The organism is Janthinobacterium psychrotolerans (assembly GCF_001677885.1).
GTDB lineage: Bacteria > Pseudomonadota > Gammaproteobacteria > Burkholderiales > Burkholderiaceae_D > Janthinobacterium > Janthinobacterium psychrotolerans.
Window position 1 is genome coordinate 1 of record NZ_LOCQ01000039.1, and the last position, 56,708, is coordinate 56,708.

Here is a 56,708-nt window from a genome sequence, read left to right on the forward strand (position 1 = left end):
GCATCGAGCGCTTGAGCTGCCTGGCGAAGCGGCGGTAGTTTTCGCAGAACTGCGTGTAGCCGTAGGTCTGGCGATCGGCATAGTCGGCGCGGTGCTCCTCCCACAGCAGCATCAACGTCATGCCCTTACGGCGCAGTTCCTGGTGCAGGTAGCCATAATCGGGCTGCACATAGTCACTCGCCTTTTGGGCGCCGACCAGCAGGCGCCGCTCCAGTGCCGCCTCGTCCATGCTTTGTACAGTGAGCCAGTCCAGGCCAGCTGCCGCAGCCAGGCCGGCGTACTTCGTGACCACACCTTTAGACAGGCCAAGTGCATTGGCAATCTGCTGGTGCGACAATTTGGCGTCAAGTTTGAGTCGTAGTACGTCCTTAATTTTACGCATATTGATCCTCGGTGCGGGCACGCCATCTCCAGTCAAAAGCTGGGAGCCTACCCGTTCGGTTGCAAAATGCGTAACGTCATCACTGCGCTGTACAACACCATTCCGGCATCGTGACCAGCGATTCCGGTATCGTGACCGCTGATTCCGGACAATGCCCGAAATCGGTCACGTTCGCCCGGAATGGGCGGTCACGTTCAAACGGAATGGCTGGTCACGATGCCGGAATCACTGGTCACGTTCGTCCGGAATACCCAGCAGCCATTCTTTGAGCGCATCATTCATGCGTGTTTGCCAGCCCTACCCCGTCGCCTTGAAGGCATCGAGAATCTCGGTATCGAAGCGTATCGTGGTGCTGACCTTGTTGCCGCTGCCCGCAGGCCGGCCACGTCGCACGGCAAGCTCTGCTTGCGCCTGACGGCCCGACACGGCCTTGCCCACCACTTCCCACCTGCCTTGCTCGAAAAACGTTTCCGTCAATTACGGCGCATCGTCCGGATCACTCCAGGATTTGGCCATATCTTTCAATTTCGCATTCATTTGCTTTCCTCGCTGCCTCTGATATGCACGTATTTTCAGACTTGCTCATCAACATTGAAAGCTACGACGGTGCCGCCTCTCCCCGCACCGCCGCTTCAATCAGCGCCACGTCGATCTTGCCCATCTCCATCATCGCCGCAAAGGCGCGGCGGGCGACTTCGCCGCCTTGCGCCATGGCGTCGGTCAGCACGCGTGGCGTGATCTGCCACGATATGCCCCAGCGGTCCTTGCACCAGCCGCAGGCGCTCTCGGTGCCGCCGTGGCTGACGATGGCGTTCCAGTAACGGTCGGTTTCTTCCTGGTCCTCGGTCGATATCTGGAACGAGAATGCTTCGTTATGCCTAAAGGTGGGGCCGCCATTGAGGCCCACGCAGGCCACGCCGCAGACAGTGAATTCCACGACCAGCACGGCGTCGGCCTTGCCGCCCGGGTAATCGGAAGGCGCATGGTGGATCGCGCCGACGCCGCTGTCGGGGAAAGTCTGGGCGTAAAAGTTGGCGGCCTCTTGCGCCTCGTGGTCGTACCAGAGGCAGATCGTGTTCTTTGCCATCGTGATTCTCCTTGAAGGTGCGTGCTCATCGTAATGTACAAGGAAAAACCCTGGCAGGCCAGCACCTTACGGGCAGGCAATCGCGCCGATATTTACACCGATACTGGCCGCACCAGCGCCTTGCCCACCAGCGACTGCACCATGCGGCCCAGCGGCACTTCCACCCAGCGGTGGAACGCCGCGCCGGCGCCCAGGCTGGCGGCCCAGGCCGTCAGCATGCCCAGCGCCTGCCATTCGGGCTCCAGCGGCGCGTAGCGCACAAAAACAGTATTGACAAGCAGGCTGACCGGGAAGTGAATCAGGAACACGGCATAGGAAATACGGCCCAGGGTATTGACGGCGGCGCCAAGCGGGCCGGACAATACCTTGACCCTGCGTCCGCACAGGAACAGCACGCAGGCCACCGCCAGCGCCAGCTCGATGCGGGTGCGAAACTCAACCGCCAGCGCCAGCCACGCCGGCACGATCAGCAACAGCATCATGACGGTGGCGGCATGGCCCTGGCGGCGCGGATCGCTGGCCCACCAGGCCAGCATGCCCAGTCCATAGCTGCCGAAGAAATATGGCGCCCAGTTGTCCCAGCCAGAGTCCAGGTTAAAGTACAGCAGCGAGGCCGTCACGCCCAAGGCGACGATGGCCGGCACCAGCCACGGCCGGCGCCGCTCGCCGGCGATGCGGCCCGTGCTCCAGAACAGCAGCGCCGCCAGCGCGTACAGTTGAAAGTCGATCGCCACATACCAGGCGCCGGCCGACAGCGACTCATAGCCGAGCACGCCATGCAGCAGCAGCGCATGGGCGCCGATCTGGCCGAAGGTGGCCGGCGCCGAAATCGAATCGTGGCTCATCAGGGTCAAGGCCAGCGCATTGGCCAGCGCCGCGATCAGGGTGGCGGCGACAAAGGGCGGCGCCAGCTTGGCATAGCGGCGCCAGATCGCCGACAGCGGCGAAGGCGACGCGGCCAGTCCCGGCAAGCCGGCAGGCGACAGCGACTTGGCGGCCAGGAAGCCGCCGATCACCAGGAACACCTGCACGGCGATGCGCGCACTGTCGCCCAGCCAGTCCAGCAGGGCTGGCCACATGGGCTGCACATAGTCCGACATCGGGCCGTAAAACGCCAGGTGGTGCAACACGATCAGTTGCGCCGCGCCCGCTTTCAAACCATTGATCCAACCAAACTGCGGACGATTTTTTAGGTCCGCCTGAACTGCTGTTGCTGCCGTCATGCCCTGTCCTTGCCTTGCCAGGTACTTCTCGCCGCCCCCCGCGCGAACTGGCGCGTGGACGATGATTTTCCCGAGAGGCCGACATGATAGCCGAGCTGGGCAATGCGGTGACGCGCGGTTGCCTGTTGGAATTAATCTTTTCGTGAAAAATCCGCGCGCAGCATGGTTTGAATGATGCTGCCGCCTTCCGGGCGTGGCCGCACCGCCACAGCCATGGTCGGCAGCACAAACAGCACACCTGGCTGCTCTTCCATGCTCATGATCAATTGCTCCAGCTCGCGTCCGACCGACTCGGTATGCCCGAGCTTTTCCGCCAGCAGCGCTTCGCACCGGCCGCGGTAGTCGGTGCGGCGCGGGCACTGGTCCGCGCGCACGAAGGCGATATGGCGGCTCTCCAGGCGTGCCGCCAACTGCGCGACAACCGCCTCCTGGGCGCCATCGACATAGGCGGAATACGCCGCGCCGGTGCCGCCTCCCCCCTGCGCCGAGAGCAGCAGCAGCGAGACGTTGGCGCCGAACGCCCGGGCAGCCGCTGGCGGCACATAGGCAAACGGCGGCGCGTAGTCTTTGCCGAATGTCTGCTGCAACTGCGCCGCATTCGCCCTGCGCCAGGCCGGCAGGCAGCGGGCATTGCTGGCGGCAAAGCATTGCGTGTAGCCGGTGCGGTCATCGAGAAACAATTCCTCGACCGCATTGGCCGGCGCGCCAGCCGCAGCCACTGGCCGCACCTCCCACTTGCCGGCGCCATTCTTGTACCAGGCCAGGGTGGTGCGCGCCCATTCCCATATGCGCACATACGGATTGACGTGTTCGTCGAGCGCTTCGGGCAGATACGTCCTGGGCAGGGCGATCGCGTCGCGCCGACCGCCGTCGGCATCGACCACCATCACCATCGATGGCGCCTCATGGCTGTCGACCAGGGCAAACGCGGCGCCGTCCGGCGAGATCGCGGCCAGGGTGTTGGCATACAGGTTGTACTGATCGGCCAGCGTCTGGGGCACCACGGTGGTCTTCACCGGTAGCGCGCGCAGCAGGAAGCCTGGCCGCATGTCGCCCGGAAAATACAGCAGGCCAGGCGCCATCGGAAAACCGTGCGGATACGCCTTGGTGGCACGGTATTGAACAGCCAGCGGCAGATTTTCCACCACCGCCTTGCCATCGCGTTCATAGGCAATCTGCAGCACCCGGTCGTAGTTTTCGAATACTTCGGCAAAATACACGGGCGGCTCCAGGCCATCCCAGCGCGTCAGGTCTTCGGCCTGCTTGATCAGCACCCTGTCGCGGTACAGCAGCCGCATCGACGCGATCTGGGTCGACGTCAAAAAGCCGCCGCCCTGGCGGTACATGATGGACAGGGCCGTGAATGGCCCGGCGGGAGTGGCTTCAGTGACGCTTTCGCCGCGCTTGAGCACGCCGGCGTAAGGGCCTTCGGGCGGCTCCGTGTACGGCGAACAGGCGGCCAGCAGCATGGCGGCCGCAAGCCAGGAAAAAGCAGAGCGCGCAAAAGCTGGCATGCGTGTGGGTTCCCCGGTGATTGCTGGAAGATCAGCAATATCGAAGATATTCTACGGCAACTCAGCTGTCGCTTGCGCCGGATTGCCGCAGGATCGCCGCCAGCAAGCCCGGGAAGCGGCTGTCCATGTCGGCCCGACGCAGCCGGTTCATGTGGGTGGTGCCGGTGTTTTCGGTCCACACCAGCCCGGCTTCGCGCAGCACCTTGAAATGGTGCGACACGGTGGACTTGGGCCGCCCACCGTCGAGGTCGCCGCAGGCGGCGGCATCGACGCGGGCCAGGTGCTGCACGATGCCGAGGCGTATGGTATCGCTGAGGGCGTACAGTACGCGCTCAAGGACGAATTCGCTGGCTGGTGGGTGTTTGTGTGGTCGCATGGGCAGAATCATACACGATACGCTATACTCCTTCCATTCTTCGAAAACTTTCGAAGTACAGAACCAACCACTCATTTTTGCAAAGGCCACCATGTCCGCCCTGTTCCAGCCCTACCACCTCAAAGATATTACCCTGCGCAACCGTATCGCCGTGCCGCCGATGTGCCAGTACATGGCCAATGACGGCCTGGTTAATGAATGGCATCTGTCGCACTACGCCGGCATGGCCCGTGGCGGCGCCGCCCTGGTGATCGTCGAAGCGACAGCTGTTTCGCCGGAAGGGCGCATCACCCCCGGCTGCACCGGCATCTGGAGCGATGCGCTGGCGCAAGGCTTCGCGCCCATCGTCAAGGAAATCAAGCAGGCCGGCGCGGTGCCAGGTATCCAGATCGGCCACGCCGGCCGCAAGGCCAGCGCCAACCGTCCATGGGAAGGCGACGACCATATCGCCGAAGGTGATCCACGCGGCTGGGAAACGATTGCGCCGTCGGCGATCGCCTTTGGCGGCGGCCTGGGCAAGGTGCCGCGCGCCATGACCCTGGACGATATCGCCCGCGTGCGCCAGGATTTCGTGAACGCCGCCGTGCGCGCGCGCGAGGTGGGCTTCGAATGGCTGGAGCTGCATTTCGCCCACGGCTACCTGGGCCAGAGCTTTTTCTCGTTTCATTCCAACCAGCGCGACGATATCTATGGCGGCAGCCTGGAAAACCGCAGCCGCTTCCTGCTTGAAACCTTGAAAGCCGTGCGTGAAGTCTGGCCCGAACACCTGCCGCTGACGATCCGTTTCGGCGTGATCGAATTCGACGGCCGCGATGAAGAAACCCTGTTGGAGTCGATCGGCCTGGTGCGCCAGTTCAAGGACGCCGGCATGGACATGATCAGCGTCAGCATGGGCTTTACCATTCCCGACGCGACGATACCCTGGGGCCCGGCCTTCATGGGTCCGATCGCCGAACGCGTGCGTAACGAAGCGGGCGTGCCGGTCTCGTCGGCCTGGGGCTTCGGCACGCCGGCCATCGCCGAGCAAGTGGTGAAGGACGAGCAGCTCGACGTGGTGATGGTCGGCAAGGCCCACCTGGCCAATCCGCACTGGGCGTATTTCGCGGCCAAGGAACTGGGCCTGCCGCGCGCCTCGTGGACCATGCCGGCGCCGTACGCGCACTGGCTGGAACGCTACTGATAGCCCCCGTCAGGAACAGCAAAGCGCATATTCGCACCGGCGCCAGGACCACGCCGGTGCCAGCGACGAGCGACCCGCACGGCCGTCGCATGCTTCGACTACAATTTATCCCTACACTGTTTACTAGACCAACGGGACACACGATGATCGTCTTTATTACCGGCGCCACCGCCGGCTTTGGCGCCGCAATGGCGCGCACCTTTGTTCGCAACGGCCACCGGGCAATCATCAGCGGGCGCCGCGCCGACCGCCTGCAGGCGCTGGCCGCCGAGCTGGGCGAGGCCGCCCTGCCGCTGCTGCTGGACGTGACCGACAAGGTTTCCATCAGCACCGCGCTCGACAGCATTCCGGCCGATTGGCAAGCCATCGACGTGCTGATCAACAATGCCGGCCTGGCGCTGAACGTGGCGCCTGCCCATGAGGCGTCGCTGGAAGACTGGGACACCATGATCGCCACCAATATCAGCGGCCTGGTCGCCATGACGCGCGCACTGCTGCCGGCCATGGTGGCGCGCGGCAGCGGCACCATCATCAACCTGGGCTCGGTTGCCGGCGACACGCCCTACCCCGGCGGCAATGTCTACGGCGCCACCAAGGCCTTTGTCGAGCAGTTCACGCTGAACCTGCGCGCCGACCTGGTCGGCACCGGCGTGCGCGCTACCAATTTGGCGCCGGGCCTGTGCGGCGGCACCGAGTTTTCCAATGTGCGCCTGAAAGGCAACGACGAAGCGGCGGCCAAGGTCTACGAGGGCACGCAGCCTTTGACGGCCGAGGACATCGCCGAGACTGCTTACTGGATCGCCACCCTGCCGCCGCATATCAACGTCAACCGCATCGAGATGATGCCGACCTGCCAGGGCTATGGCCCGCTGAACATCAAGCGCAAGCTGGCAACGTAATCGAAAGGTCGCCCGGCCTTCCACGGCGAGTCAGTTGACCACCCCACGCCTGGCGCCCTTACTCGCTTTCCACGCTGGCGCTGTCGCCAACGCCGGCCGGCATGCGCAGGCCGGCGCCGACCACGCTCAGGCGCAGACCCGGCACGACGTTGGTATTGACCACCGGCCCCGCTTGCACTTGCAGCACCGGCGCAGCGCGGCTGGCAAAGGCTAACGCTTGCGTGGTGGCGACAGCAGCATCGTCCTTGCCGGTCACGGCGTCTTGCGTCGCCGGCAAGGCGGGAGGCGTGTTTGCCTGCACCATATCGCCTTGCGAAGCCGCCACGGCGAGCGTGCCCAGCGCACTGGACAGGGCCGCTTGCAGCGCTGGCGTGGGGGCCGCAACCGGCGGCGCCTGGTTCGGATTGACGGTCAATACGCCTGGCGTATAGGCCAGCGCATAATTGACCGCGGTCTGTCCGCCCGCCGACACCGCGTAGGCGCCCACTACCGAACCGGCGGTGGCGTCGGTGGTGAACGCCAGGTTACCGCCCACCTCGCCCACTACCGTATCGGCGCCCAGCAAACCGGTGTAGCTGGCGGTGAAGGCCGGGTTCGCACTGCCCTGGTTTTTCGCGGCGCTGTCCACCCGCACGGACAGCGCGGCCTGGCCTATGGTCGCGGTGGTGCTGGCCGTGGTGTTGACCACGTAGTTGCCCGCGTCCGCACCGCCGAGGGCGATGCCGCTCACCGTCACCGTCTTGTTCACGCCGGCATTTTTGGTGGCGAAGCTGGCGCCGGTGTTGCTGATGCTCAGCACATCGCCGGCGATGCGGTTGTCACTGAGCGCCACGCTGGCATTGCTGGTGGTGTCGTACACACGGTTGGCGCCGGTTGCGGCCACCACCAGGCTGGCCGGCGTGATGTTGGCCGTGGCGCGGGCTTGATTGCTGACCAGCGTGTAATTGCCGGCGTCAAAGCCAGACAGGGCGATGCCGCTGACATTGACCGTCTTGCCTTTGGCCGCGTTCTTGTCGACAAACGCGCCGCTGGCGCTGGCGCTCAGGCTGTCGCCAGCGACCATGCCGGCAAACACCGCGCTGCCGGTGCTGACCGTTGCCGCCGTGGTGCCGTCATAGACCTTGCTGCCGGCCTTAATGCCGGTCACGCCATTGATGGCGGCGCGGCTGATGTCGGCCGTGGTGCTGGCGGTGTTGCTGGCCAGCGTGTAGTTGCCGGCGTCGGCACCACCAAGGGCGATGCCGCTGACACTGACCGTCTTGCCGGTGGCCGCGTTCTTGTTTGCAAACGTTCCGCTGGCACTGGCGTTCAGGCTGTCGCCGGTGACCATACCGTTAAACGCTGCGGCGGACGTGTTGACCGTTGCTGCCGTGGTGCCGTCATAAGTCTTGCTGCCGGCGGTGATGCCGGTGACGGCATTGATGGCGGCGCGGCTGATGTCGGCGGTGGTGCTGGCGGCATTGCTGGTCAGCGTGTAATTGCCAGCATCTGTGCCGATCAAGACGATGCCTTCGACCTTGACAGTCTTGCCGTTGCCGTAGCTACACAATCCAGCACTTCCATTGCTCATTTTGAAGAGGTAGCAACTTTACCTTGAAAAATTCCTTGCCGCCGGTCATAATAGCCGCCCTTGGGTCGTTAGCTCAGCTGGTAGAGCAGCGGACTTTTAATCCGTTGGTCGCAGGTTCGAATCCCGCACGGCCTACCAAGAATTTGCTTGATGTAAAAGCCAACCCTCGCCGGTTGGCTTTTTGCATTTCAGCGCGCATGTTCTATCATGCTGGCATTCCAGTTGAACTCAAGCCCATGCCCTTTACCATCGCCGCTCCCGTCCACAGCGAACTGATCATCAAGAAAAGCCGTTTTATCGGCTGCGTGCAGCCGATGACAGACCGCGCCAGCGCGCAGCAGGTCGTCAACGGCTTGAAGGCCCAGCATCCGGGCGCGGTCCATGTGTGCTGGGCGCTGCTGGCGGGCGGACAGTCGGCGGCCGTCGATGATGGCGAGCCGAGCGGCACGGCGGGGCGGCCCATGCTCGACGTGCTGCGCCACCAGGACCTGGAAGGGGTACTGGCGACCGTGGTGCGCTATTGGGGCGGCGTGAAACTGGGCGCGGGCGGGCTGGTGCGGGCCTATACCGACAGCGTGGCGCAGGCGCTGCTGCAGGCGGAAAAGACCGCCATCGTGCGCCAGCGCCAGCTTCGCTGCACGGTGCCGTATGCGATGGAAGGCATGTTGCGGCGCGAACTCGATGCCGCTGGCGCGACCTTGCTGGAAGTGGCGCACGACGAGGCGGTGCTGTTCGACTTCAGCCTGGCCGAAGGTGCGGCCAGCGCGCTGCTGGCGCATCTGCATGAGGCCGGCAACGGGCGCATCGCCTGGCTCGGCGAACCGGACTAGACCGGCAAGGGAAAACTGCGCAGGCTGGCCAGCCGCTGCCTGCATTCGGCAAGCTGGTCCGCATCGAGCTTGAGCTCGAACGCCGTGATGGAACCGGAATAGTTGCTGACATGACTCCAGAGGCGCCGCACCGACAGCAGCTCGCCATGCAAGCTGGCGTCGAGCAGGCTGATCTCGAGCGAGCCGTCATCGCGCACGGCATAGCGCGCGGCCGGATCGCGTGACAACGCATGCGTCCAGCGCTGGTTTTGTGCGGTCGAGGTTGGCCACAGTTTGATCCTGAAAAACGCATTGATGCTGGCCAGCAAGGGCTGGATGTCGTTCAGGATACGATGGACGCGCTCGTCGCCAGTGTCGCGCAGCCACCTGGAATTGCTTGCATAGGCCAGCTCGAGCGCAATGTCATGATAGGCATGCGCCGTGCCGGCCTGTGCCAGTTGCGGCCCGAAATGGCTGGACTCGATCGCTTCGAGCGCCTCGACCAGGCTGGCCAGCGCGGCCAGCGTGGCGGTGATGGGCGTGGCCGGCGGCGTCATGCGTCCTTCGGGCGTTTCATTTGCAGCAAGATAAAATGCAGCCAGGCCAGGGCCGGCAACACCACCAGGATCAGCGCCAGTCCGGCCGGCATGGCTGGCAGGAAATGCACGCCGGCGGCCAGCAAGCCGGCCACCGCCAGCCAGAAACGCCAGTCGAAGGCATAGGCCTTGCGCGCCACGGTGGCCAGCGCGATGCGCCAGAATTGCACCAGGGCCCACAGGCTGGCCGCCAGCACCAATGCCGTGACGGTATTGGCTTCGGGCGCCTCCGACCAGGTGCGCACGAGGTTGTAGAGCAGCACGGGAAAGCCGCCCGCGATGGCCACGGTAGCGGGCCCGGCCGCGATAATGGCTTCGACCAGCCAGCCTTTGGAGCGATGATCCATGGCCGCCCCCTACGCGACGACGCCGCAAGGGGCGGCGACCATCTTCATGGCCAGGCGCGGCCGTTCTTGCGCAGTCAGTAACTGTGCTTGCTTGAATTGATTCATGTTTTCCCGGTTGAAAAGTACGCGCCTTGCTGGCATGAGGCGCACCATTTTACCCTCCACCGCAGGGCTTATAACAGGCTGGTCTATTCTTATAGCGTAATATTCGCAGCCGGTTCGACAGGAACGCCCCCATAGTACGGTAGAGTAGCTGCCCTCCCGTGGCAAGCACGTGCAATGTTCCTTGGAGCAAAGTTCTATAAAATGCCGTGTGCAGCAAACACCAATAAAACCAAGATAAGGCCTTCCTATGGCAATCCCCATCATTGTTAACCTGATCGTCGCGCTGGCCGTCTTCGCCTTCATGTTCCGCCAGCAAAGCCGCCACGCCACGTTTACCGTGCGCGTATTTACCGGCCTGGGCCTGGGCGTGCTGCTGGGTGCGGCCGCGCAAGCCATCTATGGCGCCGACGCGCCCGCCATCGCCGGCACCAATGAATACCTCGACATCGTCGGCAGCGGCTACGTCAAACTGCTGCAGATGATCATCATGCCCTTGATTATGGTGTCCATCATCTCGGCCATTCTGAAGCTCAAGGACGCCAGTTCGCTGGGCAAGATCAGTGTGCTGACCATCGGCATCCTGCTGGTCACCACCACGGTGGCGGCCGCCATCGGCATCCTGATGGCCAAGCTGTTTGGCCTGACCGCAGTCGGCCTGACCTCGAGCGCGGCCGAAGTGGCGCGCGGCGTGCAGCTGCAAGGCTCACTGGAAACGGCCAAGGCGCTGTCGCTGCCGAAACTGCTGGTCAGCTTTGTGCCGGCCAACCCCTTCCTCGACATGACGGGGGCGCGCAAGACCTCGACCATCGCGGTGGTGGTGTTCGCCATCTTTATCGGCATTTCGGCCACCGGCATCGCCGCAAAAAAACCCGAGATCTTCGCGTCTTTCGAGCAGTTCATGAAAGTGGCGCACGCCATCGTTATGCGCATGGTCACCCTGGTGCTGCGCCTGACGCCGTATGGCGTGTTCGCGCTGATGTTCGAGGTGGTGTCGAGTTCAAGCTACACCGATATATTAAAACTGATCAATTTCGTGGTGGCCTCGTACAGCGCCCTGTTCCTGATGTTCCTGGTGCACCTGGCCATTATCACGGGCACGGGACTGAACCCGCTGCGCTTCGTGAAAAAAGTGTTCCCCGTGCTGGCCTTTGCGTTCACCTCGCGCACCAGCGCCGGTTCGATTCCCATGAGCGTGCAGACCCAGACCCGCCGCCTGGGTACGCCGGAAGGCATCGCCAACTTCGCCGCCTCGTTCGGCTCGACCATCGGCCAGAACGGCTGCGCCGGCATCTATCCGGCCATGCTGGCCGTGATGATCGCGCCCACCGTCGGCGTCGATCCGTTTACCGCCAGCTTCCTGCTGCCCTTGCTGGCCATCGTCACCATCGGTTCGATCGGCGTGGCCGGCGTCGGCGGCGGCGCCACCTTTGCCGCCCTGATCGTGCTGTCGGCGATGGACCTGCCGGTGGCGCTGGCCGGCCTGCTCATTTCCGTCGAGCCGCTGATCGACATGGGCCGCACGGCGCTCAATGTCAGCGGCTCGATCACGGCCGGCACCGTCACCAGCCGCGTGATGGGGCAGACCGACCTGGCCATCTACAACAGCGAGACGGCGGCCGACCTGGACGAGGCCGAGCACGCAGTGTAAGCCTCAGCACCTGAGCGCCATGGTTTGCCGCTTTCGTCTATATTGATAATCAATTGATATGAACGAAAGAGGCAGGCGATGGAACAGAAATGGCCGCAACAACTGTGGATCGTGCGTCATGGCCAGAGCGCCGGCAACGTGGCGCGCGATACCGCCGAAGCCGAAAAACAGCTCCTGATCAGCATCGCCGAGCGCGATGTCGATGTGCCCCTGTCCACCTTGGGCGAACAGCAGGCCCAGGCGCTGGGCGACTGGTTTCTCACCCTGCCCCCCGAACAACAACCGACCGTGGTGCTGTATTCGCCGTATGTGCGCGCGCGCGAAACGGCACAGGCGGTGCTGGGCAAACTCGACAAATCGAGCCTGGTGTCGGTGGTGGCCGACGAGCGCCTGCGCGAAAAGGAATTCGGCATTCTCGACCGGCTGACCGTGCACGGCATCGCCAGCAAATACCCGGAACTGCACGAGCAGCGCCAGCATGTGGGCAAGTTCTATTTTCGGCCGCCCGGCGGCGAAAGCTGGTGCGATGTCATTTTGCGCCTGCGCAGCGTGCTCGACACCGTTACCCGCGAATACCGCGGCGAGCGCGTGCTGATCGTCGGCCACCAGGTGATCGTCAACTGCTTGCGTTACCTGCTTGAACGCTGCGACGAGCAGGCCATTCTGGCCATCGACAAGGCGGCCGACGTGCCCAACTGCGGCGTCACATCGTATGCCTTCAATCCCGCGCTGGGCAAGCATGGCAAGCTGCAGCTGGACCTGTGCAATTTTGTCGCGCCACTGGAGCAATCGGGCACGCCGGTCACGGCCCAGCCCGACATGCCGGCCGCGCCCAAGGCCTGAGCGGGAGCTGCCATGGACGCCATCGCCATCACCCCCGCCCTGCTGCGCGGCTGGCCACTGCCGATGCCCACGCCCGACGGCGACAAGGAAGTGCGCGGCCATTTGCTCATCATTGGCGGCTCGCGTGAAATGCCCGGCGCCATCTTGCTGGCCGCCACCGCCGCCCTGCGCGCCGGCGCCGGCAAGCTGACCCTGGCCACCGCCGCCAGCGTGGCGCCGCATGTGGCCGTCGCCATGCCGGAAGCGAAGGTGATCGGGCTGGAAGAAACGGCGCACGGAGGCTTCCGGCGCGAAGCGAAAGAACGGCTGGCGCCGCTGGCCGGCAAGGTCGGCGCCGTGCTGGTCGGGCCTGGCATGAGCGATGACGCGGCCAGCTGCGAACTGATGCACAGTCTTTTGCCCGTGTTTGCCAACAGCCAGCTGATCATCGACGCCTGCGCCATGAACGTGGTGGCCAATCACGCCCAGTTCCGCTTTGCCCAGCCGGCCCTGCTCACGCCGCATGCGGGCGAAATGGCGCACCTGACGCGCCAGAGCAAGGAAGCCATCCTGGCCGATCCGCAAGAAGCGGCCCTGGCGGCGGCGCAGCGCTGGAACGCGGTGGTGGCGCTGAAAGGCGCCACCACCCTGATCGCCACGCCCGACGGCCAGTGCTGGTCGCACGCGGGCGGCAATGTGGGCCTGGCCATTTCCGGTTCGGGCGACACCCTGGCCGGCATCATCACCGGCCTGGCCGCGCGCGGCGCGCCGCTCGAACAGGCCTGCGCCTGGGGCATTGCCCTGCATGCGCTGGCCGGCGAGCAGCTGGCCTTGCGCTTTGGCATCCTCGGCTACCTGGCGCGCGAGATTCCGGCCGAGGTGCCGGCCTTGCTGCGCCATCTGGCAGCCTGAGACGATGCAAATAAGCAACAGCATAAGCATATCCGGAAAGAATCGTTAGCCCGGCCGCCGCCGTCCCTTAAGCTTCGATCAACTGTTTCCACATGATCAAGCTTAAAGGACCGCCGTGCCACCTCGCCATTCTTCCGCTACTGCCCCCGCCACACCCTTGCGCACCATCGTGCTGGCCTGCGCCATGCTGTCATCCCCGGCCTGGGCGCAGCAAGTTAGCGATACAGCTGAAACCGCCAGCATCGACCAGGTCACGGTAGTCGGCTCGCGCGTGCGCAACCGCACCGTGTTCGACAGCACGGTGCCGATCGACCGCTTTGGCGCGCGCGAAGTGAGCAATGCCCTGTCTACCGGCGACGTCGGTGCGGCGCTGCAAAACCTGTCGCCGTCGATCAACTTCCCGCGCATCGAATCGAGCGGCGCGTCCGATTCGGTGCGCGGCATCCAGTTGCGCGGGCTGGCGCCGGACCAGGTGCTGGTCCTGATCAACGGCAAGCGCCGCCATACCAGCGCCGTGCTCGACACGGAAAGCAGCTTTTCGGGCACGGTGCCGGTCGACATCAATGCGATTCCACCGGGCGCCATCGACCATATCGAGATCCTGCGCGACGGCGCCGGTGCCCAGTACGGCAGCGATGCGGTGGCCGGCGTGATCAATATCGTGCTGAAAAAAGCCCGCACGGGCGGCGCGGCCTCGGTCAGCTACGGCGCCAACCATACCAAATTTGACCCGACGGACCAGACCCTGACCGACGGCCAGAGCACCATCGTCAACGCCGACTATGGCGTGCCGCTCGGTGACGCCGGCTACTTCCGGTTTGGCGCGGAAACGCGGCGCCGCTCGCCGACCGAGCGCGCCGGCCCCAGCGATGCTGGCTGGACCTCGTCCAATTTCACACCGGCCGACCAGGCGCTCGACGGCAAGGTGGTGTTCAAGTCGGGCGACTCGCGCCAGCACAACAACTATGCCTTCTATAACGCGCTGTTGCCGCTGGAAAATGGCCTGGATGCGTATTCGTTTGCCACCGTCAACGACCGCAAGTCCGACGGCAGTGCCTACTTCCGCTATCCGGGCGACCCGTCGAACGTGCCGGCCCTGTACCCGAACGGCTACCGGCCCGTCACCCATGGCGACAAGCGCGACGTGAGCGTGGTGGCCGGCCTGCGCGGCACGTCCGCCAGCTGGAGCTGGGACCTGAGCGCGCGCCACGGCGGCGACCGTTTTGACTATGGCGTGAGCCAGTCCGTCAACGCCTCGCTCGGCGCGGCCAGCCCCACCCGTTTTCACCTGGCCAGCTTCGACTTCCGCCAGAACGCGCTGAACCTCGACGCCACGCGTGCCATCGAAATCGGCTTGCCGGCGCCGTTGAGCCTGGCGGTGGGCGCCGAATGGATGCGTGAAACCTATCAGAGCTCGGCCGGCGACCCGGCCTCGTATGCGGCAGGCAGCATGACCGGCGCGCCGCCGGGGGCGCAGGCCGGTCCTGGCCTGCGCCCGTCCGACACGTATGACGGCAGCCGCCAGATCCGTTCCGTCTACCTCGATGCGGAAACCGATCTGACGCAGCGCCTGCTGGTGGGCGCGGCAGCGCGCTACTCGGACTACAGCGATTTTGGCAGCGCCAGCACCGGCAAAGTATCGGCGCGCTATAAAGTCAGCGACGATTTCCTGCTGCGCGGCTCGCTGTCGAACAGCTTCCGCGCGCCGGCGCTGGTGCAAACCGGTTTCCGCTTCGCCACCTTGAATTTCAATGCGGACGGCACGGCGCTGCAAACGTCGGCCCTGCTGCCGGCCAGCGACAGCCTGGCCCGCCGCTTTGGTGCGCAGGACCTGAAACCGGAAAAATCGACCAATCTGTCGCTGGGCCTGGCATGGAAACCGGCCAGGGCCACCAGCCTGACGGTGGACGCCTATCTGATCCGCATCCGCGACCGCATCACCCGGTCGAGCGACCTGCAAAGCGATGCCGTGACGGCCTACCTGGCGCAGCAAGGGCGCAGCGATATCGACTCGGTGGCCTACCTGGCCAACCTGCTCGACACGCGCACCAAGGGCCTCGATGTGGTGCTGAACCATGACCTGGGCTTTGCTGGCGGCAAGCTGAACCTGAATGCGGCCCTGAACCTGAACAAGACCAGCCTCGACAAGGTGCGCCAGAGCTCCAGTGCGCTCTCCGCCATCGACCCGGAGCTGACCCTGCTGACGCAAACGAGCCTGTTTCGCATCCGGAACGCCTCGCCCAACAGCAAGCTGATCCTGGGTGCCGACTGGCAGGCGGCAAGCTGGGGCGTGCAGGCGCGCGCCACGCGCTTTGGCGAACTGAAGGATTTTTCGTATGACAGCGAGGCGCCCCTGATCGACGGCATTGCCGCGCAGCGCTTCGGCGCCGTCTGGTCGCTGGACCTGGAAGGCCAGCTGAAACTCTCCAAACAGCTGACCTTGAGCGTGGGCGGCAACAATATCCTGGACCGCTATCCGCAGCGCGTGCGCCAGACCAATAACGCCACCTACGGCGGCGCCCTGCCCTACAATTTCATCAACCCGATCGGCGTGAACGGCGCGTATTTCTACGCCAAGCTCGGCTATACCTTTTAACCCGCAATGAAAGACCCCATGATCATCAAGAAAATGTCGAAACTCGTCGCCGGCGCCTGCCTGGGCGCCCTGCTGCTGTCCAACGCCCAGGCCGCAACGCCGCTGGTGCTGATGACCGACTTCGGCACGGCCGACGGCGCCGTCTCGGCCATGCATGGCGTGGCCTATGGCGTCGACCCGAAACTGACGATTTCCGACCTGACGCACCAGATCCCCGATTACGATATCTGGCTCGGCGCCTACCGCCTGTACCAGACCGCCAACTACTGGCCCGAAGGCACGGTGTTTGTCTCGGTGATCGACCCCGGCGTGGGTACCGCGCGCAAGTCGGTGGTGCTGAAAACAAAAAATGGCCGCTATTTCGTCGGCCCCGACAATGGCTTGTTTACCCTGATCGCCGAACGCGACGGCGTGGCCGAATTGCGCGAGATCGACGAAAAAGTCAACCGCCTGGCAGGTTCCGCCGAGTCCTACACCTTCCATGGCCGCGATGTGTACGCCTATGTGGGCGCACGGCTGGCCTCGGGCGCCATCAGCTTTGAACAGGTGGGGCCGGTCTTGCCGAGCGAGTCGGTGGTGAAGATCGCCTACCAGCACGCTGTGCGCGACGGCAATACCATCCGCGGCATCGTGCCCGTGCTCGACGTCAAGTATGGCAATGTGTGGACGAATATCCCGAAAGCGCTGCTCGATGAGTTGCAGGTGAAGCTGCACGATCCGCTGCAAGTGCGCATCCTGCACAAAGGCAAGCAGGTGGCAAAAGTCACGGCGCCGTTCGAACACACGTTTGGCGGCGTGGCCAAGGGCAAGCCGCTGGTCTACCTGAACAGCCTGCTGGACGTGGCAGTGGCCATCAGCCAGGGCGACTTTGCCGCCAAACACCATATCGAGTCCGGCGTGGACTGGGAAGTGGAAGTAAGCAAGGTCAACAACAAATAAGTAGCAAACGCTGCCGCGGCCAGGACGTTCGTCCTGGCCATTCCTCATATTTTCACTATTGTTTGCGCCAGCGCAAACACAATCACGTGTTCCTCTGCGCCATCGCTGTCGTTTCCGAAAAGTCGTGAACCTGTCGCTCGCCATTCACTCTAATTTTGGCAAGCGATGCCAGCCTTGTTACAGCTCCGCAACGGCTTCCACTGACAGGCTCCAACCGAAAGGGAAAATCATGACGGCAACACTGACCACCACCAGCAAACTTGTCTTCGGCAGCGCGATCGTGTGTGCGCTGCTGGCCGGCTGCAACAAGCGCGATGATACCGGCACGGCCAACTCGCCAGCCGCCACCAATCCCGCGCCAGCCATTCCTCCGGCCGACACCACCACCACGCCCGCCACGCCACCGGCTGACACCACCACGCCCACCACTCCGGGCGGCACCACGCCAGGCACGACCACGCCTGATGGCACCACCACACCACCGGGCGACACGACCACGCCTGGAACCGGTGGCACGGGCGGCTCGGGTACGGGAACCGGTGGTACAGGAACCGGCACCACGCCGCCACCGCCGAGCGGCAGCTGAAACCTGGGATCAGCCCCCTCGCCCGTTAGCAATGAACTCTGAGCTTGCGGCATTGAGGGTCTGACCCCGGCTATGCTTGTCCTGCCTGCAGCAAGCCTTGTTTATTTATGCAAGCTGACAGGCGCGCTGGCCGCTGGCGTACGCCGTCCCATCAGGAACAGCACGGCCTGTTTCAGCATGCGGTAAATAAAGCGGATCATCAGCAAGGTCAGCACGCATTCGATCAGGGTCAGCAGCAGCGCGAAGGCCACGTTCATGCGTCCTGCGCGCCAGTGGAACTTGGCCACGGCGCCATCGCGGGCGATCTCGATGCTGTCGTAGAAGGTTGGCACCACCAGCAGGGTCAATATCGTCGAGGTAATCGTGCCGCCGATAATCGCGATGGCCAGCGGACGATAGAACTCGCCGCCTTCGCCCAGACCCAGCGCAACCGGGAACATGCCGGCAATCAGGGCGAAGGTCGTCATCAGGATGGGGCGCAAGCGCATGCGGCCCGCGTGCATCAGTGCGTCTTCGCGGCCGTAGCCTTCCTCTTCGCGCTTGCGCGCCGCGTCGAGCAGCAGGATGGCGTTCTTGGCGACCAGTCCCATCAGCATGATGATGCCGATAAAGCTCATCAGGTTGAGGGTGTTATTGGTGATTACCAGCGCCACCACCACGCCGATCAAACTGAGCGGCAGCGACATCATCACCGCGATCGGCGCCGTGAAGGAATTGAACTGCATCACCAAAATCAGATACATCAGGCCGATACCCATCACCAGCGCGATCAGCATTTCAGTAAACAGTTCCTGCTGGTCCTGGCCGGCGCCGCCCAGCGCCAGACCGTAGCCGGGCGGGAAGTCGATCGACCTGGCCAGGTTCATGGCGTCGGTGGTCACTTCGCCGTTCGAGCGGCCCTGCGCATTGGCCGACACGGTAATGGTGCGCTTGCCGTCCTTGTGTTCGATGCCGGAGGGACCCTTGCCCATGGTGATGCTGGCGATCTGGTCCAGCGGCACCATCTGGCTGGTGCCTGTCACGCTGATCGGCAGGCGTTCGATATTCTCGGACGCCACGCGGTCGTCGGGATGCAGGCGCACGGCCACATCGCGCGTCTCGCCGGTCGGATCGACCCAGTCGCCCACTTCCACGCCGGCAAACGCCACCCGCAGCGACTGCGCCGCATCATTGACGGAAATGCCCATGGAATTGGCCAAGCCACGGTTCAGTTCGATCTTGAGTTCGTTCTTCGGGTCCTGTTCCGACAGGCCCACGTCGACGGCGCCCGGCACCAGGCGCAGCTTGTCCATATAGGCGTTGGTGATTTCCATCAACTTGCGCGAATCCGGACCCGTGAACTCCACCTGGATCGGCTTTTGCGAGCCGTTGCTCAAATCATCCTGCACCACGTATTCGGCGCCCACCAGCCGCGACATTTTCTCGCGCAGCTCGACCGCCACTTCCTTGGCCGAGCGCTTGCGTGTGTTGCGCTTGCCAATATCGACATAGATGCGCCCGCCAGCGGCCGTGACCGAACTGTTGGTATCCTTGGTTTCCGGCAAAGTGCGCGCCAGCACGGCCGCCGCTTCCAGTTTCAGGCGCGAGTACTCGATGCTGCTCGACGACGGCGTGCGCACATTGATCATCAGATTGCCCGAGTCCGACGCCGGCAAAAAGCTGGTGCCGCCATGCGTGGCATGCAGGACGATGGCGCCGGCCAGGCTCAGTACGGCAATAAGCGCCATCGAGCGGCGGTGATGCAGGGCCCAGGCGATCACATTGCCATAGCGGTCGGCCTGGTGGTCGAACCAGTGATTGAAACGGTCGAGTACGGCACTGATGCCCCTTTTCGGCGCCGTGTGGTGGTCGGCCGGGTCGCCCCAGTAGGCCGACAGCATCGGGTCGAGCGTAAACGAAATACCGAGACTGACCAGCACCGAGCAGGTCACGGTCAAGGCGAACGGACGGAACCATTCGCCCGAGATGCCGGGCATAAAGGCCACGGGAATGAACACGGCGATAATCGAGAAGGTCGTGGCGGCCACCGCCAGGCCGATCTCGGCCGTGCCTTCCAGCGCCGCCGTACGGCGGTCCTTGCCCATCTGCATGTGGCGCACGATGTTTTCGCGCACCACGATGGCGTCATCGATCAGCACGCCGATTGCCAGCGACAAACCCAGCAAGGTCATGAAGTTCAGGGTAAAGCCGCACAGCCAGACGGCGATAAAGGCCGCAATCACCGAAGTCGGCAGGCTCAGCGCTGTGATCAGGGTCGAGCGCCAGGAGTTCAGGAAGGCGTAGACGACGAAGATGGTCAGCACGGCGCCCAGCACCAGCGACTCGATCACATTGTTCAGGCTGCGCTGGGCGTTTTCACCGCCATCGCGCGTCACTTCCAGTTTGGTGCCTTCGGGCAGGGTCTTGTTAATTTCCACCATCATCGAGCGGATCTTGTTGGCCACGCTGACGGTGGACGCGTCGCGCACGCGGGTGATCGAGATACCCACGTTCGGTTTGCCGCTGCGCACGCTCATGCTGTTGACTTCGGCAAATCCATCCTGGATGGTGGCCACTTGCGCCAGGCGCACGATCTCGTCGCCCCGGCGCTTGATCACCACTTGTTCAAAGTCGGACGGCGACTCGATGCGCCCCACCAGGCGGATGCTTTTCTCGTCCAGGCTGCCGCGCACCTTGCCCACCGGCGCATTGGTATTCTGGTTGCGCAAGGCCGTCACCACGTCGCTGACGGACACATTGTATTCACGCAGCTTTTCGGCGCGCAGCAGCACCGACAGTTCACGTTTCAGCGAGCCGCCCACATTGACCAGTGCCACGCCGTCGACGGCGCGGAAGCGGTCCGACAGCACGTCTTCGGCCAGGCGCGAGATTTCGGCGTGGCTTTGCGAGCTCGACGACAGCGCCAGCTGCATGATCGGTTCGGCGCCCGGATCGATGCGCTGCAGGATCGGTTCGCGCATTTCCAGTGGCAGCTTGTAGCGCACGGCGGCAATCGCGTTGCGGATATCGTCGGACGCTTCGATCAGATTGGTCTTGAAGGAAAACTTGAGGAAGATGCTGGCCGAGCCTTCGTTGGACGAGCTGTTAATTTCCGTTACGCCGGAAATGCTCTGCAAGGATTTTTCCAGCCGGTTGACCACTTCGCGCTCGACCGTGTCGGGCGAGGCGCCAGGATAGGGAATGCTGACGACGATGAACGGCACTTCGACGTCGGGATTCTGGTTGACGCGCAGTTTCGACAGCGCCAGCAGGCCGACGCACATCATCGCCAGGATCAATACGATGGTGGCGGTGGGCCGCTTGATACTGAAATCGGACAGGAACATGGCTTAGTTTCCTTTGGCAACGGCTGGCGCGCTGGCGCTGCTGGCGACGGCGGCGGCCGGCAGCTTTTTCGGCACCGCCAGTTCCACCTGCTGGCCGTCCTTGAAGGTCGAGCCGGGCGTGCGCAGCACGGTGTCGCCGCTGGCCAGGCCGCTTTGCACTTCCCAGTGGCCGGTGCGGATATCGCGCGCGCCGATGCGCAGCACGGTCTTGTGCAGCGCCTTGTCTTTCACGGTCCAGGCATAGGTCTGGTCGCCGGCCTTGACCAGCGCGGAATCGGGAATCATGACGGCGCTGACGCTGTCGGCTTCGATGCGCCCTTCCGCGTACAGGCCGGCCACGCGCGGCTGGGTCTTGTCATTGAAATCGACCAGCACCGCCACCTGGCGCGTGACGGCGTTGGCGGCCGGATCGACGCGGCGCACCTTGCCCAGGAAGTCCTGGCCCGGATAGCCGTTGATGCGGAAACGCACGGCCTGGCCCACCTTGACCACGCCGATCTTGTCGGCCGACACCAGGCCTTCGAGGCGCATGCTGGTCGGGTCGATCACGCGGATGAGTTCCTTGCCGATCTGCGCCGTGTCGCCGTTGGACACCTTGCGCTCGCTGACGATGCCGTCGAACGGCGCACGCACGAGGGTGCGCTGCAGCTGCTGGCGCGCCTGGGCGGCGCGGCTCCTGGCGGCCGACAGGTCGCTTTGTGCATTGTTGCGGCGAATTTCCGTGTCTTCCAGCGCCTGGGTCGAGGTCATGCCGGAGGCGCGCAGGGTCTTCATGCGCTGGAACATGCGTTCGGCCTGCTCCAGCACCTGGCTGGCGGCGCGGCTGGCTTCTTCGGCCGAATTGAGGCTGTCGCGGATCGAGGTTTCGTCCAGCTTGACGAGAATATCGCCACGTTTCACGGCTTCGCCGTTTTCTTTCAGCACCTGGATCACCACCGCCGACACTTCGGCGCGCAGGTCCGCATTGCGCTCGGGCTGCACCGAGCCGGTAATCACCGGGCCCGACGCGAGCGCATTGCTTTCGATGGTCAGCATGTCTTCCGGAGAGATGATCAGTCTGGCTGCCGCGCCGGCTGCGGTTTTGCCATCCTTGCCATCCTTGCCGCCTCCCTTGCCTGGGTCTTTGGACTCTTTTCCGCAAGCGGCCAGTGCAGAAGCGATGGCCAGGACGAACAGGGTTTTGCGCAACATGGGTAACTCTCCGGATAGAAGGCAGTGCATATCAAACTGGCAACCGGGTAAGGCGCTGGCGACACGCACGATTATTTTTTTATTAAAACCGCAAGCGCCAGAGTATCCATGAGCGTCTCCGGCGATGTCAATCGGCCGATTCCTGTAATGCCGGAATCGGGGGGTGAAACGTAGTTTTTACGCCCTGAAACGCAAAACCCCGCCGGGTGGCGGGGTTGGGGATTGACAGATGGAATAAAACGGATCAGCTGAAGACGGCGTTGACCAGGAAACCGATCGCCACGCCCGTGCACAGGCCGCCGGCAATTTCCACCAGCGTATGGCCCATGCGCTCGCGCAAATGGGTGTGCGCCACGCTGCCCGCTTCCTTCGCCAGGCGGTTGATGGCGGCGGCCTGCTTGCCGACGTGCTGGCGCAGGCTGTTGGCGTCGATGATGACGATAAAGGCCAGGGTCACGGCCACGCCGAAAGCCGGGTGGCCGATGCCTTCGCGCAGCGCGATCAGGGTCGCCATGCTGGACACGACGGCGCTGTGGTTGCTGGGAAAGCCGCCATTGCCGACCAGGCCGAAGGCCCATTGGCGCGTGCGGGCGCTGTTGATCAGGAACTTGATCGGGCCGACCAGTATCCAGGTTATCAGGGGCGTGACAAGGTAAGCGATATCCACGGGTGTTCCTTCTATATCTATGTAGATGTTGGTCAGATGCCATTCCAGGCGCGCCGCAATTATCGCAGATCGCCCGCCGTGGCAGCACCGCCATTTTTCATGCGTATTTTTCAGACGTATTAAACGCGGCGCGCTGCGGCAACTAATATAAAATCATGGCATATACAACAATTGACGTAAAACAACACGTCTCGAATAACACGTAACGGGGTCCTCATGAAGCATTTCAGAATTTCCTTTTTAGTGACCTTCATTTTGATGGCGGTCTCGGGCTGGTGGGGCTACACCCACGGTGGCACCAGCGGCATGCTGCAGGCGCTGTGGATCACGGGCGTGCTGGGCATCATGGAAGTGTCGCTGTCGTTCGACAATGCGGTGGTCAACGCCTCGGTGCTGCGCCACTGGAATGAGTTCTGGCAAAAGCTGTTTCTGACGGTCGGCATCCTGGTGGCCGTGTTCGGCATGCGGCTGCTGTTCCCGCTGGTGATTGTTTCCGTCGCCACCGGTCTCGGCCTGATGGACGTGTGGACCATGGCCACCACCACGCCCGACATCTACGCCAGGCACCTGACGGACAACCATGCGCAAGTGGCGGCTTTTGGCGGCGCCTTTTTACTGCTGGTGTTCCTGAACTTTTTGTTTGACGACGAGAAGGAACTGCACTGGCTGGGCTGGGCCGAGGAAAAGGTCAATGCGCTGGGCACCGAAAGCCTGGCCGTGCTGATCACCATGGGCGCCGTGGCCGCCTGCGTGGCGATGGGCCCGGCCGATGAAAAATACAGCGTGCTGGCAGCCGGCATCGTCGGCATCGCCGTCTACCTGGGCGTAAACTGGATCAGCGGCTTGCTGGAAGAAGGCGAACCGGACCTGCAGGACGATGAGGACGGCGCCGTGGCACCGGTGAAGAATGGCAATGGCGAACTGGTGAAAAACGTCGCGCGCGGCAGCATCGGCGGCTTCCTGTACCTGGAAGTGCTGGACGCCTCATTCAGCTTTGACGGCGTGATCGGCGCCTTTGCGATCACCAACGACGTCGTCATCATCATGCTGGGCCTGGCGATCGGCGCCATGTTCGTGCGCTCGATGACGGTGTTCCTGGTGCACAAGGGCACCCTGGACGAGTTCGTCTACCTGGAACACGGTGCGCATTACGCCATCGGCATCCTGGCATTGATCATGCTGGGCTCGGTCAAGTACCATATCCCGGAATGGTTCACCGGCCTGTCCGGCGTGGCCTTTATCCTGGTGTCGCTGTGGTCGTCCCTGCGCTACCGCAAACGGCATGCGGCGCACGCTTGATATCGGCGATTTTGTCACCATATGCTTTCCGATGGAACAAGTGCGCGCACCTGATCCATACGGGCATGAAAAGTAATCCACCTCTATAAAAGGAGCACCAGATGGCAATCAGTTTGCAAAAAGGCGGCAACGTCAACCTGAGCAAGGAAGCACCGAACCTGAAGAAGATCATCATCGGCCTCGGCTGGGATCCGCGTTCAACCGACGGCGCCACCTTCGACCTGGATGGCAGCGCCTTTCTCCTGAAAAACGACGGCAAAGTACGTGGCGATTCCGACTTTATCTTCTACAACAACCTGAAATCGACCGATGGCTCCGTGGTGCACACCGGCGACAACACCACCGGCGAAGGCGAAGGCGACGATGAGCGCATCGAAATCGACCTGTCGCGCGTGCCGGCCGATATCGAACGCGTCAGCATCACCGTCACCATTCACGACGCCGACGCGCGCCGCCAGAACTTCGGCATGGTGTCGAAAGCCTTTATCCGCTGCCTGAACGCGGAAGGCGAACGCGAAATCGCCCGCTACGACCTGTCCGAAGACAGCTCGACGGAAACGGCGATGATCTTTGGCGAAATCTACCGCTACAACGGCGAATGGAAATTCAAGGCCATCGGCCAGGGTTTCAACGGCGGCCTCGGTCCCCTGGCCCGTTCGTTCGGCGTCAACGCCTGATCAGTCAGCACAGCACTTGGTCACGGCCGCCTGGTACATCACAGGCGGCTTTTTTTTGGAGATTTATCATGCCAGTATTTAGTGTCACCGGTGACGTCGATCCCTTCCTGCATGTCAGCATGAAACAGGGCGAAACCATCTATTGCGAGTCCGATGCAATGGTGATGATGGAAACGGCGCTCGACCTCAAAGGCAAGATGACGGGCGGCCTGGGCAGCGCCATCATGCGCCGCTTCGCCAACGGCGAGTCGTTCTTCCAGCAGCATATCGAAGCGGTGCGCGGCGGCGGCGACTGCCTGCTCTCGCCCACCCTGCCCGGCGCCATCGAAGTGGTCGATGTCGGCGCGCGCCAGTATCTGCTCAACGACGGCGCCTTTGTCGCCGCCACCTCGGGCACCGAAATGAAGGTGCGCACGCAAAGCATCGGCAACGCGCTGTTCGCGCAGTCGGGCGGCTTTTTCGTGATGGAGACGGCCGGCAGCGGCCAGGTGGTGGTGTCGGGCTTCGGCTCCATGTTCCAGCTCGACGTCGAGCCGGGCAAGGACGTGGTGATCGACAATTCGCACGTGGTCTGCTGGGACAACAGCCTGAAATATGAAATCTCGGTGACCACCGGCGGTGGCGCCAGCGGCGGCGGCATCGGTGGCTTCCTGGGCAATATTGTCAACAGCGTGACCAGTGGCGAAGGCATCGTGTTACGCTTTTCCGGTTCGGGCAAGGTCTTTATCTGCTCGCGCAACCGCGACGCTTTCCTGAAATGGACCGCATCGGGCAAAGCGGGTTAATATTTTGTCGTTTTGCCATAGTTTTCAAGGCCAGGTCACGTGTGACTGGCCAGCATCTCCGCGCGCATGTATTCCTGTATTGCGCGCGGTTTTTCTTTCGCTTCCTTCTTCACCGGTCCCCGTACATGCATAGAGTCTGGTTCAACAAAACATTTTCCTCGGTCGCCACCGCCATGCGTTTGATACGCGAGGCCGACATCGCCGGCACCGGCGGCCAGCGCCGCTATCACCTGATCTATACCCATCCGAACGAACACGCCGCGGCCTTTCTGGCGGCCGATGAATACGCGGTCGAGCCAAGCGACCTGAAGGGCGAAGACTACCTGGAATGGTGTCTGGCGTTCTGCCGCGAACGCAATATCACGATCTTCTGGCCGGGCCGGGCCGCCGGCAGGATTGCCAGCGCCCGCGCGCGCTTCGAAGCCATCGGCACGCGCGTGCTGAGCGTGGCCACCGAAGAAGTCCTGACACTGATGCATGACAAGGCGCGCTTTTGCGCCGGGCTGGACCTGCCGATGGCGCCGGTGGCCGACACGCGCGCCGTCAACGATATCGCCGAATACGACGCCGCCTACGCCGAGCTGCGCCCGCGCCATGAACGCCTGTGCATCAAGCCGTCCGAATCCGTGTATGGCCTGGGCTTTGCCGTGCTCGATGAACGTTCGAGCGCCGAACTGCTGCTGGCCGGCGCAGCCTATAAAATCAACACGCAGGAATTGCGCGACGGCCTGGCGCGCATGGAAACCTTCAAGACCTTGCTGCTGATGGAATACCTCGATGGCCATGAATACAGCGCCGACTGCGTGGCCGACCACGGCAGCCTGAAGTGCGCGATTCCGCGCAAAAAGCTGCATGCGCCGGGCAGCGGCCAGCTGATCGAACTGCGCGAGGAACTGCTGGCCGCCTGCGAGAAGCTGACGCGCGACTACCAGTTGAATGGCGTGTTCAATATCCAGTTCCGCGAAGGCGCGAACGGCCTGGCGCTGCTGGAGATCAATCCGCGCATGTCGGGCGGCATCGGCATGGCCTGCGCGGCCGGTCCCAATCTGCCGTATATCGCGCTGGCCGGTTTCGACCAGGGCTATGACCAGCTCACGATTCCTCCGATCCGCGAGGGCCTGCGCGTGGCCGAAGCGGGTTATCCGGTGGAACTGCCATGACGCTCGTGCGCCAGACCATGCCGACCGGCGAACTGACCTTGCAGGTCGACGAGGCGCGCTTTGCGCTGGGCGACCTGATCGGCTACGCGGCGCGCGCCAACGCCAAGCGCGGCTTTCTGTTCCTGTCCAAGGTGCTGGGCAAGCACTGGCCCGTCACGCCTGGCGCCATGGAAGCGATCCACGCCGACCTGGCCGCGCAGATCCCTGCCAGCCTGCCAGGCCCGGTGGTGTTTATCGCCATGGCGGAAACCGCCGTCGGTCTCGGCCAGGGCGTGTTCGAAGCCTGGCTGAAAGCCCATCCCGGCAGCGAAGGATTGTTCATCCACAGTTCGCGCTACCGCGTCGGCGAGATCCCCTTCTTTGAATTCGAAGAGTCGCACAGCCACGCGCCGCGCCAGTTCCTGCATCTGTCCGGCACCGCCAGCGGCGTGTTCGCGCGCGCGCGCAGCCTGGTGCTGATCGACGATGAAGCGTCGACCGGCAATACCTTCGCCAACCTGATTGAAGTGTGCCGCGCGCGCTATCGGCAACTGGAACGGCTGCACCTGGGCGTGATCACCAACTTCATGGGCCAGGAGGCCAACGCCGGCTTGAGCGCGCGCTTCGGCCTGCCCACCACCGTCGGCGCAGCGCTGTCCGGCCAATACGCGTTCCGCATGGGTGACACGCCGGCGCCCGTCGCCACCAGCGCCCAGCGTTTCGAGGAACACGCCGAGCGCGGTGCCAGCGACGCCTTTGGCCGCATCGGCATCGACCGCGCCTTGGCGCCGCCGCAAGCGCTGGCCGCGCGGCTGGCGCGTAACATCGGCGACGGTGAATCCGTGCTGGTGCTGGGCACCGGCGAATTCATGCATCCGTCCTTCCTGCTGGGGCGCGAACTGGAAGCGCTGGGCAAGCAAGTGGTGGTGCAGTCGACCACCCGCTCGCCGATCCTGTCATGGGGCGCGGTCGGCCATATCGTGTCATGCGACGATAACTACGGCGAAGGCATCGCCAACTATCTGTACAACGTGGCACCCGGCCAGTACCGCCACGTTTTCATCTGCCATGAAACCCCGGCCAGCCCGGCGCTCATGCAACTCGCCGGCCAGCTCCATGGCCGCCTGTTCCACTTTCAGTCAGAGACCACAATTGAAGAAATTCCTGTTTGTTGACCTGGACGACACACTGTTCCAGACCCCGAAAAAAGTACCTGGCGAGACCGATCTGCAGCCAGCGGCCTACCTGAAAAACGGCGAGGCCTGCTCGTTTACCACGGCGCGCCAGCGCGCGTTTTTCGAATTCGCGCAAAGCGGCATGACCCTGATTCCGGCCACGGCCCGGAATGGCGACGCGTTTCGCCGCGTCGACCTGCCGTTTGCCAGCTACAGCGTGCTCGATTACGGCGGCATCGTGCTGCAGCCGGGCGGCGCAGTCGATACGGGCTGGCTGGCGCTGATGCAGGACGATATGCAGACGGCATTGCCGGGTTTGCGGGACGCCATGCGCATCATCGACGACTTCCAGGTCAAGGCGGGCATGCCGTCGCGCGCGCGCCTGATCGAAGACTACGGCACGCCGTTCTACATCGTCGTCAAAGACCATGAGGCGCGCGGCGAACGCCTGGCCGATATCGAACAGCAGGTGCTGCTGGACTGGATCGCCGGCGAAGGCGCGGACTACTTCATCCACCGCAACGGCAACAACCTGGCCGTGCTGCCCAAGACCCTGAACAAGGCGCGCGCCGTGGCCTATCTGCGCGCGGAACTGGAAGCCGAACATGGCCCGATTTTGAGCTTCGGCATGGGCGACAGCCGCTCGGACGCGCGCTTCATGGCCGCCTGCGACTACGCCATCATCCCCAACGGCACCCAGCTGGCGGCGCTGACGGTGGGCTCCCTATGAACGCCACCGCGCAGCATTTCAGCGGCAGCTACCGCCAGCAAGACGTCGAGTTTCTGCTCACGCCGATGGCCCTGGAGCCGATCCGCGACCTGGCCGAGAAAGAGCGCCTGATCCAGTCCGGCCAGCGCCATTACAGCGAAATGCTGTCGCCCGAGTCCCTGCCCTCGCCGGCCTACCTGGCGCTGTTCCAGAGCGCGTTTGCGGCCAACCGCCTGCAGATGGCGCGCGACTGCCTGCGCCTGGCCGCACTGATCGCGGCGCGCCGCGACGGCGCCATTACGCTGGTGTCGCTGGCGCGCGCCGGCACGCCGGTGGGCGTCATCCTCAAGCACTTGCTGACGCAGGTGTTCCAGCGCGCGTGCACGCATTATTCGGTCTCCATCATCCGCGACCGCGGCATCGACACCAACGCCATACAGCACATCCTCACGCACGGCCATGCGGCGGACTCGATCGTGTTTGTCGACGGCTGGACGGGGAAAGGCGTGATCTCGCGCGAACTGCGCCAGAGCGTCAACGACTACAACGCGCAGCACGGCACCAGCATCGACGGCGGCCTGTTCGTGCTGTCGGACCTGGCCGGCACGGCCGCCTGCGCGGCATCATCCGACGACTATCTGATCCCGTCGAGCATCCTGAACGCCACGGTGTCCGGCCTGGTCAGCCGCTCGGTATTGAATGAAATGGTCGCTCCCGGCGAGTTCCATGGCTGCGTGTATTACGCGCAGTTCGAAGCGCACGACCAGTCGCGCCAGTTCGCCGACGGCCTGGTGGCCGACGCCATCGCAATCGCCGGCAGCAGCGGCATTCCGCTGGCGGTGGCGACCGATGCGCCGGTCATGGCGGCGCGCTCGCAAGCCTATATGGCGCAGGCGCAAAGCGACTACGGCATCACCGACATCAACCTGATCAAGCCCGGCATCGGCGAGGCGACGCGCGTGCTGCTGCGCCGCGTGCCGGAGCGCCTGATTGTGCGCGACACGAATGCGCCGGACGTGGCACATTTGCTGCTTCTGGCACAAGAAAAAGCCATCCCCGTTACCGTACAACCGGCGCTGCCTTACCAGGCGGTCGCCCTTATCAGGAGCGCAGTCGATGGATAACTCCATACACCCACAAAGTGAACACAAGGCGGCACTCGGCGCATCGATGTATGTGCCCACCACGCACAAGGATTTGCTGGCCATCGCCAATGGCGACAAATTCAGCCATTTACGCTCGGTGATCTTTTGCACTGAAGACGCGATCGCCGAGCGCGATCTCAGTTACGCGCTGTTCAACCTGTCGCTGGCGCTGCAGAACATGAGCGAAGCGTCCGACACCCTGCGCTTTGTCCGCGTGCGCAATGTCGACGTCTTGTCGCGCGTGCTGGCCATGCCCGGCGTGGACAAACTGGCCGGCTTCGTGCTGCCCAAATCGACGCGCCACAATTTTGCGTCCTACTTCGAGCAGGTGCGCCACACGCATCACCTGCTGATGCCGACGCTGGAAACGGCCGAAGTATTCGACGACGAAGAGATGAAACTGTTCCGACGCACGCTGGCCGCGCCCGAGGTACGCGCGCGCATCCTGGCACTGCGCATCGGCGGCAACGACCTGCTGGCGCTATTGGGCCTGCGCCGCCCGACCACCGGCACCATCTATCAAACGCCGCTGGGCCAGGTGATCGGCCGCCTGGTCACCATCTTCAAGCCGCACGGCTTCGAGCTCTCGGCGCCCGTGTTCGAGCACCTGACGCAGGACGACTGGCTGGCCGCCGAAGTGGCGCAGGACATGGCGCACGGCATGATCGCCAAGACCGCCATCCACCCGGACCAGGTGCCGCAGATCGAGCGCCACTACCAGGTGGCGCAGTCGGACATCGAACTGGCGCTGCGCATCATCGATCCGGACAGCCCTGCCGTGTTCCGCATGCAGGAATCGATGTGCGAAGTGGCCACCCACAGCAGCTGGGCCCAGCGCGTGATCGAGCAGGCGCGCCTGTTCGGCATCCGCCATGCCGATGGCGCCATCCTGCCTCTCCATCTGAATCCACTCACCAGTGACGAAGGGACTGCACGACCATGACCAATTTCACACGCGGCCAAAAAGGCAAGCTGGCCGACCTGGGCCTGAACGGCCCGTTTGCCGTCACCCTCGACATCGCCTCCGGTTCGATGGAAGTCGATGTCAGCTGCTTTGGCGTCGACGCCAATGGCAAGCTGTCGGACGACCGCTACATGGTCTTCTACAACCAGAAAAGCGCGCCCGACAACGCCGTTTCGGTGGAACTGAACGGCCCGCGCTCGGTGTTCCAGATCGACCTGGCGCGCCTGCCCGCCGCCATCGACAAGCTGGTCTTCACGGCGGCCACCGAGCAAGGCAGCATGCGCGCGCTGGGTTCTTCCAGCCTGGCGCTGGGCCCCGCCGCCACCTTCGCCTTTGCCGGCGTTGATTTCCAGGATGAAAAAGCCGTCATTATCGGCGAGCTGTATCGCCGCGACGGCAGCTGGCGCTTCGGCGCCGTCGGCCAGGGTTTCGCGGGCGGCCTGGGCGCGCTGCTGAAACACTTTGGCGGCAGCGAGGCGGGATCGCCGGCGCCAGCGCCGGCCGCTGTGCCTGCATCGGCCCCAGCGCCAGCCGCGCCGCCGGCCAATAAAATCTCGCTGTCGAAAATCCGCCTGGAAAAGCGCGGCGACAAGATCTCGCTCGACAAGCGCGACAGCGGCGGCTATGGCCGCATCAAGGTCAACCTGAACTGGAACCAGAACGCCGCGCAAGGCCAGGCGCCGGCCTCGAAACTCGACACCGGTTTCCTCGGCAAGCTGTTCGCCAGGCCGGCCGGCCGCGCGGGAGGCATCGACCTCGATATCGGCTGCCTGTTCGAATTGAGCAATGGCAGCAAGAGCGCGGTGCAGGCACTGGGCAACAGCTGGGGCGCGTTCGAGCGTCCGCCCTACATCCACCTGGAAGGCGACGACCGCACGGGCAGCATCAGCAGCGGCGAGAACATCTTTATCAACGGCACCCACTTCGACCAGATCAAGCGCGTGCTGGTGTACGCCTTTATCTACGAGGGCGTGCCCAACTGGGCCGCCACCGATGGCATGGTGACCATCGAAATCCCCGGCCAGCCGACCGTCGAAGTGCGCCTCGACAGCGACAGCCAGCACGCCATGTGCGCGATCGCCATGCTGGAAAACCAGGGCGGCAACCTGCAGGTAACAAAATTGGTGGAATACTTCGGCGGCCAAGGTAAAATCACGGCGCACCAGGCGATGGACGAGCGCTACAATTTCGGCTTGAACTGGAAAGCAGGCCGCAAGGATTAACGCTACCTCTTATAGATAATCACCATGACCCCCACCACCAAAAAAGTCAGCATCGCCTTTGTCATCTTCCTGTTGGCGGGCAGCCTGCTGCTGGCCGCCTATACCTGGCTGGCACTGAGCTTTTCGTATTCGGAAGGCGAACGGGCCGGCCATTTATTGAAATTTTCCAAGCGGGGCTGGGTCTGCAAGACCTGGGAGGGCGAGCTGATGCTGACGGCGCTGCCGGGCACGATACCGGAAAAATTCCAGTTCAGCGTGCGCGACGAAGCGGTGGCAAAGCAGCTGACGGCCGCCGCCGGCAAGCATATCCTGATCAGCTATAACCAGCACAAGGGCGTGCCGACGCAGTGCTTCGGCGAGACCGAATACTATGCCGACAAGGTGGTGCCGAGTCCCTGAGCCGATGTCAGTCTTCCTGACGTGGGCTCCAGACGGTGCCGGTGACGGCATTGGTATGCGTCAGGCGGTCCAGCACTTCGCGCGTCATGTTGGCCGACGTCATCTGCTCGGCCTTGGCGCGGGCGGCCGTCAGCGCGGCTGAAAATTCTCCCTGTTTTTCACGCAGGCTGGCGCGCAGGTCGGCCAGTTCGCGTTCCTGCTGCTGCGCGCGGCGCATTTCCAGTTCCAGCAGCTGCTGCTTGGCCACCGCCATCGCGCGCGTGGTCTCGGCCGCCTTGCGCTGCAGGGCCGCATGGGCCTGTGCGCTGTCGAGCAAGGCTTGCTGGGCTTCGCGCTTTTCCTGGGCCGCCTGGCGCGCGGCGATTTCAGCCTGTTCGCGCAGGCGCATCGCGTCCTGCGCCTGCTGTTCCATCAGCGCACGCGCTTCGGCCGCCGCCGCCGCCTGCTTTTCCGCGTCGAGGCGGCCGGCGATCGCTTTCGAGGCGCGTTCTTCGGCACTCGTCGCCTGGCGCTGCTGCGCCAGCTTTTCATCGATCAGCGCCAGCGACTCGCGTTCGCAGGCGACAAACACGCGTTCCGATTCCAGCAGCGCTTCGGCGGCCTGCGCCTTGTCGCTTTCCACGCGGGCGCGCTCGCCATGCACCAGGCCCAGCTCCACCGCCAGACGCGCCTGCGCCTGCACCGCCTGCGCGGCGGCGGCCTTCTGCTCGCCGTCGACCAGCGCCTGCTCGAGCAAAATGCGGGTGGCGGCAGCTTCCCTGTCGGCCGCGTCCTTCAGAGCCAGTTCCGCGGTCTGCTGCGCGCGCAGCGCCTCCGCCTGCGCCAGCTCGGCGCAGGTGCGCTCTTCGGTGGCCTGCAAGGCCAGCGTTTCCGCGTCCAGCCTGGCCTTCAGCGCGGCGATGGCGGCTTGTTCCGCCCTGACGGTTGCCTGCTCCTGCGCCGCCAGGCGTTCTGCCTGCCGCGCTTTTTCTTCAGCCAGTTCGGCTGCCTGGCGCTGCGCCGCCAGTTGTTCCTGCGCGCTTGCCAGCGCCGCTTGCCCGGCGGCGTTCTCGCGTTCGGCCAGCTCGCTGGCCGCCTGCGCCGCCAGTGCGCGTTCCCGGGCCAGGCGTGACGCTTCTTGCTGCGCTTCGAGTTCGCGCGCCGCCGCCAGGCTGGCGTCGTGTTCGGCCGCTTCGCGTGCACGGGTTTCCTGCAGCGCCGCCGCTTCCGCCTCCATGCGCGCGTGGCCGGCGATTTCAGCGTCCTGCTCGGCGGCGATGCGGGCCAGCGCCACGGCGCGCAGCTGGCGGTCCACTTCGATGCGCGCCTCGGTGGCGGCCAGGATGCGCACGTCGGCGTCGCGGCGCGCCTGGGCGCTGGCGGCGGCCACCATTTCCAGCCGTTCGCGGTGGATCGCCGCGTCGCGCAGTTCTTTTTCCGTCTGCAGGCGCAAATGCAGCGATTGCGCCGCATGGCGTTCCGATTCGGCCTGGGCCAGCGCGATCGCTTCGCGTTCCTGTTCCAGGTGGGCCAGCGCGCGCGCCTCTTCCAGCGCCCGCACTTCGGCGGCGGCGCGGTTGAAGGCCGATTCGAGCGCGATCTGGTCGGCGCGCTCGCGCTGCACCGTCAGTTCCAGCGCCTCGCTTTCCGCTTCGGCCAGCATTTGCGCCGTCTTGCGCGCCCCATGGGCATGGCGCTCGCGCTCGCGCGCCATCACGGCGACCCTGGCGTCGGCCGAGGCGATGCCGACCATTTCCTCCTTGGCCGCCTGCACGGCGGCGACACGTTCGACCGCCTGCAAGCGCGCCTGTTCGGTTTGTACCTGCAACTCTTCGGCGGCGCGCGCAGCCTGTTCGGCCAGTTCCGACTGCACCGCCACCTGTTCGCTGGCGCGCAGGCGGTTTTCCTGCTCGGCGCGCGTGCGCTGTTCGGCGGCCAGGCGGATTTCATTGTCCGCTTCCACGCGGGCGCGCAGTTCAGCCGTTTCCAGCTTGACCGCTTCCAGACGGGCCACGCTCGCTTGCGCTGCGGCGCGCATGGTTTCCAGCCGGTCGCGGTTGGCGGCGATGGCCTCTTCGGCCGCTTGCGCGCTTTGCTGGGCGGCGGCGGTGGCGGCGGCGTCGATGGCGGCGCGGTCTTCGGCCAGCGAGCGCACGCGCGCCTCGGCCAGGGCCCGGCTTTCGGCGGCGCAGGTGGCCTTGGCTTCCGCTTCAACCCTGGCGATGGCTTCGTGGATGGCTTTCAGTTCCATCTGCTGGCGCCCGCCAGCCGCTTCCGGGATGTCGCCCTCGCCATCGCTTTCTGGCGCAGGCGACACCGGCACGGCCTTGGCCTGGGCCACGGGCGTGCCGGCCGCCGGGTCGAGGTCCTGGAAATCATGCAGCGAGACGATGCTGTCCTGGTCGAACTCGTCGTCGTTGAGGGCGGCGGCTTGCTGATTGTGCTGTGCTGGCATGCGGGTATGCATAATTTCTCGCGTATCGGGTGAAGTGCAAATTCCTGTTGGAATTATTACCACCATTATCGGGTCTGCGGCCAGGCATCAGCGCGCCAAGCAGAGGCCTGTTTACCGTGCTTTTCGTGCCTTAGCTCAGATAGGCCACAGCGGCGCTTCGTCCATGAGAGCGACCTGTTCGCGCAATTCGAGTATGCGGTCCTGCCAGTAACGTTGCGTGTTAAACCACGGGAAGGCCACCGGAAAGGCCGGATCGTCCCAGCGGCGCGCCAGCCAGGCCGAATAATGGATCAGCCGCAGGGTGCGCAGCGCCTCGACCAGGTACAGCTGGCGCGGCTCGAAATCGCAAAAGTCCTCATAGCCGGCCAGGATGTCGCTCATCTGGCGCACCTGGTCGGCGCGCTCGCCCGACAGCATCATCCACAGGTCCTGGATGGCCGGGCCCATGCGGCTGTCGTCGAAGTCGACGAAATGCGGGCCGGCGTCGGTCCACAGCACATTGCCGCCATGGCAATCGCCATGCGTGCGCAGCAGGCTCACGTCGCCGGCGCGGTCGTAGCAGCGCCTGACGCCGTCGAGCGCCTGCTGCGCCACGCTGGAGTACGCGGCCACCAGTTCGGGCGGCAGGAAGCCGCCCGCCAACAAGAATTCGCGCGGCTCGACGCCAAAGGTGTGCGGATCGAGCACCGGACGCTCCAGGTAGGCCGACAAGGCGCCGACGGCGTGGATGCGGCCAATAAAGCGCCCGGTCCACTCCAGGGTGGCCGGGTCGTCGAGCTCGGGCGCGCGCCCGCCATGGCGGGGAAACACGGCAAAGCGGAAGCCCTGGTGCTGGTGCAGCGTGCCGCCGTTGATCTCCAGCGCCGGCACCACCTGGATTTCACGCTCGACCAGTTCCGACACGAACGCGTGCTCTTCGAGGATGGCGGCGTCGCTCCAGCGCCCGGGGCGGTAGAACTTGACCACCAGCGGCGCGCTGTCCTCGATGCCGACCTGGTAGACCCGGTTTTCATAGCTGTTCAGGGCCAGCAGGCGGCCATCGCCGTACAGGCCAACGCTGTCCAGAGCGTCAAGCACGCAATCGGGGCTCAGTGCGGAATAAGGGTGGACGGGCCTGTCGTCCTGCTGCGGCGGGTTTTCGTTGTGCATAAGCGCCATTGTACGGCGCACCAGGGCGCGCCGCATAAACACTTCGGCGGCGCGGCCCGGCAAGGCGTATACTGTCCGCTTACATTCAATAAAGAGCAAGCCATGCAACTCGAACAGCCATTATCAGAAAAAGAATTTGACGAACTAGACCAATTCCTGTTGTCGGACCGGTGCTCCGAAGACGCGATGACCATGGATATGCTGCACGGCTATCTGACGGCCGTGGCCATCGGTCCGGAACCGATCATGCCGGCCGAGTGGTTGCCGCGCGTGTGGGGCGAAGACATCAAGGACGCACCCAAGTTCAAGAACAGCAAGGAAGAAGAACGCATCGTCAACCTGATCATGCGCTTCATGAACGAAGTGCTGGTGACGTTCGAAGTGGCGCCGAAGGAATTCGAGCCGCTGTTCGTCGAGCACGAGCATGAAGGCCAGACCCTGATCGACGCCGAAGCCTGGTGCTGGGGCTTCTGGGACGGCATGGAGTTGCGCGAAGGTTCATGGAACGAGATCTGGGACTCGGAAGTGGGCGAGCTGATGCAGCCGGTCTACCTGCTGGGCGCCGACGAGATCGAGGAAGAAGAACTGAAACTGGTGGAAGACCCGGTCAAGGCGCACAAGCTGGCGCAGGAACTGGAAGCAAACCTGCCGGCGATTCACCGTTTCTGGGTGCCGCGCCGCAAGCCGGCCGTGCAGACGATCAAACGCGAAGAGCCGAAAGTGGGCCGCAACGACGACTGCCCTTGCGGCAGCGGCAAGAAGTACAAGAAGTGCTGCGGCGCCGAGGCGGGAGCCGAGCCGGCGGCCGAGTAATCCTTCACCCCGCCTGGAAGCCGCCAGCGCCAAAGCGCACGCTGGCGTCCAGGCCGGCAATATCCTCGCTGGCCGCGCGTTTGCGGTTGCGCAGCGACAGTTGTGCGCCAATCGCGTCGGCGATTTCGGCACAGATCGTCAGTCCCAAGCCACCGCCCTGGGAGCTGTGACAGCCGGAAAACGGCTTGAAGACGCGCATTTCCTGCTGCTCGGCGTGGTCTGCCCGCATGTCGACCGCCAGCGCCAGCCGCAACAGGCGGTCAGCCTGGGCATGCACGGACGCGGCGTGTCGATCGTCCTGAACTGAGGCCCGGCCGCCTGCGCGGCCTGCCGTCAACGGGTCGAGGGCGGCGGTTTTACCGCCTGGGACAGGGATGCCTGGCATGCCGGCCCGGGTTCGGTACGGCGCGCCTTGACGACGGCCTCGCCGGCGCTGGCCGCCATCTTTTTCAGCGCGATGCGGCGCGCCACGCTGGCGGCGATCATGCGGCGCATAATTGGCCCTCCCGCAGCGTGTTGTCGACAATCTGGCGCCATGCGCACAGTTCCTGCTTGCCCGGCTTGCGCTCGCCAAAGAACATGACGATGGTGTCGCCCTTGGCGTCGAACAGCTCGACGGACGTGACCAGGCCATCGATGGTGGGCTGTTTCACCACCCAGGCGCTGGCCACATGGTCCTCGCGCAAATGCAGGCTGAAGCGCGGATCGAGGATATTGATCCACGGCCCCGCAACCAGAATCTTGTGCACCGGACCCGAGTGGATCTGGATCATGCCGGCATTGCCCACAAAGGCCATGATGGCGACTTGTTCGCGCGCCGCCTCATTGAGCAGGTCGAGCACGCACGACACGTCGAGTTGCTGCACGAAGCGCGGCTCGGCCAGGCGCAGAGCCTGCAGGCGCGAGACCGCATATTGTTTCAGCAACGCGAAAAAATCATGGCTGTCGCGCAGGTCCGCCCAGCCGGCGCGCAAGCCGGCCACGTCGATCCGCGCGTCGGGCAGTTCGGCCGCCGGGGCGGGTAGCGCCGTCACGTTCATGCACGGCTCCTGGTCATCGTCGGCAAAGCGCGTCACCAGCGCCTCCCAGGCGGCCAGATCGCTGTGCGCCTGCAAAAAGATCTTGTGCACGACATGGCCGGCGGCGTCGAAAAACTGCAGGCTGCGCCGCACCGTGTTTTCCTTCAGCTCGCGCACGGCAAAACCATGCGCCCACTGGCGGTAGAACACGCGCAGGTCGATCTCGCCACCGAGCACCAGGCCCACCTGGTGATTGTGGCTGGCCCGGCGGTAGACACCGGTTTTTTCATGCACGCAGCAGGCGTTGCGCGTCAGCGCCAGCAGCTCGCCCACCGGTTCGAGCGCGGCGATGATGGCCGGCCATTGGTGCTGCAGGCGCTCGGCGCCCAGCCACGCGCCGTCGTCGAGCGACAGGCCGGCATGCGCGGCGATCAGCTCGCCTTCGCTGATCTGCAGCTGCTGCGCGATATCACGGTGGCGCGCATTTTTCTCGCGGCGCAGGCGCGCGAATTGTTCGGCGATCTCGATGCTGCGGGATGGGGACGTGGTCGGCACGGTGGTCTCCTTTCAAGGCGAACACTGGCTGGCGGCAAGCTGGCTGGTGGGGAATGGTGAATCAATTATAAATGCGAATCATTCTCGATTGAAGATTTATTTATACCGTGCCCGCACAAAAAATAGCCGCGTCAGAATAGTGACGTCGAGTTATCGCCCCACGCCACCGGAACACCAGAACACCGGCAAAACGATTAAAGCCTGAATCACCCGCACAGGCATTCCGCCATTTTCAAAGTCAGGCGCTGGCCTGCGCGCCCGGCATAAGGGCGGGCTTGGCCGCCGGCTTGTACGCCAGCAATACTACCGCCGCCAGCACCATGGCGCCGCCCAGCAGTTGCGTGCCGCTGATCTTTTCGCCGAGCATGCCCACGCCAAACGCCATGGTGATCACCGGCTCGAAGGTGGAAATGATGGACGCGCGCGCCGCGCCGATCTGCGCCACGCCGGCAAAAAAGGCCGCGATCGCAATTGCCGTGGAAAACAGGGCAATCGCCGCCACCGCCAGCCAGCCGGTGGCCGTACCCGGCAAGGATACGCCCTGCCACACGGCAATGGCGCTGTTGGCCAGGCCGGCCGTGCCCAGGATGACCACGCAGGCGGCCAGCGGGTGGATGATGACCGCGTTTTTCGACAGGCTGTTGCCAAACAGGATATACACCGCATACACGCCGGCGGCCATCAGCGCCAGCGCGATGCCGATCGGCTGGCCCTGCAGCTTGCCGCCGAGAGTGACGGCCATGCCGGCAATGGCCAGCAGCATCAGCACCAGCATGCGGCGGTCCAGCTTTTCCCAGCCCAGCGCCAGCGCCAGGATCGTCACCAGCACCGGATAGGCATACAGCAGCATGGCGCAGAGGCCGCTGCTGGCATACAGCAAGGCATTGAAATAGCCTTGCGACTGGGCCGTGTACATCAGCCCCATCAGCATATAGCCGGCCAGCAGGCGGCCGCGCGGCAGGCGCCAGCCACCCAGCCACACCAGCGGCAACAACAGCATGGCGGCGATCACGAAGCGCAGCGCGAGCATGGTCGACGGGTTGACGCCGGACGCATAAGCGGCCTTGGCAAAGACTGCGGAACTGCCGAAACCGGCGGCCGACAACAACACCAGCGCAACCGCGCGGCGATCAGACATGACTTACCTCTTCAGATATTGAAAACCGGGCCTCGGGCTGGCCTGGCAAAGCGTCGCACATGCATCAATGAATTTGCGGGCGCAATGGATGCATGCTCGCTATCATAGGGGCTTGCGCGAAATGAAACAAAGCAATAGTATTTACCGATAGACTCAATTTAATTCAGGCTCATATGTCCCGCTCCCTGCCCCCGCTGGCCGCCCTGCATGCATTTGAAGCGGCCGCCCGCCATGAAGGCTTCCAGCGCGCCGGCGAAGAACTGCATGTCTCGGCCGGCGCCATCGGCCACCACGTCAAGCAACTGGAAAGCTGGCTGGGCCTGATACTGTTCCAGCGCCTGCCGCGCGGCGTGGTATTGACCAGCGCCGGCCAGCGCTATGCGGCGGCGCTCACCCCCATCCTGCACCAGCTGGCCGAGGTATCGGACGCGGCGCGGCGCCAGGGCGACGACAAGGTGGTGACGGTGACGGCCACCAGTTCGCTGGTGTCGCGCTGGCTGATGCCGCGCCTGGGCCGGCTGCGCGACCGCCACCCGCAGATCGAACTGCGCGTGCTGGCCTCGATGCACCCGGTGGACCTGGCGCGCGACGGCGTCGACGTGGCGATACGGCTGGGCCCGGGCCGCTATCCGGGCCTGAAAGTGGACTTGCTGATGGAAGAACGCTTTTCGGCCGTCTGCAGCCCCGGCTTTCGCGCCAGCGCCGCCAAGCTGCGCCTGCCTGCCGACCTGCTGCGCTACCCGCTGCTGCACGACGAACCGGAGGTGCACCTGCCCGGCGAAATCGACTGGGGCCGCTGGCTGCACAGCTGCGGCGTAGCGTACAGCGGCAACAGCGGCGCGCGCTTTTCGCACACGTATCTATGCCTGGACGCGGCCGCCAGCGGCCAGGGCGTGGCGATCGCCGCCAGCCCGCTGATCGGCGACGACCTGCGTTCGGGCCGGCTGGTGCGCCTGTTCGACCACCAGGTGCTGGGACCTCATTGCTACTACCTGCTGCGCTCGCCCCAGGCCGAAACGCGCCCGCTGGTGCATGCGTTTTGCGAATGGCTGATCGCCGAGGCGCGGGCCGACCAGGAAACCGTCTGGCCCGAGGTCGCGCCATGAGCACGCAGATACTGGCGCAGAGCGGCCGTTACCGCATCGAGCATGAATATGAATCGGCCTCGGTGGTGGTGCCCGGTGGCGCGAGGATGGTCATCGGCGCATTCTATGGCGATCCGGCGGCCGCGCTGATCGATGCCGATGAACGCTGGTGCGCGGTGGCCGGCGAAGGGCTGATCGTGCGCAGCCTGGCGCCTGGTGGCGCTTGCGTCGAATACTTCCGGCAGGCCGATGCTACCGTGTGGATCACCGGCTTGCGGCAAACGGGGCCGTTTGCGCTGGAACTGCAGTGCGAGGATGGCACGGTGCACGTACTCGACTTCGGCGCGGCCTGCATGTCGGCTTACGCGCTGGCGCGCTAAGCCGACCTACGTAATACTGCCGCACAGCTTGGTAGGTCGGATTAGCGGCGAAGCCGCGTAATCCGACAACACCTACCGCACAGCTTGGTAGGTCGGATTAGCGGCAAAGCCGCGTAATCCGACAACACCGCTTACAATTTGATGAAGTGCTCGCGGTAATACTTCAACTCTTCGATCGATTCGAGGATATCGGCCAGCGCCGTGTGTTTCTGGTGCTTCTTGAAACCGGTGGCGATCTCGGGCTTCCAGCGCTTGCACAGTTCTTTCAGGGTCGACACGTCGACGTTGCGATAATGGAAAAACGCTTCCAGCTTCGGCATGCCGCGCACCATGAAGCGGCGGTCCTGGCCGATGGTGTTGCCGCACATCGGCGACTTGCCGGCCGGTACGTATTTTTTCAGGAACGCGATCAGTTCGGCTTCGGCCTGGGCTTCCGTCACGGTCGAGGCCTTGACCTTGTCGATCAGGCCCGAGCGGCCGTGGGTGCCCTTGTTCCAGGCGTCCATCTTGTTCAGCGTTTCGTCGGACTGGTGGATCACGAACACGGGGCCTTCGGCCAGCAGGTTCAGGTGCATGTCGGTGACGACCACGGCCACTTCGATGATGCGGTCGGTGTCGGGCTCCAGGCCGGTCATTTCCATGTCGACCCAGACCAGGTTCATCTCGTTGGGACGGGCCGGCACGGCCGCTGCGGGGGAGGATGTGGGTAAGTCGGTCGCTTGTGACATAATTCTCTCTTGGCCTAATCAACTGAATAATCAGCCATTTTCTCACAGGCACAGAATGTATTCACTCGCGTTTTCGATTTTGTTTGTTTCCATCCTTATTTTGACCCTGCTCGTGCGCTTCTGGCTCGCGTCGCGGCAGATCCGCCATGTGCTGGCCAATCGCGCCCGGGTCCCCGCTGAATTTGCCGAGAAAATTTCGCTGGCGTCGCACCAGAAAGCGGCCGACTACACGGTCGCGAAAACCAAGTTCGGCCTGCTGACCCTGCTGGTCAATTCCGCCGTGCTGGTCGGTTTCACCCTGCTTGGCGGCCTGCAATGGCTGGCGCTGCACCTGCAGGAACTGACCGGGGCGGGCATGGCCTACCAGATCGGCCTGATCGTCGCCTTCGTGGCGATCTCGGGCCTGATCGACCTGCCCTTCGATTACTATCGCCAGTTCGTGCTGGAACAGCGCTACGGCTTCAATACCATGCGCCGCGGCCTGTTTTTCATGGACATGCTCAAAGGGGTGGTTCTGGGCGCGGTGATCGGCCTGCCGCTGTTGTGGGTGGTGCTGGCGCTGATGGCCAGCTCGGGCGAGCTGTGGTGGTTCTACGCCTGGTGCGTATGGAGCGGCTTTCAGCTGCTGATGATGGTGCTGTATCCAACCGTGATCGCGCCGCTGTTCAACAAATTCACGCCGCTGGCCGACGAATCGCTGAAAAACCGCATCGAAGGCCTGATGAGCCGCGTCGGTTTTGCCTCGAAGGGCCTGTTCGTGATGGACGGTTCCAAGCGCAGCGCCCATGGCAACGCGTATTTTTCGGGCTTCGGCGCGAATAAACGCATCGTGTTTTTCGATACCCTGCTGTCGCGCCTGGCGCCGCATGAAATCGAAGCGGTGCTGGCGCACGAGCTGGGCCACTTCAAGCTCAAGCATATCGTCAAGCGCATCGGCATGATGTTCGCCATTTCGCTGGGCTTTCTGGCGCTGCTGGGCTTTTTGAAAACCCAGCCCTGGTTCTACGCGGGCCTGGGCATCGACCCGATGGCGCTGGCGCTGACGGGCCAGCCAACCGACGCCATCGCCCTGCTGCTGTTCATGCTGGCGCTGCCGGTATTTACTTTCCTGCTGGGGCCTTTGAGCTCGCTCAGCTCGCGCAAACATGAATTCGAGGCCGACGCCTTTGCCGCCAAGCATACACAGGCCGACGACCTGGTCTCGGCGCTGGTGAAAATGTACGAAGACAATGCCTCGACCCTGACACCCGACCCGCTGCACTCGGCCTTTTACGATTCGCATCCGCCGGCCAGCGTCCGCATCCGCCACCTGAAAGGGGCCATCACATGAACCTGCCAAACACCTTCGACGCACTGACACAGCACACCTGCGCACCGCTGCAGCACGCCCTGAGCGAAGCCGGCATTGCCGCCCTGCTGCCGCTGCTGCCGGCATGGCACATCGAAAACGGCAAGCTGTGCCGCAGTTATGACTTCAAGAATTACTACCAGACCCTGGCGTTCGTCAACGCCCTCGCTTACATGACCCACACGCAAGACCATCATCCGGAGCTCACCATTACTTACAAAACCTGCGCCGTGCGCTACGACACGCATTCGGTCAACCAGGGCGCCGGCGGCCTGTCGGAAAACGACTTCGTCTGCGCCGCCAAGGCCGATCTCCTGTACGCCGGCCGGCAGGTGGAAAAATGAGCGAGGCCAAGGCAGTCGCCAAATTGACCGGCGTGATCATCGCCGCCCACGGCCGCCACTACCTGGCCGAGGCCGATGGCGCCAAGCTGCAGTGCGTGACGCGCGGCAAGAAAACCAATGTGGCCGTCGGCGATATCGTGCACCTGACGCGCACCTCGAACGACCAGGCCGTGATCGACCGCATCGAAGAGCGCGAAACCTTGCTGTACCGCTCGGACCAGTACAAATCGAAACTGCTGGCCGCCAACCTGACCCAGCTGTTCATCGTGGTGGCAACCGAGCCCGGCTTTGCCGACGACCTGATCTCGCGCTCGCTGGTGGCGGCCGACGCGGCCGGCATCGAGGCGCGCATCATCCTCAATAAAACCGACGTGACGGCCTCGCTGGAGCGCGCGCGCGAACGCCTGCTGCCGTATTCGTCGATGGGCTATCCGGTCGACGAGGTGTCGGCCCGCGCGGCGCCCGAACACGCCGTGGCGACCCTGGCGCCGCTGCTGGCCGGCCAGTCGTCGATTTTGATCGGCCAGTCGGGCATGGGCAAGTCCTCGCTGATCAACCTCTTGGTGCCGGACGCCGATATCGCCGTGCGCGAAATCTCGGCCGCGCTCGACACCGGCAAGCACACCACCACCTTTACCCGCCTGTACTCGCTGCCGGCACTGGGCGAACGCAGTTCCATCATCGACTCGCCCGGTTTCCAGGAGTTCGGCCTGTATCATTTGAGCGAAGGCATGCTGGAACGGGCCTTCCGCGAATTCCAGCCCTATCTGGGCGGCTGCAAGTTCTACAACTGCCGCCACCTGATCGAGCCGCAATGCGCCATCCTGCAAGCGGTGGCCGACGGCAAGATCGCCAAAATGCGCCATACCCTGTATGGCCAGCTGTTACATGAATCGGCGCAGACGCTGTATTGATGCTGCGTGCAAGCCACCTTCGATAGTCAAATTTAATCAAAAATGCGACCTCTTCGGCAAAATTTAATTTCGCCGTAGAGTCTGGCGCCCACATTTACTTCCAAAACCGCTCACCCCCTGTTTTTCACACTTCATCGCGGCTATCCGGCATTTCGTCGCCCGGAACTGGCTTTCACGTATCGCGCTTGCTACCTTGTCACTGTCCCTGCCAGCAACCTGCCGGCGACACTCTGGTCCAACTCCAACCCGCATTCTCGATACAAGGTGAAATCATGCCCACAATTTTCTCGCGCACCCTCGCCCTCGGTGCCGTTGCCGCAGCCCTCGCATTGCCGTCCTTCGGCGCCAGCGCGCTGGAACTGGGAGAGCAGGACACCGTCAAGGTCTCGTCCGGCAAATTCTACAAGCTGGCGCCGCAGGAATTCCAGCAATACGGCAAAAGCTATTTGCTCGACACGGGCGAAACCCTGGCGCTGCGCCAGCAGGTCAACCGCTATTTCACGCAAATCAAGGGCCAGCCCGAAGTGGAACTGTACGGCCGCGCGCCGGGCGTGTTCGAAACCGCCAGCGGCACGCGCCTGGAATTTCGCGACAATGCCGACGTGATCGCCATCACCGGCCTGCAGCAGTTGCCGGGCGCCGTCGCCAGCCGTGGCGAGCAGCGCGACACCGTGCACTACGCCGCGCGCTGATGCCGCATTGAAGCAACCGGCGGCATGGCGGCGTCTGCCGCCCGGATTTTCTGTCGCCGCCACCAAACAGCGCCTCCGAATGCAGCTTACAATGCCACCGTAACCCATGGTGGAGGTTTTTGGATGGACATGTTCGCGCTCGATACGGACCTGGCGCAGTGGGAAAGCGCCCTGCCTGCCCTGCATGGCGCGGCGCGCCTGCCGGTCTTGCTGCCGCTATGCTGGCATTTGCGCCAGCGCGACGGCGAGCGCGCCCTGCGCCTGGCCGAAGAAGCGCGCCAGTTGCTGCCCCAAGCGCCATTGTCGCCGGCGCAGCAGCTGCTGCACCTGGCCCGCTTGCAGCTGGTCAAAGCCGAAGTGCAATGGCTGCATGGCGCGCTCGATGAAGCAGAAACCCTGGCCCAGGCCGCGCAGGCCGTGCTGTGCGCGCATGGCGATGGCGGCGCCTGCTTTGATGCGCACTGGCTGCAAGCGTCGATCGCGGTCGACCGCGGCGACCATGCGCACTGCACTGCGCAGTTGCAGGCGGCAAAGCGGCAAGCCGGCAGTGCCGGCGATACGACCCGCGCCAGCCTGGCCGATGCGGCGATGGCGCGCTGGGCCGTGCTGCGCGACGCGCCGGCCGCGCAAGCGCTGTGGGGAGCGTGCTTCAGCGATGACGGCGCCAACTTGCCGCTGCCGGCGCCGCTGGCGGCCTGGGTTCACGATTTTCGCGGCGGACTGGCCTACGCCTCGCACGACCTCGGTGCGGCCGTGGGCCACTACATGCAGGCGTATGAAGCGGCGCTGGCCAGCGGCCAGCTGCGCCCGGCGATCACGGCCGCCATCAATATCGGCGACTGCTTCGGCAGCCTGAACGACCATCAGTCGGCGCTCGAATGGATGCAGTGCGCGCTGGAGCTGGCGCGCCCGACCAGGTGGCCGCGCAGCATCGGCGCCTGCCAGACGCATACTGCCGAAACCATGCGCAAGCTGGGCCGCCTGGACGCTGCTGGCGAACTGCTGCGCGAAGCGCTGCAGGTGCTCGCGCCCGTGTCGGGCGCGCGCAGCTATGCCAACGCGCTGTTTTACCTGGGCGAACTGAGCCTGGACATCGGCGACTACGACATGGCGCTCGACGCCTTCAGCCGCCTGGCGCAGCGCGCCGAAGCGCTGGACCAGGCCGACTTCCGCTGCAAGGCCCGGCGCGGCAGCGCCCATGCGCTGTCCTACCTGGATCGTCCCGAGGAAGCGCTGCTGGCGGCCGAACGCGCGCTGCAGCTGGCCAGCGCCATCGGCGACGCCGTCAACCAGATGGCGGCGCTGCGCGTGCTGGCCATGCTGCATGCGCGCCACGAACTGCCGGCGCCGTCCGCCATGCAGGAGGCCAATCCGGCGCTGCACTACCTGCACCGCGCGCTGCAAGTGGCGGCCAGCATCGACGGCTATGCGCCACCCGGCGAACTGCTCGACGCGCTGGCGCGCGAATATGCACATGCGGGCGACCACGCGCGCGCCTACGATATCGCCCTGGAGGCGGGCGCCGCGCGCGAGCGCAGCCATACACAGCAGGCCACCAACCGCGCCATTGCCATGCAGGTGCGCCACCAGAGCGAACATGCGCGCTCTCAGGGCGACCATCACCGCGAACTGGCCGCGTCCGAAGCGCGCCGCGCCGAAGTGCTGCAGCAGACCAGCGATACGCTCGAGCGCCTGTCGGCCATCGGCCAGGAAATCACCACCCATCTCGATGCCAGCGCCGTACTCCAGGTGCTCGACCGTCACGTGCATGCTCTGCTGCCGGTCAACACCTTCGCCGTCTACATGCTCGACGCAGCCGGCACGGCGCTGCGCCGCGCGCACGGCATGGAAGCAGGCCTGCCACTACCCGACAACGCGATTCCCCTGTCAAACCCGCGTGCCTATTCGGTGCGCTGCCTGATGAGCCGCAGCGAAGTCCATATCGACGAGATACCGTCCGGGCGCCGCGCCTACATCGTGCCCGGCACCGTGCACAACCAGAGCGCGCTGTATCTGCCTTTGCTGGTGGGCGAGCGCATCCTGGGCGTCATGACGGTGCAAGCCTGTCACGCCCGCGCCTATGGCGAGCGCGAACGGCTGATCTTTCGCACCCTGTGCGCGTATGGGGCCATCGCGCTCGACAACGCCAATGCCTACCGACAACTGCAGGATGCGCAGGCGCAGCTGGTGTCGCAGGAAAAACTGGCGGCGCTGGGCGCGCTGATGGCTGGCGTGGCGCATGAACTGAACACGCCGATCGGCAACAGCCTGCTGATTGCCAGCACCATGCAGCAAAAGACCGACGACGTGGCGCGCCTGATGAACGGCCCCGGCCTGCGCCGCTCGGACCTGGCCGCGTATATCGACGACGCCGGCAAGGCCGCCGAACTGGTGATGCGCGGCCTGCACAGCGCGGCCGACCTGGTCAACAGCTTCAAGCAGGTGGCGGTCGACCGCACCACCGAACAGCGCCGCCCGTTCGACCTGCTGCAGGTGAGCCATGAGATCATCGCCACCGTGATGAACCGCATCCGTAGCTCGGGCCACCGGATCGAAACCGAGATCGCCTTCGGCATCGGCATGGACAGCTATCCCGGGCCGCTGGGCCAGGTGATCACCAACCTGATCAACAACGCCCTGGTGCACGCATTTGGCGAAGCGGGCAGCCAGCCTGACGGCGGCCTGATGCGGCTGCAGGCCTGCGCCGGCGAGACGCGGGTACGCATCGTGTTCGAGGACAATGGCGGCGGCATCGCCGAGCAGCATCTGTCGCGCATCTTCGACCCCTTCTTTACCACCAAACTGGGCCAGGGCGGCAGCGGGCTGGGCTTGTCGATCAGCTACAACATCGTCACGGCCTTGCTGGGTGGCACGATCCAGGTGGCCAGCAGCGGCGCCGGCAGCCGCTTTACGCTCGATCTGCCACTGGTGGCGCCGCAATTCGATGGCGCCACCCCGCCGGCCATCTATTGAAGGCCGGCGGCGCGCGGCGCGCGGCGCGCGGCAAGCGGCGCGCGGCGAGCGTGGCGCGGCCGGTCTTTCCAATCTAAAAGCAAAACCCTTATAATTGAACGGCTGACGTAGCTGCCATTGCATTATTTACAACATGGCAAACCGCACACAGCAGCGCGCCGGGCAAGGCCGCCATCCGTACAGCAGCATCGACACGGAGGCATGCCGGCGGGAAAGGCACGCCGCCGGCGGCCTGCGCATCTTCTAGTGGTCATTTATGTCGACAAAAAAACCGATCAAGCACTACCTCCAGTTCTCCGATTTCACATTGGAAGAGTACGACTATGTGATCGAACGCGCCCACCTGATCAAACGCAAGTTCAAGAACTACGAGATCTACCATCCGCTGATCGACCGCACGCTGGTGATGGTGTTCGAAAAGAACTCCACCCGTACCCGCCTGTCGTTCGAGGCCGGCATGCACCAGCTCGGCGGCGCCGCCATCTATCTCAACACGCGCGATTCGCAACTGGGCCGCGGCGAACCGGTCGAAGACGCCGGCCAGGTGATGAGCCGCATGTGCGACATCATCATGGTGCGCACCTTCGGCCAGGACATCATCGAGCGTTTCGCCGCCAACTCGCGCGTGCCGGTGATCAATGGCCTGACCAATGAACACCATCCCTGCCAGGTGTTTGCCGACATCTTCACCTATATCGAACACCGCGGTTCGATTACCGGCAAGGTCGTCGCCTGGATCGGCGACGCCAACAACATGCTGTACTCCTGGCTGCAGGCGGCCGAAGTGTTCGGCTTCCACGTCAATGTGTCGACCCCAAAAGGCTATGACATCGACCTGGCGCAAGTCAAAACGGAACGCTACACGTTCTTTGACAACCCGTCCGACGCCTGCGAAGGCGCGCACCTGGTCAACACCGACGTGTGGACCAGCATGGGCTACGAAGCGGAAAACGCGGCCCGTATCGCGGCCTTCGACGGCTGGATCGTCGACGGCGCCAAGATGGCGCGCGCCGCGCCCGACGCGCTGTTCATGCACTGCCTGCCCGCCCACCGTGGCGAGGAAGTGGCCGCCGAAGTGATCGACGGCCCGCAATCGGTAGTGTGGGACGAGGCGGAAAACCGCCTGCACGTGCAAAAAGCGCTGATCGAATATCTGTTGCTGGGCAAAATCGCATAACTCGCAGTACCGACACCAACACCTCAACGACAACTGGAAGCATAATGAGCGACATCAAAAAAGTGGTCCTGGCCTATTCCGGCGGACTCGACACCTCCGTCATCCTGAAATGGCTGCAAGACAACTACCAGTGCGAGATCGTCACCTTCACGGCCGACCTGGGCCAGGGCGAAGAGCTGGAACCGGCGCGCGCCAAGGCCATCAAGTTCGGCATCAAGCCGGAAAACATCCATATCGAAGACGTGCGTGAAGAATTCGTGCGCGATTTCGTCTTCCCGATGTTCCGCGCCAATACCGTCTACGAAGGCGAATACCTGCTGGGCACCTCGATTGCCCGTCCATTGATCGCCAAGCGCCTGATCGAAATCGCCAACGCCACCGGCGCCGACGCCATCTCGCACGGCGCCACCGGCAAGGGCAATGACCAGGTCCGTTTCGAGCTGGGCGCCTACGCGCTGAAGCCTGGCGTGAAGATCATCGCTCCATGGCGCGAATGGGACCTGCTGTCGCGCGAGAAACTGCTGAAATACGCGGAAGACGCCGGCATCGAGATCGACATGAAGCACAAGAACGGCGGTGCGCCGTACTCGATGGACGCCAACCTGCTGCACATCAGCTTTGAAGGCCGCCACCTGGAAAACCCGAGCGCCGAAGCCGAGGAAACCATGTGGCGCTGGACCGTCAGCCCGGAAAACGCGCCGGACGAAGCCGAATACCTGGACATCGAATACGAGCACGGCGACATCGTCGCCATCAACGGCGTGCGCATGTCGCCGGCCACCGTGCTGGCCGAACTGAACAAGGTTGGCGGCAAGCATGGCGTCGGACGCCTGGACCTGGTGGAAAACCGCTATGTCGGCATGAAATCGCGCGGCTGCTATGAAACCCCCGGCGGCACCATCATGTTGAAAGCCCACCGCGCCATCGAATCGATCACCCTGGACCGCGAAGTGGCCCACTTGAAAGACGACCTGATGCCGCGCTATGCATCGATGATTTACAACGGCTACTGGTGGGCGCCCGAACGCGTCGCGCTGCAGACCCTGATCGATCATACGCAGCAGACCGTCAACGGCTGGGTACGCATCAAGCTGTACAAGGGCAATGTGATCGTCGTCTCGCGTGATTCGAAAACCGATTCGCTGTTCGACATGAACATCGCCACCTTCGACGAAGACGGCGGCGCCTACAACCAGGCCGACGCCGGCGGCTTCATCAAGCTGAACGCCTTGCGCATGCGCATCGCGGCCATCGCGCGTGAAAAACGCGGCCAAAAATAAGCGCCAGCTTATGCCGCACAAACCGCCTTCGGGCGGTTTTTTTGTATCTGGATTGCACACAGCAGTCCATTCCTGGCCCTTGCCAGCCCGTGGCGGGAGCAGAATGCCCCATTGTGCGCGCCCGCATGGCAAAATGCTGGAATGCAATGAAGTGCTGAACCCTTATCGATCTGGAGCCCCCATGTTCAACGACCTGAGCATCAAGAATAAACTGTACCTGGGCTTCGGCTCCATCGTGGCGATCATTTTGATCCTGCTGGCCGTGGCCTACAACAGTTTTTCACGCCTGTCCGAAGCGAACCAGTGGGACCGCCACACGATGGAAGTGCTCAGCGAAATTGGCAAGATCCACAATTCCATCCTGCAGATCCAGGTCGAGGCGCGTGGCTACATTTTGACCGGCAACGAAGCGTCGCTGAACCCGGAAACCGACGAAATGGCCGTGCTGACCCAGCACACGCAAAAAGCCATCGCCATGACGGTCGACAACAAGCAACAATCGGAACGTTTTCGCAAGATTGATCAACTGACCACCACCTGGGTCAAGGACTGGATCAATCCGCAAATCGACAAACGCCGCGCGCTGGGCAATGCGCCGGGCGCCACCGAAACCGTGGCGCGCAGCTTGCCGCAGAATGGCTATCCGGCCATCGTGCAGGCCAACAAACTGCTCGACGAGGCGGCCGCCGAGGAAACCCGCCTGCTGGCCGAACGCACGGCCACCTCGCTCCAGCTGCAGGACACCATGATGCTGACCCTGGCGCTGGGTGGCCTGCTGTGCATCGTGCTGGCGCTGGGCATCTCCTATGTGCTGGGCAAGTCCATCCTGGGTCCGCTGAACAACCTGACCGACGCGGTCGGGCGCATCGCCGGCGGCGAGCAGAGCGCGCGCGCCGTGATCCTGTCGCGCGACGAACTGGGCAAGGTGACGGAAGAATTCAACCGCATGGCGCAGACCATCCAGGACAACCAGGCCAATGAACTGGCGGCCACCAACAGCTTGCGCGCCAAGGTCGACTCCTTGCTGGAAGTGGTGTCGAAAGCGGCCTCGGGCGACCTGACGGGCAAGGTCAGCATCACCGGTAGCGACGCCATCGGCCAGTTGGGCAATGGCCTGGCAAAGATGTTCGAAAACCTGCGCAGTCTGCTCAACAATGTGCAAAAGGCCGGCATCCAGGTGACCACTTCGGCCACCGAGATCGCCGCCTCGGCGCGCCAGCAGGAAGCGACCGGCATCGAGCAGGCGCAGACCAGCGTGGAAATTCTCAGCACCACCAAGGAAATCTCGGCCAATACCAGCCAGCTCCTGAAAACCATGGAAGACGCGACCGCCGTGGCCGACTACACGACCAATGCCACGGCCGATGCCCAGAACAACCTCAAGCGCATGGACTCGACCATGCAGCACATGGTCTCGGCCACCGACTCGATCAATGCCAAGCTGGCGGCCCTGTCCGAAAAAGCCAGCAATATCAATAGCGTACTGATCACCATCACCAAGGTGGCCGACCAGACCAATATCCTGTCGCTGAACGCCGCCATCGAGGCCGAAAAAGCCGGCGAAGCGGGCCGCGGTTTCTCGGTGGTGGCCACCGAGATTCGCCGCCTGGCCGACCAGACCTCGGTGTCGACCTGGGATATCGAGCAGATGCTCAAGGAAATGCAGTCGGCCGTGTCGGCCAGCGTGATGGGCATGGACAAGTTCTCGGAAGAGATCCGCCGCAGCGTGGGCGAAGTGCGCCAGGTCACCGACCAGCTCTCTGGCGTGATGGACCAGGTGCAGAAGCTGGCGCCGCAATTTGACGCCGTGCAGCAGGGCATGCAGTCGCAGGCGATCGGCGCCTCGCAGATTTGATTGACCGCTACGGCCTGCGCCTGGCGGCCATCGTGCGCGTGCTGCCGCTGCTGGAACTGAAGCACCTGCCGCTCGTGCCCGACTACGTGGCCGGGCTGATGGACCTGCATGGCGCGTCCGTCCCCGTGATCGACCTGGCGCGCCTGGCCGGCCTGGCGCCGGCGGCGGCGCAATTCGACACGCGCATCGTCGTCGTCGACTACCGCGCGCCCGATGGCAGCGAGCATGCGCTGGGGCTGATGGCCTCGCGCGTGCGCGGCATTGCCGACATCAAGCCAGAACAGCTGGGCCACGCCGGCGTGGCCAGCGCGCCCTTCCTGGGCCAGGTGGCCAGCGACACGGAGGGCATGCTGCAGCTGGTCGAACTCGAGCACTTGCTCACGGCCGAGGTGCGTGCGCTGCTGTTCCAGCACGGGAGCCGGACATGACGGCGCAGGCGCTGCTGCGCCGCGCCACCGGACTGACGGTGTCCAAATCGATGGCCGAGCGGGCCGTGCGCCAGCGCATGGAGCACACGGGCCAGGACAACAGCGACGCTTACCTGGCCGGCATCACCGCCGAGGAAATGACGCAGCTGGTGGAACTGGTGGTGGTGCCCGAATCGTGGCTGTTCCGCGATCCGCAGGCGTTTTACGCCACCGTCGAACTGGTGCAGGAACGCTGGTCGCGCGGCAGGACCACGCGCATCGCCTCGATCCCGTGCGCCGGCGGCGAAGAACCGTATTCGATGGCGATGGCGCTGCGCGACGCCGGCGTGCCGCGCGCCGCCTTCAGCATCGACGCCTACGACCTGAGCCCGGCCTGCATCGCGCGCGCGCAAGCCGGCGTGTATGGCCGCAACGCCTTTCGCGCCCAGGACGTGGCTTTTCGCGAGCGCTATTTCACGCACGTGGCCGATGACTCCTACCGCATCCTTGACGCGCTGCGCGCGCAAGTGACGTTCAAACAAGGCAACCTGCTGCAGTTCGATACCGATGCGCTGGGCAAGCATTACGACGTGATCTTCTGCCGCAACCTGCTGATCTATTTCGACAAGCCCACCACGCGCGCGGCGATCGCCAGGCTGTCGGCGCTGCTGGCCGACGACGGCATGCTGCTGGCCGGCTACGCCGAAGTGCCGTCTTTCTGCCAGAACGGTTTTGCGCCGCTGCAGTACCGCCAGGCGTTTGCGCTGAAAAAGGACGACGGCAAGCCAGCCGCCCTCAGCCAGGCGCCGCTGCCGCCGGCGGCGAAAAAGCCGGCGCTGCGCAGCGTGCCCGCCTTGCCGCCGACGACGCCGCCGGCGCCGGCCCGTGCCATGCCTGCGCGCCCGCGCCCGGCGTCCGCCCCGGCGCCTGCCGCCGTACCGGTCACCGATCTGCTGGCCGAAGCGCGCACGCTGGCCGACCGCGGCCTGCTGCGCGAAGCCGGCGACAAATGCCATGCCCATCTGGCGCGCGTGCCCGAGGCGGCCGAGGCGTATTACCTGCTGGGCCTGATCAACGAACTGGCCGGCAAGATGGACCTGGCCGACGATTACTGGCGCCGCTGCATCTATCTGCAGCCCGACCATTACGAGGCGCTGTGCCACCTGGCGCTGCTGGCCGAGCGCAATGGCAACCAGACGGCCGCGTCCACGCTCAAGTCGCGTGCGGCGCGCATCTACCAGCGCCGCCAGGCCAGCGCGGGCCACTAACATGCGGAAAACACGACCATGACCAGCCCTTCCGTGATTGACTTACACGACGCCATCAGCGACTGCTGGAACCAGATCGGCGTGGTCGGCGACCAGAGCTGCGACAAGCTGCCGGCCAATATCCACTGCCGCAACTGCGACGTATATGCCAACGCCGCCCAGCGCAACCTGCAGCGTCCGGTCGACGCGCAGTACCGCCAGGACTGGGCCAGCCATTTCCGCGCGCGCCAGGATGGCGGCGACGCGAAGGACCATTCGGTGCTGGTGTTTCGCATCGGCCGCGAATGGCTGGCGCTGCCGACCAAAGTCTTCGATTCCGTCGCGCCGCAAGCCACGCCGCACGTGCTGCCGCACCGCAGCGGGCGCGGCTTGCTCGGCATCGTCAATATCGGCGGCAAGCTCTATCCCTGCATGTCGCTGGCCAGCCTCTTGGGCATCGACGAACACGACGCGCCGCCGGCCAAAGGCCGCCACACGTTTGCGCGATTGCTGCTGATGCGCTGGGAAGAGCAATCGTTTGCCCTGCCGGTGGCCGACCTGCACGGCATCGTGCGCTACGCGGGCAGCGCCCTGCAAACCCCGGCGGCCACCATCAACAAGGGGCTGTCGCGCTTTTTGTCCGGTGTGATCACCGAAAACGACCTGCGCATCGGCTGCCTGGATACGGCGCTGATCGGCTTTCAACTTGCGAGACTATTACGATGAGCCAGGACCAGCACGGCGACCTGAGCGCCTTTTCCATGCTGGACCTGTTCCGCATGGAGGCGGACAGCCAGACCCACATCCTCACCGATGGCCTGTTGACCATGGAACGCCACGCGGGCGACGCCGCCGCCGTGGAATCGATGATGCGCGCGGCCCATTCGATCAAGGGCGCCGCCGCCATCGTCGGCCTGCAGGTCGTGGTGCAACTGGCGCACGGCATGGAGGACAGCTTTGTCGCCGCCCAGCATGGCCGATTGAAGCTCACGCCGGAGCGCGTCGACGTGCTGCTGTCGGGGGTGGACCTGATCGTGCAGCTGTCGCGGCTCGACGATGCGGGCGCCGAGGCCTGGCAGGCCGCCAACGCCACGCAGATCGACCAGACTCTCAAGGCGATTGCCGGCATCGCCGAGCTGCCGGCCCTGCCGCCACTGCCTTCGCCGCCCTCCAGGATGCCGGCACCGGCGGCGCCGGCGCCGGCACTGTCCGGCCTGCCCGACGATATCCAGGCCGCGCTGGCCGGCGAGATGGCGGCGCTGCTCGGCGCACCGCCTTCGCTGCCCTCGTCGCCTGACGCTGCGGTGGCAGCACCGCCGCTCGCGCCGCGTAGCGGCAGCCCGGCGCCGGCCAAGGCGGCGGCGCAGAACTTCGACCGCCTGCTGTCGCTGGCCAGCGAATCGCGCATCAATGCGCACCAGATGCATCCGTTTGTCGGCGCGCTGCAGCGCTTCAAGCGCAACCAGAGCAGCCTGTTTTCGGCCATCGAGCAGCTGCACGAGGCGATCGCGCGTTCGAGCGACGCCGGGCTGATCGAAAAATCCTTGCTGGCGCTGCAAAAGACCCAGCCGCTCAAGCAGTTCGTGCTCGAGCACATCGCCGATATCGAAACCTATGAGCGGCGCCTGCTGGCCAATTCGCAAGGCATGGTCGACGAGGTGCTGGCGCTGCGCATGCGTCCGTTCCGCGACGGCATCCACGCGTTTCCGCGCATGGTGCGCGACCTGGCGCGCGGCCTGGGCAAGGAAGTGCAACTCGAGATTGACGGCGAAGAGACCCTGGTCGACCGCGATATCCTGGCCAGGATCGAAAGCCCGCTCAACCACATGCTGCGCAACGCCATCGACCATGGCATGGAAGGGCCGTACGAACGCATCGATGCGGGCAAACCGGCGCTGGGCACCATCCGCATGGAAGCGCGCCACCGCGCCGGCATGCTCAGCATCGAGATCAGCGACGACGGGCGCGGCGTCGACCTGGAAAAAATCCGCCAGTCCGTGATCACCCGCAAGATGGCCAGCCCGGCGATGGCGGCGGCGCTGTCGACCGGCGAACTGCTGGAATTCCTGTTCCTGCCGGCCTTCAGTCTGAAAGAGAAGGCCAATGAATTGTCGGGCCGCGGCGTGGGCCTGGACATCGTGCATGAAACCATCCGCCAGCAAAACGGCACGGTGCGCCTGGAGTCGGAACCGGGGCGCGGCTTTCGCGCCCTGATCACCCTGCCGCTGACGCAATCGATCGTGCGCGCGCTGGTGATCGACATCCAGGGTGAAGCGTATGCGATTCCCATCGTCAAGGTGGAAAGCGTGGTGCGGGTGCCGCAGGAAGCCATCCACACGCTGGAAAACAAGCAGTTTTTCGAGCTCAAGGGCGAGCACCTGGGGCTGGTGTCGGCCGCGCAGGTGCTTGAACTGGGCGAAGCCGACACCAGCGGCGAGGACCTGCCGGTGGTGGTGATCGGGCGCGGCAAGCAAAGCTATGCGCTGGTGGTCGGTGCGATCCGCGGCGAACAAAGCCTGGCGGTGCAGGCGATCGACCCGATCTTCGGCAAGATGCGCGACATTTCCGCCGCCGCCCTGCTCGATGATGGCGAGCCGGTGCTGATCCTCGACGTGCCCGACCTGCTGCTGTCGATCGACAAGCTGCTGCACGAAGGCGGCCTGCACCAGCTGGCCCAGGGCGGCCCGGCGCAGCAGCGGCGCGCCAAGCGCATCCTGGTGGTCGACGATTCGCTGACGGTGCGCGAAATGGAGCGCAAGCTGCTGCTCGGGCGCGGCTTCGCGGTCGATGTGGCAATCGACGGCATCGACGGCTGGAACATGGTGCGCAGCGGAGAGTACGACCTGGTGATCACCGATGTCGACATGCCGCGCATGGACG

At 64.2% G+C, this 56,708-nt stretch carries 54 protein-coding genes and 1 tRNA gene (1 of these 55 running past the window's edge); 36 read left to right on the forward strand and 19 right to left on the reverse strand.

Features of this window, described 5'->3' with window-relative positions:
- From ASR47_RS02915 to ASR47_RS02940, 6 genes are all read right to left on the reverse strand, one after another.
- Positions 1-403 (reverse strand): IS21 family transposase (locus tag ASR47_RS02915; RefSeq protein ID WP_483790119.1); only part of this gene is annotated, 403 nt, incomplete at its 3' end.
- Between the two features lie 276 nt (positions 404-679).
- Positions 680-859, reverse strand: a complete 180-nt coding sequence (locus tag ASR47_RS02920) for a BrnA antitoxin family protein (RefSeq protein WP_065306273.1) — start codon at positions 857-859, stop codon at positions 680-682.
- A 121-nt stretch (positions 860-980) separates the two neighbouring features.
- Entirely contained in the window at positions 981-1,469 is a 489-nt protein-coding gene (locus tag ASR47_RS02925; protein ID WP_065306274.1) for a VOC family protein, read from the reverse strand.
- Between the two features lie 92 nt (positions 1,470-1,561).
- Positions 1,562-2,692: an acyltransferase family protein gene (locus ASR47_RS02930; protein WP_065306275.1), complete on the reverse strand. Its 1,131-nt coding sequence runs from the start codon at positions 2,690-2,692 to the stop codon at positions 1,562-1,564.
- Between the two features lie 131 nt (positions 2,693-2,823).
- Positions 2,824-4,206: a hypothetical protein gene (locus tag ASR47_RS02935; RefSeq protein WP_150127665.1), complete on the reverse strand. Its 1,383-nt coding sequence runs from the start codon at positions 4,204-4,206 to the stop codon at positions 2,824-2,826.
- Positions 4,207-4,267: 61 nt separating this feature from the next.
- Positions 4,268-4,582: an ArsR/SmtB family transcription factor gene (locus ASR47_RS02940; RefSeq protein ID WP_065306325.1), complete on the reverse strand. Its 315-nt coding sequence runs from the start codon at positions 4,580-4,582 to the stop codon at positions 4,268-4,270.
- Between the two features lie 91 nt (positions 4,583-4,673).
- On the opposite strand from ASR47_RS02940, the gene ASR47_RS02945 reads away from it, so the two are divergent.
- Both ASR47_RS02945 and ASR47_RS02950 read left to right on the forward strand, forming a co-directional pair.
- Positions 4,674-5,762, forward strand: coding sequence for an NADH:flavin oxidoreductase/NADH oxidase (locus ASR47_RS02945; protein WP_065306277.1), 1,089 nt, complete (start codon positions 4,674-4,676; stop codon positions 5,760-5,762).
- Between the two features lie 143 nt (positions 5,763-5,905).
- Entirely contained in the window at positions 5,906-6,661 is a 756-nt protein-coding gene (locus ASR47_RS02950; RefSeq protein WP_065306278.1) for an SDR family NAD(P)-dependent oxidoreductase, read from the forward strand.
- A 58-nt stretch (positions 6,662-6,719) separates the two neighbouring features.
- Here ASR47_RS02950 and ASR47_RS02955 read toward each other — a convergent pair whose 3' ends face one another.
- Positions 6,720-8,210: a YDG domain-containing protein gene (locus ASR47_RS02955; protein ID WP_065306279.1), complete on the reverse strand. Its 1,491-nt coding sequence runs from the start codon at positions 8,208-8,210 to the stop codon at positions 6,720-6,722.
- 83 nt (positions 8,211-8,293) lie between these two features.
- On the opposite strand from ASR47_RS02955, the gene ASR47_RS02960 reads away from it, so the two are divergent.
- A tRNA-Lys gene (locus ASR47_RS02960) sits at positions 8,294-8,369 on the forward strand.
- A gap of 98 nt (positions 8,370-8,467) precedes the next feature.
- The gene (locus ASR47_RS02965; protein ID WP_065306280.1) at positions 8,468-9,061 is read left to right on the forward strand and encodes an IMPACT family protein; all 594 of its coding nucleotides are present in this window, start codon (positions 8,468-8,470) and stop codon (positions 9,059-9,061) included.
- On the opposite strand, the gene ASR47_RS02970 is transcribed toward ASR47_RS02965, so the two are convergent.
- Both ASR47_RS02970 and ASR47_RS02975 read right to left on the reverse strand, forming a co-directional pair.
- Complete coding sequence (locus tag ASR47_RS02970) at positions 9,058-9,597, reverse strand: hypothetical protein (protein WP_065306281.1); 540 nt, start codon at positions 9,595-9,597, stop codon at positions 9,058-9,060. The genes ASR47_RS02965 and ASR47_RS02970 overlap by 4 nt on opposite strands.
- Positions 9,594-9,983, reverse strand: a complete 390-nt coding sequence (locus ASR47_RS02975) for a hypothetical protein (RefSeq protein ID WP_065306282.1) — start codon at positions 9,981-9,983, stop codon at positions 9,594-9,596. Before ASR47_RS02975 ends, ASR47_RS02970 begins: the two co-directional genes overlap by 4 nt.
- Before the next feature lie 352 nt (positions 9,984-10,335).
- Between ASR47_RS02975 and ASR47_RS02980 the strand changes: the two genes are divergently transcribed.
- From ASR47_RS02980 to ASR47_RS26375, 6 genes are all read left to right on the forward strand, one after another.
- A complete protein-coding gene (locus ASR47_RS02980; RefSeq protein ID WP_065306283.1) occupies positions 10,336-11,736 on the forward strand; it encodes an L-cystine transporter in 1,401 nt (466 codons plus the stop codon).
- Between the two features lie 78 nt (positions 11,737-11,814).
- Positions 11,815-12,579, forward strand: a complete 765-nt coding sequence (locus tag ASR47_RS02985; protein WP_065306284.1) for a histidine phosphatase family protein — start codon at positions 11,815-11,817, stop codon at positions 12,577-12,579.
- Positions 12,580-12,591: 12 nt separating this feature from the next.
- Positions 12,592-13,470, forward strand: a complete 879-nt coding sequence (locus ASR47_RS02990) for an NAD(P)H-hydrate dehydratase (protein ID WP_065306285.1) — start codon at positions 12,592-12,594, stop codon at positions 13,468-13,470.
- A gap of 115 nt (positions 13,471-13,585) precedes the next feature.
- Positions 13,586-16,066: a TonB-dependent receptor plug domain-containing protein gene (locus tag ASR47_RS02995; RefSeq protein WP_245714245.1), complete on the forward strand. Its 2,481-nt coding sequence runs from the start codon at positions 13,586-13,588 to the stop codon at positions 16,064-16,066.
- An 18-nt stretch (positions 16,067-16,084) separates the two neighbouring features.
- Positions 16,085-17,005, forward strand: coding sequence for an SAM hydrolase/SAM-dependent halogenase family protein (locus tag ASR47_RS03000; RefSeq protein WP_082988705.1), 921 nt, complete (start codon positions 16,085-16,087; stop codon positions 17,003-17,005).
- Positions 17,006-17,234: 229 nt separating this feature from the next.
- Positions 17,235-17,591, forward strand: a complete 357-nt coding sequence (locus ASR47_RS26375) for a hypothetical protein (RefSeq protein WP_082988706.1) — start codon at positions 17,235-17,237, stop codon at positions 17,589-17,591.
- A gap of 101 nt (positions 17,592-17,692) precedes the next feature.
- On the opposite strand, the gene ASR47_RS03010 is transcribed toward ASR47_RS26375, so the two are convergent.
- The 3 genes from ASR47_RS03010 to ASR47_RS03020 all read right to left on the reverse strand — a co-directional run bounded on the left by ASR47_RS03010 (position 17,693) and on the right by ASR47_RS03020 (position 22,775).
- Positions 17,693-20,917 carry an efflux RND transporter permease subunit gene (locus ASR47_RS03010; RefSeq protein WP_065306287.1) on the reverse strand — a complete coding sequence of 1,075 codons (3,225 nt, stop codon included), beginning with the start codon at positions 20,915-20,917 and terminating at the stop codon, positions 17,693-17,695.
- Positions 20,918-20,920: 3 nt separating this feature from the next.
- Positions 20,921-22,108: an efflux RND transporter periplasmic adaptor subunit gene (locus tag ASR47_RS03015; RefSeq protein ID WP_065306288.1), complete on the reverse strand. Its 1,188-nt coding sequence runs from the start codon at positions 22,106-22,108 to the stop codon at positions 20,921-20,923.
- A gap of 244 nt (positions 22,109-22,352) precedes the next feature.
- Positions 22,353-22,775 (reverse strand): divergent PAP2 family protein, encoded by a 423-nt coding sequence (locus tag ASR47_RS03020; RefSeq protein ID WP_065306289.1) that lies wholly within the window; start codon positions 22,773-22,775, stop codon positions 22,353-22,355.
- A 216-nt stretch (positions 22,776-22,991) separates the two neighbouring features.
- On the opposite strand from ASR47_RS03020, the gene ASR47_RS03025 reads away from it, so the two are divergent.
- From ASR47_RS03025 to ASR47_RS03070, 10 genes are all read left to right on the forward strand, one after another.
- Positions 22,992-24,074, forward strand: coding sequence for a DUF475 domain-containing protein (locus ASR47_RS03025; RefSeq protein ID WP_065306290.1), 1,083 nt, complete (start codon positions 22,992-22,994; stop codon positions 24,072-24,074).
- 101 nt (positions 24,075-24,175) lie between these two features.
- On the forward strand, positions 24,176-24,751 hold the full coding sequence (locus tag ASR47_RS03030) for a TerD family protein (RefSeq protein WP_065306291.1): 576 nt from the start codon (positions 24,176-24,178) through the stop codon (positions 24,749-24,751).
- A gap of 68 nt (positions 24,752-24,819) precedes the next feature.
- The gene (locus ASR47_RS03035; RefSeq protein WP_065306292.1) at positions 24,820-25,536 is read left to right on the forward strand and encodes a TIGR00266 family protein; all 717 of its coding nucleotides are present in this window, start codon (positions 24,820-24,822) and stop codon (positions 25,534-25,536) included.
- Between the two features lie 125 nt (positions 25,537-25,661).
- A complete protein-coding gene (locus tag ASR47_RS03040) occupies positions 25,662-26,696 on the forward strand; it encodes an ATP-grasp domain-containing protein (protein WP_065306293.1) in 1,035 nt (344 codons plus the stop codon).
- Positions 26,693-27,850 carry a phosphoribosyltransferase domain-containing protein gene (locus ASR47_RS03045; protein WP_065306294.1) on the forward strand — a complete coding sequence of 386 codons (1,158 nt, stop codon included), beginning with the start codon at positions 26,693-26,695 and terminating at the stop codon, positions 27,848-27,850. Before ASR47_RS03040 ends, ASR47_RS03045 begins: the two co-directional genes overlap by 4 nt.
- Positions 27,828-28,580 carry an HAD family hydrolase gene (locus tag ASR47_RS03050; RefSeq protein WP_065306295.1) on the forward strand — a complete coding sequence of 251 codons (753 nt, stop codon included), beginning with the start codon at positions 27,828-27,830 and terminating at the stop codon, positions 28,578-28,580. The genes ASR47_RS03045 and ASR47_RS03050 overlap by 23 nt, the downstream gene beginning before the upstream one ends.
- Entirely contained in the window at positions 28,577-29,683 is a 1,107-nt protein-coding gene (locus ASR47_RS03055; RefSeq protein WP_065306296.1) for a cysteine protease StiP family protein, read from the forward strand. Before ASR47_RS03050 ends, ASR47_RS03055 begins: the two co-directional genes overlap by 4 nt.
- Positions 29,676-30,647: an HpcH/HpaI aldolase/citrate lyase family protein gene (locus tag ASR47_RS03060; protein WP_065306297.1), complete on the forward strand. Its 972-nt coding sequence runs from the start codon at positions 29,676-29,678 to the stop codon at positions 30,645-30,647. Before ASR47_RS03055 ends, ASR47_RS03060 begins: the two co-directional genes overlap by 8 nt.
- A complete protein-coding gene (locus ASR47_RS03065; protein ID WP_065306298.1) occupies positions 30,644-31,891 on the forward strand; it encodes a TerD family protein in 1,248 nt (415 codons plus the stop codon). Before ASR47_RS03060 ends, ASR47_RS03065 begins: the two co-directional genes overlap by 4 nt.
- A 24-nt stretch (positions 31,892-31,915) precedes the next feature.
- The gene (locus tag ASR47_RS03070; protein WP_065306299.1) at positions 31,916-32,290 is read left to right on the forward strand and encodes a hypothetical protein; all 375 of its coding nucleotides are present in this window, start codon (positions 31,916-31,918) and stop codon (positions 32,288-32,290) included.
- Between the two features lie 7 nt (positions 32,291-32,297).
- Here the strand turns inward: ASR47_RS03070 and ASR47_RS03075 are convergent, their stop codons facing one another.
- Together ASR47_RS03075 and ASR47_RS03080 are read right to left on the reverse strand one after the other, a co-directional pair.
- On the reverse strand, positions 32,298-34,724 hold the full coding sequence (locus ASR47_RS03075; RefSeq protein WP_065306328.1) for a coiled-coil domain-containing protein: 2,427 nt from the start codon (positions 34,722-34,724) through the stop codon (positions 32,298-32,300).
- Between the two features lie 135 nt (positions 34,725-34,859).
- Positions 34,860-35,873 (reverse strand): serine/threonine protein kinase, encoded by a 1,014-nt coding sequence (locus tag ASR47_RS03080; RefSeq protein WP_150127666.1) that lies wholly within the window; start codon positions 35,871-35,873, stop codon positions 34,860-34,862.
- Positions 35,874-35,975: 102 nt separating this feature from the next.
- Here ASR47_RS03080 and ASR47_RS03085 point away from each other — a divergent pair, with 102 nt between their 5' ends.
- Entirely contained in the window at positions 35,976-36,686 is a 711-nt protein-coding gene (locus ASR47_RS03085) for a UPF0149 family protein (RefSeq protein WP_065306300.1), read from the forward strand.
- Positions 36,687-36,690: 4 nt separating this feature from the next.
- Here ASR47_RS03085 and ASR47_RS27330 read toward each other — a convergent pair whose 3' ends face one another.
- Positions 36,691-36,834, reverse strand: a complete 144-nt coding sequence (locus ASR47_RS27330) for a hypothetical protein (protein WP_171898879.1) — start codon at positions 36,832-36,834, stop codon at positions 36,691-36,693.
- A gap of 18 nt (positions 36,835-36,852) precedes the next feature.
- Between ASR47_RS27330 and ASR47_RS27335 the strand changes: the two genes are divergently transcribed.
- Complete coding sequence (locus ASR47_RS27335) at positions 36,853-36,993, forward strand: hypothetical protein (RefSeq protein ID WP_171898880.1); 141 nt, start codon at positions 36,853-36,855, stop codon at positions 36,991-36,993.
- A 26-nt stretch (positions 36,994-37,019) separates the two neighbouring features.
- On the opposite strand, the gene ASR47_RS27340 is transcribed toward ASR47_RS27335, so the two are convergent.
- The 3 genes from ASR47_RS27340 to ASR47_RS03100 form a co-directional block, all read right to left on the reverse strand.
- A complete protein-coding gene (locus ASR47_RS27340) occupies positions 37,020-37,181 on the reverse strand; it encodes a hypothetical protein (RefSeq protein WP_171898881.1) in 162 nt (53 codons plus the stop codon).
- The gene (locus tag ASR47_RS03095) at positions 37,169-38,260 is read right to left on the reverse strand and encodes a hemin-degrading factor (RefSeq protein WP_065306302.1); all 1,092 of its coding nucleotides are present in this window, start codon (positions 38,258-38,260) and stop codon (positions 37,169-37,171) included. The genes ASR47_RS27340 and ASR47_RS03095 overlap by 13 nt, the downstream gene beginning before the upstream one ends.
- A gap of 238 nt (positions 38,261-38,498) precedes the next feature.
- Positions 38,499-39,398, reverse strand: coding sequence for a DMT family transporter (locus ASR47_RS03100; protein ID WP_065306303.1), 900 nt, complete (start codon positions 39,396-39,398; stop codon positions 38,499-38,501).
- 173 nt (positions 39,399-39,571) lie between these two features.
- Between ASR47_RS03100 and gcvA the strand changes: the two genes are divergently transcribed.
- Both gcvA and ASR47_RS03110 read left to right on the forward strand, forming a co-directional pair.
- A complete protein-coding gene (gcvA, locus tag ASR47_RS03105) occupies positions 39,572-40,504 on the forward strand; it encodes a transcriptional regulator GcvA (protein WP_065306304.1) in 933 nt (310 codons plus the stop codon).
- Positions 40,501-40,863, forward strand: a complete 363-nt coding sequence (locus ASR47_RS03110; protein WP_065306305.1) for a hypothetical protein — start codon at positions 40,501-40,503, stop codon at positions 40,861-40,863. The genes gcvA and ASR47_RS03110 overlap by 4 nt, the downstream gene beginning before the upstream one ends.
- Positions 40,864-40,994: 131 nt before the next feature.
- Here the strand turns inward: ASR47_RS03110 and orn are convergent, their stop codons facing one another.
- Entirely contained in the window at positions 40,995-41,591 is a 597-nt protein-coding gene (orn, locus tag ASR47_RS03115) for an oligoribonuclease (protein ID WP_171898882.1), read from the reverse strand.
- A gap of 55 nt (positions 41,592-41,646) precedes the next feature.
- On the opposite strand from orn, the gene ASR47_RS03120 reads away from it, so the two are divergent.
- The 12 genes from ASR47_RS03120 to ASR47_RS03175 form a co-directional block, all read left to right on the forward strand.
- Positions 41,647-42,921 (forward strand): M48 family metallopeptidase, encoded by a 1,275-nt coding sequence (locus tag ASR47_RS03120; RefSeq protein ID WP_065306306.1) that lies wholly within the window; start codon positions 41,647-41,649, stop codon positions 42,919-42,921.
- Positions 42,918-43,283, forward strand: coding sequence for a 4a-hydroxytetrahydrobiopterin dehydratase (locus tag ASR47_RS03125; protein WP_065306307.1), 366 nt, complete (start codon positions 42,918-42,920; stop codon positions 43,281-43,283). Before ASR47_RS03120 ends, ASR47_RS03125 begins: the two co-directional genes overlap by 4 nt.
- Positions 43,280-44,197 carry a ribosome small subunit-dependent GTPase A gene (rsgA, locus tag ASR47_RS03130; RefSeq protein WP_065306308.1) on the forward strand — a complete coding sequence of 306 codons (918 nt, stop codon included), beginning with the start codon at positions 43,280-43,282 and terminating at the stop codon, positions 44,195-44,197. The genes ASR47_RS03125 and rsgA overlap by 4 nt, the downstream gene beginning before the upstream one ends.
- Before the next feature lie 272 nt (positions 44,198-44,469).
- Positions 44,470-44,889, forward strand: coding sequence for a hypothetical protein (locus ASR47_RS03135; protein ID WP_150127667.1), 420 nt, complete (start codon positions 44,470-44,472; stop codon positions 44,887-44,889).
- Positions 44,890-45,012: 123 nt separating this feature from the next.
- Complete coding sequence (locus tag ASR47_RS03140) at positions 45,013-47,862, forward strand: ATP-binding protein (RefSeq protein WP_065306310.1); 2,850 nt, start codon at positions 45,013-45,015, stop codon at positions 47,860-47,862.
- Between the two features lie 256 nt (positions 47,863-48,118).
- Positions 48,119-49,039 (forward strand): ornithine carbamoyltransferase, encoded by a 921-nt coding sequence (argF, locus tag ASR47_RS03145; protein ID WP_065306311.1) that lies wholly within the window; start codon positions 48,119-48,121, stop codon positions 49,037-49,039.
- Positions 49,040-49,083: 44 nt separating this feature from the next.
- Entirely contained in the window at positions 49,084-50,319 is a 1,236-nt protein-coding gene (locus tag ASR47_RS03150; protein ID WP_065306312.1) for an argininosuccinate synthase, read from the forward strand.
- Between the two features lie 181 nt (positions 50,320-50,500).
- Positions 50,501-52,174, forward strand: coding sequence for a methyl-accepting chemotaxis protein (locus tag ASR47_RS03155; RefSeq protein ID WP_082988707.1), 1,674 nt, complete (start codon positions 50,501-50,503; stop codon positions 52,172-52,174).
- Positions 52,171-52,602 (forward strand): chemotaxis protein CheW, encoded by a 432-nt coding sequence (locus tag ASR47_RS03160; protein WP_065306313.1) that lies wholly within the window; start codon positions 52,171-52,173, stop codon positions 52,600-52,602. The genes ASR47_RS03155 and ASR47_RS03160 overlap by 4 nt, the downstream gene beginning before the upstream one ends.
- Entirely contained in the window at positions 52,599-53,849 is a 1,251-nt protein-coding gene (locus ASR47_RS03165) for a CheR family methyltransferase (RefSeq protein ID WP_065306314.1), read from the forward strand. The genes ASR47_RS03160 and ASR47_RS03165 overlap by 4 nt, the downstream gene beginning before the upstream one ends.
- Before the next feature lie 18 nt (positions 53,850-53,867).
- Positions 53,868-54,554 (forward strand): chemotaxis protein CheW, encoded by a 687-nt coding sequence (locus ASR47_RS03170; protein ID WP_065306315.1) that lies wholly within the window; start codon positions 53,868-53,870, stop codon positions 54,552-54,554.
- Positions 54,551-56,708, forward strand: partial view of a hybrid sensor histidine kinase/response regulator gene (locus ASR47_RS03175; RefSeq protein WP_065306316.1) — the 5' portion only. It continues 200 nt past the right edge of the window; the window shows 2,158 of its 2,358 coding nt (coding positions 1-2,158); the start codon lies at positions 54,551-54,553; the stop codon falls past the right edge of the window. The genes ASR47_RS03170 and ASR47_RS03175 overlap by 4 nt, the downstream gene beginning before the upstream one ends.

Excerpts from the sequence above, each read along its gene's own strand:
- ASR47_RS03060 (WP_065306297.1), top strand. The coding sequence starts at position 29,676 with ATGGATAACTCCATACACCCACAAAGTGAACACAAGGCGGCACTCGGC.
- ASR47_RS03155 (WP_082988707.1), top strand. The coding sequence starts at position 50,501 with ATGTTCAACGACCTGAGCATCAAGAATAAACTGTACCTGGGCTTCGGC.
- ASR47_RS03065 (WP_065306298.1), top strand. The coding sequence starts at position 30,644 with ATGACCAATTTCACACGCGGCCAAAAAGGCAAGCTGGCCGACCTGGGC.
- ASR47_RS02990 (WP_065306285.1), top strand. The coding sequence starts at position 12,592 with ATGGACGCCATCGCCATCACCCCCGCCCTGCTGCGCGGCTGGCCACTG.
- rsgA (WP_065306308.1), top strand. The coding sequence starts at position 43,280 with ATGAGCGAGGCCAAGGCAGTCGCCAAATTGACCGGCGTGATCATCGCC.
- ASR47_RS02970 (WP_065306281.1), bottom strand. The coding sequence starts at position 9,597 with ATGACGCCGCCGGCCACGCCCATCACCGCCACGCTGGCCGCGCTGGCC.
- ASR47_RS03125 (WP_065306307.1), top strand. The coding sequence starts at position 42,918 with ATGAACCTGCCAAACACCTTCGACGCACTGACACAGCACACCTGCGCA.
- ASR47_RS26375 (WP_082988706.1), top strand. The coding sequence starts at position 17,235 with ATGACGGCAACACTGACCACCACCAGCAAACTTGTCTTCGGCAGCGCG.
- ASR47_RS03015 (WP_065306288.1), bottom strand. The coding sequence starts at position 22,108 with ATGTTGCGCAAAACCCTGTTCGTCCTGGCCATCGCTTCTGCACTGGCC.
- ASR47_RS02985 (WP_065306284.1), top strand. The coding sequence starts at position 11,815 with ATGGAACAGAAATGGCCGCAACAACTGTGGATCGTGCGTCATGGCCAG.
- ASR47_RS02980 (WP_065306283.1), top strand. The coding sequence starts at position 10,336 with ATGGCAATCCCCATCATTGTTAACCTGATCGTCGCGCTGGCCGTCTTC.
- gcvA (WP_065306304.1), top strand. The coding sequence starts at position 39,572 with ATGTCCCGCTCCCTGCCCCCGCTGGCCGCCCTGCATGCATTTGAAGCG.
- ASR47_RS03100 (WP_065306303.1), bottom strand. The coding sequence starts at position 39,398 with ATGTCTGATCGCCGCGCGGTTGCGCTGGTGTTGTTGTCGGCCGCCGGT.
- ASR47_RS03085 (WP_065306300.1), top strand. The coding sequence starts at position 35,976 with ATGCAACTCGAACAGCCATTATCAGAAAAAGAATTTGACGAACTAGAC.
- ASR47_RS02945 (WP_065306277.1), top strand. The coding sequence starts at position 4,674 with ATGTCCGCCCTGTTCCAGCCCTACCACCTCAAAGATATTACCCTGCGC.
- orn (WP_171898882.1), bottom strand. The coding sequence starts at position 41,591 with ATGTCACAAGCGACCGACTTACCCACATCCTCCCCCGCAGCGGCCGTG.
- ASR47_RS03055 (WP_065306296.1), top strand. The coding sequence starts at position 28,577 with ATGAACGCCACCGCGCAGCATTTCAGCGGCAGCTACCGCCAGCAAGAC.
- ASR47_RS03080 (WP_150127666.1), bottom strand. The coding sequence starts at position 35,873 with ATGCACAACGAAAACCCGCCGCAGCAGGACGACAGGCCCGTCCACCCT.
- ASR47_RS02930 (WP_065306275.1), bottom strand. The coding sequence starts at position 2,692 with ATGACGGCAGCAACAGCAGTTCAGGCGGACCTAAAAAATCGTCCGCAG.
- ASR47_RS03030 (WP_065306291.1), top strand. The coding sequence starts at position 24,176 with ATGGCAATCAGTTTGCAAAAAGGCGGCAACGTCAACCTGAGCAAGGAA.
- ASR47_RS03075 (WP_065306328.1), bottom strand. The coding sequence starts at position 34,724 with ATGCCAGCACAGCACAATCAGCAAGCCGCCGCCCTCAACGACGACGAG.
- ASR47_RS03035 (WP_065306292.1), top strand. The coding sequence starts at position 24,820 with ATGCCAGTATTTAGTGTCACCGGTGACGTCGATCCCTTCCTGCATGTC.
- ASR47_RS02925 (WP_065306274.1), bottom strand. The coding sequence starts at position 1,469 with ATGGCAAAGAACACGATCTGCCTCTGGTACGACCACGAGGCGCAAGAG.
- argF (WP_065306311.1), top strand. The coding sequence starts at position 48,119 with ATGTCGACAAAAAAACCGATCAAGCACTACCTCCAGTTCTCCGATTTC.
- ASR47_RS02975 (WP_065306282.1), bottom strand. The coding sequence starts at position 9,983 with ATGGATCATCGCTCCAAAGGCTGGCTGGTCGAAGCCATTATCGCGGCC.
- ASR47_RS03165 (WP_065306314.1), top strand. The coding sequence starts at position 52,599 with ATGACGGCGCAGGCGCTGCTGCGCCGCGCCACCGGACTGACGGTGTCC.
- ASR47_RS03110 (WP_065306305.1), top strand. The coding sequence starts at position 40,501 with ATGAGCACGCAGATACTGGCGCAGAGCGGCCGTTACCGCATCGAGCAT.
- ASR47_RS03170 (WP_065306315.1), top strand. The coding sequence starts at position 53,868 with ATGACCAGCCCTTCCGTGATTGACTTACACGACGCCATCAGCGACTGC.
- ASR47_RS03025 (WP_065306290.1), top strand. The coding sequence starts at position 22,992 with ATGAAGCATTTCAGAATTTCCTTTTTAGTGACCTTCATTTTGATGGCG.
- ASR47_RS03045 (WP_065306294.1), top strand. The coding sequence starts at position 26,693 with ATGACGCTCGTGCGCCAGACCATGCCGACCGGCGAACTGACCTTGCAG.
- ASR47_RS02950 (WP_065306278.1), top strand. The coding sequence starts at position 5,906 with ATGATCGTCTTTATTACCGGCGCCACCGCCGGCTTTGGCGCCGCAATG.
- ASR47_RS03135 (WP_150127667.1), top strand. The coding sequence starts at position 44,470 with ATGCCCACAATTTTCTCGCGCACCCTCGCCCTCGGTGCCGTTGCCGCA.
- ASR47_RS03010 (WP_065306287.1), bottom strand. The coding sequence starts at position 20,917 with ATGTTCCTGTCCGATTTCAGTATCAAGCGGCCCACCGCCACCATCGTA.
- ASR47_RS03140 (WP_065306310.1), top strand. The coding sequence starts at position 45,013 with ATGGACATGTTCGCGCTCGATACGGACCTGGCGCAGTGGGAAAGCGCC.
- ASR47_RS02965 (WP_065306280.1), top strand. The coding sequence starts at position 8,468 with ATGCCCTTTACCATCGCCGCTCCCGTCCACAGCGAACTGATCATCAAG.
- ASR47_RS03040 (WP_065306293.1), top strand. The coding sequence starts at position 25,662 with ATGCATAGAGTCTGGTTCAACAAAACATTTTCCTCGGTCGCCACCGCC.
- ASR47_RS27340 (WP_171898881.1), bottom strand. The coding sequence starts at position 37,181 with ATGCGCCGCATGATCGCCGCCAGCGTGGCGCGCCGCATCGCGCTGAAA.
- ASR47_RS03150 (WP_065306312.1), top strand. The coding sequence starts at position 49,084 with ATGAGCGACATCAAAAAAGTGGTCCTGGCCTATTCCGGCGGACTCGAC.
- ASR47_RS03070 (WP_065306299.1), top strand. The coding sequence starts at position 31,916 with ATGACCCCCACCACCAAAAAAGTCAGCATCGCCTTTGTCATCTTCCTG.
- ASR47_RS03120 (WP_065306306.1), top strand. The coding sequence starts at position 41,647 with ATGTATTCACTCGCGTTTTCGATTTTGTTTGTTTCCATCCTTATTTTG.
- ASR47_RS03000 (WP_082988705.1), top strand. The coding sequence starts at position 16,085 with ATGATCATCAAGAAAATGTCGAAACTCGTCGCCGGCGCCTGCCTGGGC.
- ASR47_RS02940 (WP_065306325.1), bottom strand. The coding sequence starts at position 4,582 with ATGCGACCACACAAACACCCACCAGCCAGCGAATTCGTCCTTGAGCGC.
- ASR47_RS02935 (WP_150127665.1), bottom strand. The coding sequence starts at position 4,206 with ATGCCAGCTTTTGCGCGCTCTGCTTTTTCCTGGCTTGCGGCCGCCATG.